Source organism: uncultured Methanobrevibacter sp. (genome assembly GCF_902771435.1).
In the GTDB taxonomy this organism is placed as follows: domain Archaea; phylum Methanobacteriota; class Methanobacteria; order Methanobacteriales; family Methanobacteriaceae; genus Methanocatella.
In genome coordinates this window covers 57,672-98,955 of sequence record NZ_CACXXB010000008.1, presented here as the reverse complement: position 1 = coordinate 98,955, position 41,284 = coordinate 57,672, and the positions used below count along the sequence as shown (strand labels likewise).

Here is a 41,284-nt window from a genome sequence, read left to right as displayed (position 1 = left end):
AACTGAAGACATTTCAGGTCTGCCGGTGATGAGAGTTCCATCTTCAAAGTCTTTTAATTCTGCTTTTTCATATCCTTCTGGAATTTCTACAATTTCTTCATAATCTAATTGTGTGCCTGTAAATATGGTTTGTTTGTCATTAAAACTCATTTTAACATTCTCCTAAATAAAATATTAAAGAGGAATTAGCTATTGTCCTCTTTTAAAAATTTTGACTGGTTTTGAGATACCAGTTTTTCAGCTGACATTTCTTCAGCACTAACTTCTCCAGCTCCTATTAACTCAGCTATTGCACGGTTTGTTGCACGTGTTTTAGCGGTAGACATTATAGTATGGTCTGAAACTTTATCTTTGCCCCTTTCACTTCTGGAGCATAATGCATCAGATTCAACACTACGGCCATTTGGCAATGTTGCTCTAACGCAATAGTAAGCTTCACGCACTCTTCCCATTTTGGTTCTTTCAATGTCACGATCAACAATATGTGTATCAACATTGAATGCACGGGAGAGTTTCTGCCATGCTGATTTTTTCTTAAAGTGTCTTTTCACTTTAACATAGTTTCCATTCTCATCTTTTTCTTTTACAATTATTTCTTGATAATCTGTTTCGTTTAATAAACCTTTACAGAGTTTTTGATATGCATCCCATTGTTCAATAGCCACATCAACATTAGGAACATTATCGGTAGCTATTAACTCAGTTTCTTTGGAAACTTCTGGGCTTTCTATAAGTTCTGCTTTTACCATTTTATCACCTTTTATAATCCTACAGTACTTGTTACAATTCCAATCCAGCCAATTATTATTGCAAATAAAATACTTCCCATCATTATTACTTTGGGATTTAAGTTCATCGGGTCTTCTTTAGGATATAATCGTGCTGGCTTAGACATATGAATCAAATCTCCTGATACAAATTTCAATAATTAAATCCAAGTTAATTATTCTAACCATTCCGCTTTTACTGCGAATTGCTAATCTATTATCCTCCAGGAAACTAAGAGTATCTGATTTAGTAAGTGGAAAATACTGTTCTTCATCTGTAGATACAAAAACAACATAGTAACCTTCCCTAAGATTTTGTTGCATTTCAAGAATTGTTTTTTCCATATTTATCATTCCTCTTGTTTTTCCTAAATCCAACAATAAAAGCTTCTCCCCTTATAAATTTGACTAATGCTGTATCGCCTTCTTTTGCATATTGAATTAAAGACAATAGCTTAGAGTGTATTAGTGTTTGGTATGCTTTTTTTCCACCATCCACTAATATAATCCCATCGTCATCAATATAGAGGATTTCCTGTTCAACATCACCTTTGGCAATTTTGACTTCACCTCTGTGAGTTAGAATACCATGGAAATTATCTTCAAATTGATTAATTGAGGTTGTCATGATTAATCAACCTCAATAATGCAATGTCCTTCAAATGGGCAATAGCTATTCATTCCATTCACCCATTTCATCGAGTTTACTAAAAACTTCTGATACAATTTCCCATGCCTCCTTTGGTACTAAAACATGAGGCACACCATTTACATCTTGTTCTATCATTGTTTGTCGGCTCCGTTAATGTTTTTAAACTTTAGTTCAACAATCTACTGGATTAAAGCTATTGATCCAGTTTCATTATCTTGATTTCGTACAAATCAAAGAATTCCTTTTCATTGCTGATGTTTTCAGTTTCAGAAATTTCAGCAATGGCTTCCTCTAGTGCCTGGAAGTTATTGGAAACAATTACTTCTCGAGGCATTGGTCTTATTTGTCCATACATGGTTTTGATGTCTCCATTTTTTCACACTCTCATCAATCTGAACATATTAATAGAGAGCAATTCTTCGAAAATCTCAAAATCATTTGGGCCAGACAATTTGAAAAATAAAAATAGTATTCGAGTAAATCAGTTTTCCATTCTTTACCGAATATTTAGAATAAGATAATTTGTGGTTTATTTGGTTTAATAATCTTTATATATTCCTTAAAATAAACTAAATATTGGGTTAAGTTTTGGAAAGTATTAATTTTTAACAAAGTTTGTCGGCTCTGTTTAATTATTTTTATTTTTCTAACTGACCCAGGATTATATTAAAAAATTTATAGCTCGTTATTCATTACAAATTTTTTTTATAATCCTTTTTTTATGATCTTATTTTTTCGTTACTTTTCTTGATATTTTACCTCACTAAATTGATTTTTAGGCCTCACCAAAAAAAAGTTGTACGAGAATGAAAAATTGCTTTCACTTCGTAAAATTGCTTTCATTTGGTAATGGCTAATCATAGTTTGTCAAAATGAATATATAAACATTTCTATTAGTTTTTTAATGCTAAATTGTTCATTTTTTTGAGAAAAAAATTTGAAGATAAGGCATGTGTTTTTGCAAAATTCTATAAACAATGAAACATAAAAATGTAAGAAAAATTAGTCAAATGTATAAAATCAAAATGAGGTTTCAACAATGAAAGTTGATGTGGTGATGGTAAAATGAGTATGAAAAATTTATTTACAACAACTTTCTAAAAACACCAAATAATCCAGTACCATTATAGATTGCATCATTAATGCTTTTAATTTGTGTTTCACTTGCATTAGTAAACGCATAATTGATTCCATCCAACGGATGTCTTAATTTTTCAGATGGCTCATCAATGAATGAATAATAATCTAAAAAGTTGGGATTAATCACATAGACATCGTGAGGATAATTTTTAATGCTTTCAATTAAATCCAAATTTAACTCATAATACGGGCTTGATGTTAAAATATAAACATTCTTATCAATTTTAGATTTCAGTAGATTTGTATGATCTAAAGGCAAGCTAATTTTTTCCCCATCAATCAATATATCTTCACAAGATAATTCTTTTCTTATTTTATCGCTTTTGGAATTTTTAAAATACTCATTAAAATCTTTATGGACTACAGTACCGTAAGAACCTTTTAAAAATTTCATATTGTATTTTTTACAATGTGCTAACCAATTTTCACAACTTTCAGGAGATGCACAAAGTCTATCTGGAAAATCTAATTTAATTAATTCTTTTGCATGTTTGCTATTTGCTACGATATAAACCATTTGTATCACCTTTTTAATTTTAAATGATATAGCATTTGACACAGATTAAACCACACCAAATGCTATAACATTAAGTTATATAACATTATGATTGACTTTCAACTTTCTTAAGAATACTATAAAATTCTTTTTTCAATTCTTTCATCTCATCGAGTTCTTTTCTCATGTCACCTACTTCTGATTTCAAGAGTTCATTTTCCTCTTCCATTTTCATATACTCTGGAGATTTGATGGATAACTTTTCAACGTCTTTATTTATTGTAACAGCAGGTAGATGTTTGATGTATTCGTATTTTAAATCTTCTGGGTTAATCATAAAATAAGCCTGGTCAGTTCTACCTTTAGCTTTGCCCTGCAAATCATTTACTTTATCCAAACTCATACCGTCATTGTATAATGAACTTGCATGGAATTTTCTTAACATGTGAGTCCTGAATCGATTATAGCCATTGTCCCCAACCTTACCCAGGTTCAATTCATTATTGATCCTGATGAATCTTGTTTGGATATAATTCTTACTGTACTTAAATAACTTGGAGTCATTAGTAAAATTATCCGGTCTTGATATTAAGTATGAATTGATAGCTATTACAGATTCCGGGCTTGAATAAGTTGTATAATACTTATTAGTCTTTTGTCTCCAAATATCCCAAGTAGGTACAATATCATTTCTTCCACTAATATCATTTATTGCTTCAAAAACATCTTTTTTGTCAGTATAATCTCTGATACTTTTGAGATAATCCCCTACAGTTAAATTAACGGTTTCCTGAACAGCACAACCACTAGAACACATAAAAAGGATTACAGCCTTAATCAATGGACTAGAAATATTTATTGCTTCCCTAATAATTTCTTTATCCGGCAAATCATGAAATTTTAATGGTTGAGACCTTTTAATTGATTTGTGGTTCATTTTAGGGAGAGTGAAAATCTCAATTTCATAGTATTTGTAGATATTTACGATAGGACTAAAGAAGGTTCTAAATGAGTTGTAGGCAAAGTTATCAAGTAAAAATTTCCTATACCCAATTAATCTTCTCCTAACAGAACACAACTTCCATTTTATCCTTTTATTTTCCTCTTCCTCTGCTTCCATGATTAATTCGTATAAAGACATCTCGTTGTAGGTAGTGTACAAATTCACCGCTTTTTTGTACGCTTCACGTGTTGCCTTTGAATGATTGTTCACGCTGTGAATTTCATCCAATAATTGCTCGTCATTCATAATTTCACATCTATATTTTTGTTTTTATAAAAGGTTAGTGAGAGAGCATTTGGTAAGTAATTTTGTCAAATAAATTTTACACCACAAAGCTTTATATATACTATAAAGTATTACTTAGATACCTTTTTATACTATAAAATAAAATATAAAATATGCTAATGCAAATAAAATAAAAGTTCATCTAAGCGTCCTTTAGGTGGATTCACTCTATTAATCACTCCATTTAACTAAAGCCTAAAGGCATGAACTTATTTTATGAAAATACTCTTTTTTAAAAAAAATTTTTTCAAATATGAATTTGCTTATTTTATTTGAAAAAGTATTACTTTACAATGCTTACAATTCCATAAAAATATATGTTTGACACCTAAAAATTATATGATTTAATTCTATATATCAAAAACAATATTGCACTAAAAATCAAATCATGATTTGAAAATCAAATATACAGCGATGAAATTTAATGAAAAAAAGGAATTTCCTAAAAATCAAATTTTTTCCCAAAATGGAGATGTTCAAACCTATGCTTATTTTAATTATAGCTATAATTAAAATATATGATAGCTGAAGTTTCATTAAAATAAAATAACGTTCCTATAATATAAATCAATGGAATGAAAAAATAATACTTTTATTAAAAGCATATGTAGATTAAGCTATAATTTTTTAGAAATTACGTCACAAATTGTTTTTGCGATTTCTCTTTTTGAAGCCAAAGGAACAGATAAAACATTATCATCCACAATCAGGACCTCATTATTGTCTGATCCGAAATGACACTCATTTTTTGAAATATCGTTTGCAATAACCAAATCTGTGCCTGCATCGGCAATTTGTTTTCTTGCACATCCAATAATTTCATCACGGGAAATATTGAATTCGGCTTTAAATCCAACCAAAAAGATATCAGGATTGATCTTTTTAATTTGGCGGATTATTTTTGTAGTAGGCTTCAGATTTAAAAAAAGAGAACTGCTGGAATCGATTTTCTTATCGGATTTTTGTCTGAATTCAAAATCTGAAACTGCAGCAGTGGAAATAAATATATCGTAATCTGAAATTAAACTTAAAACCGCATCATTCATCTCTGAACTGGTTTCAACATGAACAACATCAAAAACAGAGGGAATATCAACACTGACATTAGCTACAACCAATTTTAAATCAGCGCCACGAATGTAGGCTTCCTTTGCAAGTTCAAGGCCCATCTTCCCGGAGGATTTATTTGTAATCCCCCTTACAGAATCGATAGGTTCATAAGTTCCGCCCAAACTTATTAAAACTTTTTTTCCTTTAATAGTATCAATCCTTTTTGTTTAAATTAATAGTTCTCAAAGATTCCAAAACAATATCTTCCTTTGAAGGGAATTTTGCTTTTCCTTCATCCATGCGAGGTTTTATAAAAATAGCTGATTGCTCCTGCTTTATTTTCTCAATGTTGCCTTTGATGGCCTTATACATTGAATCGTGCATTGAAGGAACAAAAATGATTGGAGTGTCATGCCCGTATGCAGTAATCAGAAGAGTGGATATCGGATTATCCGCTATTTTGTATGCAAATTTGGAAATGGTATTTGCAGTAGCGGGTGCAACCAAAATCAAATCCTCCTGAGAGTATTTGACATGCTCAATATCGCCTGTTAATTTGGTCACAACTTCATTGCCTGTTGCAAACTCCATTGAATTCGGATGAATGATTTCACAAGCCGCATCACTCATAAAACATTTTACTTCAACATCGTTTCTTCTAAATTCGCGAGCGAGTTTAATAGCTTCGCTAGCAGCAACACTACCTGTTACACATAAAACAATCATATTAACACCAAAAAAAAGAATTAATTAATTTGTATATTTGACAATACAAAATCGAAAACATACAAATTATCTTCAAAGTCTGAAATAGGAGCGCTATACATTATAACATAAGCCTGACCACCTTTTTCAAACCAGATAGCCTTATGTTCCTTTTCACCGGTACCCTGAGTAGAGGTGTAAACATATTCATACGCTTCCTTATCACCAACAACAACAGAACCGGAAGAGACTAAATTGTAAGAGCTGTCCCTTTTCATTTTGTCATAAGTCTCATTGACAAATGAGCCGAATTCACCTTCAAACGGCTTCTTTTCAATGTTAATGTTAATCTTACCAATGCCCAATCCATCAACAGAATTGATTTTAGAAATTGCCATTACAGAATAATTTGAAGTTGCCTGTGAATCACCCCAATCTGATGGGTATTGTATGGTAATTCCTCCTTTTGACAAGGTCAGTATGCTTATATCCGTATTATTATCGGCACTGGATACCGCAGTAACGGAAACTAAAAATAATAAGACCATAAGAATAATCATGCTTCCTTTAAACACATTAATTTTCATAATATCACCTATAGAACAGATTAATTTCATCCACCAACCGTGGTCTCAATATTACTGCCGCCATTACTACTACTATCATACGAACTGCTTTCTGAACTTTGAGACTGGGAAGAAGATTGATATGAATTTGAATCATATGAATTACTTGACTGACTATACTGGTTATACGAGTTATCCGAAGTTGTCTCCAGATTGCTATTGGAAGTACTATAAGAAGTATAATTATAATAGGTTTTTGTTGTGTTGACTTTTGCAGTTTCTTGAAATTCAGGGAATGCAGTGTCATCTACAACAGCAACTGTCTCTCCTTGAGATATTGATCCAAAATCAAAATTAAAAATACCGTAGGCAGTGCCTGCAGTAAAACCTATTACCAATATTAACAGCAGCAATAATTTGAAAGTACCGCTGTCTATTGAAGAACCTTTATTTTTTTTATAATTTTTATCTGATTTTTTAGGATTAATAATATATTTTTGAACCAAATCTTGTTCTTGTTTTCTTTTATTTTTGGTAGGTCTTTTATTTCTTCTTTTTCTAGTATCTGAAGATGGTTTGCCTTGCATTGACCTAATTCTTTTAGTTGCATCTCTAGCATCTATTGAATTAAGCTTATCTTCATATTTGGATCTGAAATAGCTATACTTTTCGGCAGATATTTTTCCAGACCTGTAATCAGATTCCAAACTGTTCATGATACCAAGAAGTTTATCTCTATCATCTGACATGTTCCTACCTCCCCGAATTTATACATAATAAATTATATATAAACATTAATTTAAAGTTTACCTAACATATTGAGGATAAGAACCTAAAACCTTAAAATAATATGTCTGTTCCTGGACTTCTTTTAAAATATTTTGGATTAATTCCTCGTCCTTGTGTCCATTAAAATCAACGAAGAACAGATATTTACCCAAACCTTTTTTTGAAGGTCTTGATTCAATCTTAGTCAAGTTAATGTTATTTTTTTCAAAAATTCCCAAAATGTTATATAATCCTCCAGGCTTATCCTCATAAATGGAAAATATGATTGATGTTTTGTCATCGCCAGTGAGTTCATGGTCCTCTTTTGAAACAACGACAAATCTTGTTGCGTTATTGTCCACATCCTGAATGTTTGATTCCAGGATTTCCAAACCATACAACTCTACAATCTTGGAATTTCCAATAGCCGCTTTTGATTTATCACCTATAATATCCTTAGCGGCTCTCGCAGTGCTTATCGCATAATGAGGCTGAATATTGTTTTTTCTGACAAAATCCTGGCACTGCGCCAATGCCTGAGCATGGGAATACACGTCTTCAATATCCTCCATTTTACAACCAGGATTTACAATGAAATTCTGATTTATTGGAAGGATGATTTCCTTAAAAATTTTCAAATCGAATTTATGGGCCAGTGAATCTAGCGTAATACCTACAGGTCCCTCAATAGAATTTTCTATTGGAACAACACCTAAAGAACAATCCCCATTAGCTACACTTTCCATAACTGCAGGAATAGTGCAATAAGGAATCAGTTCTTCGCCCAGCATATTTGCCGCTTCATGGGTAAATGTTCCTTTAGGACCTAAAAATGAAATTAGAGTAATTTTTAAACCCCCTTAAAAAAAATAAAAAAAGTAGTATAGTTGAGAAACTATACCAATATTTAAGATTCTAATTTTTCAATTAGTCTTAAAATATCTGTTTGTGTGATGATGCCAATTACTTCTTCACCTTCAACAACAGGCAAACCGTTGTATCCGGTTTCCATCATTATTTCAGACACTTCAGAAATAGACATGTCTTTTGTCACATAAACTGGATTAGTAGACATAATGTCTTCGACTAAAACTTCCTTAATTTGAGATTTTTGATATTTTTCCGGAACTTTTTTCCTAAAGTCAATGAATGCTCTCATCAAATCTTTGGAGGTAATCATTCCAACAAGTTTATCATCATCTAAAACAGGCAATCTTCCAACATTGGATTCCAGCATTACTCTTCTTGCGTGGATAAGTCTTTCAGTTGGAGATACATATTTTACATCTTTTGACATTATTTCCTTTACAGCTATTTTATCAAATGCAATTCCGTTTGCAAGAGTTACAAAATCAGCTTTGGAAACAATACCAACCATCTTATCATCATCCATGACAGGAACTGATCCGATACCGTTTTCCAACATTAATTTTGCTACTTCTTCCAATTGCATTTCCTGTGGAACTGTAAATACATCTTTAACCATTACAGATGAAATATGAAGTCTTGATGCAGGCATACTTTCATATTTTGAAGAACCAAGCTTATTAGCTATGTCCCTTTCGGAAATAATACCCACTAATTCTTTATTATTAGTTACAGGTAAACGGGATACGTTATTTTTACGTAACAATTTTAAAGCATCAGAAAGATTTTGATCTTTGTCTACAGTGATTATATCCTCAGACATCAAATTCTTAATTTGCATATTATCATCTCCTATATTTTATCTGTCTAAAATCTTTTAACTGCGTTTAATATATCTCTTTCAGTAATAATTCCGATTACTTTATCATTTTTAACAACTGGAACTCCACCAATATTCCTTTCTGAGAACAGTTCACATAATTCTCCGATAGTCATATTAGGTTCAACAGTCACCGGATCTTTTACCATAATATCGGAAATAACTGTTTTTAAAACATCAGTTGCCAAATTGGAATTTAAATGATCAAACAATTCTTTTGCATTTAAGAATCTTATTACATCAGTAGAAGTTAAAATACCTAATAATTTTTTAGCTGCTTTGGAGATATCAGCTTCACCGCCCACAACAGGGATTCTTCTTAAACCATTTCTAACCATGATTTTGCATGCACCTTCCAAAGGTGTTCCAGGAGTGGTAGTGAATACTTTAGGACTCATAAAATCCTGTACGGTTTCTTTACCTGCCATGCCTGCAAGGGATAGTGCAATATCTCTTTCAGTTACAATACCTGCGAGTTTTCCATCACCATCAACAAGAGGAATAGCACCTAATTGATTATCTAACATGGTTTCAATGGTTTCTCCAATAGATGCCTTATTAGATAAAGTAATTAAATCACGAGTCATGATTTCTTTAATTGGTTCGTTAATAGCTGCCAAGAAGTTATCTTCGTATTTTTTCTCAATAATGTTGAATTTTTTTCCTCCACCAAAGAAATCTAATATATCCATTACTGTTACAATACCCAATAACTTGCCGGAACCAGGATCTGTGACTGGTAATCTTCTGAATTCATGTTCCATCATTACTTTTGCAGTATCTTTAATAGGTTTTGTAGGAGGAATGGAGATAACATCTCTAGTTGCAATAGCCATTATGTCTCCTTCTTTATCGTGAACTTTTGTTTCACGTTCAACTGCACCTGTGTTTGATTTTCTGTTAATGGATGTTTTATTTTTCATTTACACACCTCAATTTACAATTGCACTTCAAAAATTAAATAAAATCATATTAAAAACAAAATCACTCAATATCCAAAATCTTATGGATTTGAGGAATGGTGGAAACTTCAAAATATTGCCCAACAATCTCGGAAAATTCAAATAATCGAAAATTAAGGTCCTTCCATTCTGATAAAGGACTAGAAGGTTGGATAATTATTTGAAGGTTACTTTTGTTTGTAATATTTGCGGATAATTTTTCAACTACCTCTTTAAATGACTTTATTTTTGTTGAAGGCAATATAACTACTTTACAATATACATTTATAGACTTCGCCATTAATAAATTTAGTGATTTAATCTCATTTATAAAAATACTTTCATCAAATTCGCCGTCAAAATGCTCCGGCAATTTAATATCCAATGAAACCATATCCAAATTGTCAATTAAATCAATATTATCCGGCAAAGTACCATTAGTCTCTAGCATGATTTTTAAATCAAAGTTTTTGCCGACTTCACTAATAAAGTCAGGATATAAACTAGGTTCACCTCCAGTAAATGATATGGTTCTACAATCAGGAGTCAATAAATTATTTATTTCATCAGTAACTTGCTGAGGTGTCATCAACTTGCCTGATTCTTTTGATTTACTATCATTGGTGTCACAATAATTACAGTTTAGATTGCATCCAGCAAATCTAACAAATATTTGGCGCTCACCGATTAATAATCCTTCACCCTGAAAAGATGAAAAGATTTCAATAACTGGTGCCTTCATTATAAATCTTTCCTGTATTCGGCGCCCTGACCGATTCCTTCATTGACGCAGACTGCAACATATTTCAAATTGTCATATGTTTCAGAAAGTTTTCTTGCCAATGTTTCTGCGAAAAATTTTGATAGCTCTTCGGCAGAAGTGTATGGAAGAGGCAAGAATACGCAATCTACTGCAGGAATAGTATATCCTTTACCGTCAATTTTAAAGTAAACTGATTTTTCCTGTTTCAAATCAAAAATAGAGTCTTTTTCTTTATCAAAATCTTTAAAATCAATTAATTTGTTATAAACAGGAATTAACAATCTGTGGTCAAGTTCGTCACAAATCGCTTTAGTATATCCCTTTACATCTTTAAAATCAACTACAAATTCGAATTCACCTGCCCTTTCCCCTTCGATTTCCACATCAACAAAGTAGGAGTGACCATGAATAAATCCGCATGATTCATGACCTGGAATAACATGAGCAGAGGAAAATCTTAAATTAGACTGAATACCATTTACTAAAATTTTCATCCTAACACCTTGGTTTTACTTATATCGTTTTCAATTGTTTTTAGCTCATCAATGAATCTATTTACTGTTTCATTGATTAAATCCAATAAATTATCCTCATCAAATATTTGTTTGTCATCGACTTTAATATCATACAGTCCAATGGTTTCAACATCACTTGGAGTTCCCTTATCTTCAAGGTTAAGTGCAAAATGTATTTTTGCAGAACTTAGTGAAACGCTGGCTATAGAAATGGATAATTTTCTGTTATCAACAAAGATATCGTCGCCTTCTCTTTTAGTTTTAATTCCATATTCTGTTAGAATCTCTCTAAAAATCATTACTAAAAGCCTTTGTCTTAAATAGGCAATCCTCATGTTCGGAGGTTGCTGGTCAAAAAATTCACAAATGAAATTAACCATGTAATTTGATTTGATTTCAAGCCCCACATCTGCAAAATCCTTTAAGTTATCAGGAGTGATATTGACCGGACCAATCCAAGTTACGATTGATGATCCGTAAATTCCAAATTCTTGAAATGCCCATGACGGATTAATTTGACTTCCATCATATTCAAAAATTTCATCAACATGTTTATGAGTAATAATCATGATAAAAACCTAAAATAATTAAATTACCTATTAATATTTAGTTAAAGGTATTAAAAAAAGTATCGTTTGTTCGGCAAAATCAGTTTTTTGATTTTATCTTAAAAATTTGACCATTCGTATTTTCCATAGCTAAAAAAGAAAATTATAGTGAGAAGTAAATCCCACTATTTGACTGTTAAGGTTACTGATTTTGTTGCAGCCTCATATGTTTTATCACCCTTATAACTAATTGTGGCTTTGTATTTAGCCTTTTTCTTCAAATTATTTATTTTGAAGGTGACTTGGCCTTTGGAGTTGGTTTTTCCTGTGTATGTTTTACCATTCACTTTGAGTGTTACTTTTTTAGGGCTTAAATGCATTTTACCGTCCAATCCTTTGATTGTGGATAGAGTAACTGTGTATTTTTTGGTTTTGGTAGCAATTTTGTATGTTTTTTTGCTTGCCTTGATTGTAATAGGCTTTTTGTCCAGATCAACACATACGCATGCAAATGCATTGGTGTAGTTGTCATCACCTGCAAAGTTGAAAGCCATTGTGTATCTTCCAGCCCTAATCATGTTGAGCTTATAAGGCTTGAAGCTGCCGTTTTCATAGGTTGTCCTGTTGTAAATCTTGTTGTTAACCGCAAATTCCATGTATACATTGGATACATGTTTACCGTTAGCATCAAGCAATGTTGTTGCATAATATATTCCCTGTTCGTTAGCAGGACCGTCTACAGCATATCCGTTAATGGTTATTGTGCGGTCAGGAATGTCAAAGTGAGTATCTGTTTTAACAACGACAGGAACGTCCGGAACATTGAATGTCAATGTAAGGTTGGTCGGCAGGATTGTTTCATTTCCAGCGTATTTGATGTCAACCTTTGCACCGTTAACAGCTTTGATTGTAAATGAACCGTCAGCAGCAGTAGTTGTTGTACCTGCAGTGCCATTAACCACATAGCTAATCGGAGCATTTGCAATGACATTACCATTTTCATCCTTCAAGACAATATAAATACTTAAATCATCACCAATAGTTATCTCACAGAATTCAGAGGCAATTGGAATGATAACAGGTTTTTTCTCTACAACAAATGTGGCGAATATAGTGTTGGAATTGAAGTTTTCATCACCAATGTAAGTTTTCATGTTTGAAATTTAATTTATGAAAAACTAAAAAAATTATTATTTTATTCATTAATATGTTTATTATTTAAAATATATAAAAACAATGTTAAAAAAAATATCAATTTCAAATTTAATACCAAAACTTAATCTGAACAGGACAACTTCATCATAACCTAAACTAACCGCCAACATTAGTAAAATTTTAATTAATTAAAAATAAAAATTAAAACTAGGAGTAAAAATTATGAAGCAAGTAAGAACAAGAGACTTTATCTACACAAGCGACGATTTGTATTTCGCATCAACAAATTACATTCACCCTGAAAACAGAGTAATTTCCTTTTTAAGATATGTGCCAGACCCTGAAGGAGACCGTGAAAAAGACGGCAAACGTTATAGAAAAGTAGGATCAGAAGAAGCATACTCATATTTACGTGAAAACTATCCTGATTATCTGTATTTTTCAGAAGTTACCAATGTTGAAATGATGGGAGTCCCATTGGAAAAAGTTGAAAAAATAATAAAACCTGAAGAAAGGCTTTTAGGCCTCAAAAAGACTTTTGATGAAGGAGGAGAAGTTAAAAATCCGGAACTGATTGCAAAATTGATGGACGTTGCTGACTTTTTCCATTTCATGGCAGACATTCCATATGACCATCTGGGAATTTCCGGCTCAATACTGCCCGGCCTTCAAAAAAGTGATGTCAGCGACCTTGATTTCGTCGTATATGGTCTTGACAATCACAGAAGAGCAATCACCGCTTTTAAAGAGCACCGCGGAAAAGAAGTCTACATCGAAGAAGTCGACAAACACATTACCGTTGAAGGAATCACCAACGATTACTGGGATTTCGTATACGATAAAAGAATGTATGACGAAAGCCTGACAAAAGAGGAATTCAGATGGTATGAAAACAGAAAAGCAAACAGAGGAACAATCAACGGAACATTATTCGACATTTTAGCAACCAAAGATTACAATGAAATTGAGGGAACCTGGGGAGATACAGTTTATGAGCCTCAGGGAATAGCTCAAATCGAATGTGATATCGTAAGCGCACTCGGAGCGTTCGACAATCCTTCACTTTATACAATTGAAAACGTTGAAGTCTTGGATGGAGTAGATTTCCCATTGACTGAAGTGGTTTCATTTACACACACCTATGCCGGCGAAGTTATTGACGGCGAGCACGTAATAGCTAAGGGCAAAGTGGAAAAGGTTATTGTCAATGGAGAATTTTCACACTACCGCATAGTCGTTGGAACCACCCGTGAAGCAATTGATGAGTATTTGAAGCTTAAGGAAAGCCCTGCCTAGGACTGCAAAATATTTTTTTTAGAGAGTTTCATACTCTCAAACCTATTTTTTTAAACAAACCGCAAATAAATTACTTGAATATCATTAACATTTCACTATTTTTAAAAAACGAATAATCTTCATTTGACAAAATAACAAATACTAGATTTATTCAAAACTTTTTACTAAAAATAACATGAGTTAAGCAAAATTAAATACAATAATATATAAACATCAAACTCCTAAAATAATAATATTAAAATTAGTGTGGTTATATGACAGAGACAAAAAAATCAGAATGGGATAGTAATCTTGCATTTATGATGGCAATGATTGGTTCTGCTGTTGGTCTCGGAAACATTTGGCGTTTCCCAAATGTTCTGTACTCAAACGGTGGAGGATCATTTATGATTCCCTACATCGTTTCACTATTTCTTTTAGGAATTTCATTTGTTTTAGTGGAATATGCAGTAGGATATAAGTTTAAAAAATCACTTGCAAGAATACTATATTCAGTTAATAAAAAACTAGAACCTATAGCATGGTTCATATTATTAGTTGTATTTTTAATTACAACATACTATGTTTGTGTTGTAGGATGGGACTTGATTTATATATGTTTAAGTTTTACAAAAGCATGGGGAGCGAATCCAGATTTATATTTCACAAATAACGTTCTGCACGCTACAGATTCCATATCAGGAATATTTACAATTGTGCCGACAGTTCTTGTATCAGTATTTGCAATTTGGTTTTTAGCATGGCTCATTATTAAAAGAGACCTGAATGACGGAATCGGTAATGTAAGTAAAACCCTATTGCCGATGCTATGTATTATTGTAGTAATTATTGTTGCATTCTCACTAACATTACCAGGGGCATCAGTCGGATATACCCAGATTTTCACACCGGACTGGTCGGCATTGGGTGATTTGAACGTGTGGCTAGCGGCATTCGGACAAATCGTATTTTCCCTGAGTTTAGGTATGGCAATTGCGATGACATATGCAAGTTACCTGCCGGATGGTGCAAAATTGGTGGACAATGCAGTGATGGTGGCATTTTCAAACTCCGGTTTTGAAGTGTTTAACTCAATTGGAATCTTCTCAATTTTAGGATTCATGACTGTAACAAGCGGAATACCGTTTAATGAACTTGTAACTTCAGGAACTGGACTTGCATTTGTAGTTTTCCCACAGGTATTTAATACAATGGGTCCTGCAGCCCATATAATCGGACCGTTATTCTTCATATGTATTCTTTTTGCAGGAATTACTTCTGTTATTGCACTTCTTGAAGGAGTATGCTATTCAATTTCAGAAAAATTCCTTATTGAGCGTAAAAAGACCGCTACTGTTGTTTGTATTGTTGGTTTTTGTATTTCAACAATTTTCGCAACAGGTGCAGGAAGTACAATACTTGGAATATTTGACGCATTCCTGAATAACTTCGCGTTACTGTTTGCAGTCCTTCTTGAATGCATAATCTTCGGTTGGATTTACAAATTTGATGATTTGATTGAGACATTAAATGCACATTCAAATATTAAAGTTGGAAAAACCTGGAAACTCGTTATCAAATACATTTTGCCTATTTGTATTTTAGGCCTTTGGATTCAGGGAATTTTATCAACCATGAGCGAAGCAAACGGAGTAAGCAAGACCATCATGTTGATATTAAGTATAGTGTTAATAGTAGTTCCAATCATTTTTGCAAAAATGCCTGCAGTCAATAAGAATTACTACGACGTGTGAAATTGACCTTAAATAGCTAAATTATTAGCTATTTACTTTTTTTATTTTATTTAAAAGAATTTACTTTGGTTATAACTTCTTATTTTTTATATGATTAAGTTCTAAGTAATATTACAGAATTTAAGAGGTTATAATATGATAAACATTTCTTCTATTAAAACACACATGTACTGTCCGATGAAACTTTACATCCAAAATCATGTAGATTTAAATAAGAACAGTGATTTTCAACTTGCAATTGAGATTAAAAAGCTTAAGATTGATATTTTAGATTTGATTCAAAAGAATATGCGAAAAATCAAAAAAGATATGGGCATGAACCAAATTGAACATATCCTATCCCAAAATATAGACTCATACATTAAAAGCACCGCAGATGCAATCATATCCATGAATTTAGACCTTGACAATGACCAAATCAATCAAATTATCGATGATGCCTACTTCAACATTAAAATCACCGCTTTAAAAATCAAACAGTCCATGACAATCCTTGACAAAAATGCATTCGAAATAATAGACATGTTTTTCCCAAATTCAATGTATTCCTACTTATTGAAAGACCCTCAACTTGAATTAATTGGAATGTGTGATAAAATAGAAATAATCGACGGCAAATACTATCCTGTTGCCATTAAAAGCTCAACACCTCCAATTAAGGGAGTTTGGGACCAGGATGCAATTGAACTGGTAGCCTACGCAATTCTTCTTGAAGAGGAATTTGAAACAGAAGTGTTTGTGGGATTTGTCGATTATGAAAAGATAGGTGACAGACGCCCTGTCGTGATGGACGTTAATCTTAGAAAAGGGTTATTTGATGTAATGAGAGAAGTTAAAGAGATTACAGACAACAAAAAGCTCCCGGATGTACGGAAAAATCCTAGAAAATGTGGAAATTGTGAATATAATGATATCTGTTTGAAAGATTAAAAATAAGTATTGAATAAGTAAATAATGATTAAAATATCATTATTTACCTATCAGAGAGTTGTAATAACTCACTATATGTCCATAAACATGAAATTTTAAAATTTGATATTGTCTCCAAGCCTTTCAATATTAAAAACGGCAGTATCCGCAATGGCCATTACAGCCAAAACACCCGCCTGAATCGGATCAGTGATAATCAAATCAGCATATTCTGTTACGCTTCCAGGCATGTTGAGTGAAATTACTATCAATTTGCTTTCCTTTTTAACTTTTTTAACGGCTTCAGTAATTTCCCCGCCCATGAGCGAACCCGCAAGCACTACCGCACTGACACGAGGCAATCTTGAAATAGCTTCGATAGCTTCCGCCAGAGATTTTTCACCAACTAATGGAATAGTATCTACACTTATGCGTTCTCCACGTATGTTATGCCTATCCGCTTCGGTTATTGCACCGGTAGCCACTTGAGACACCTGTGCTCCGCCACCAATGATAATTATACGTTTTCCCCATATATCAAGTTGGGAACCGTGAAGTTCAACAGATTTTACTTCTTCAATATTTTTCAAATCTGAGACCAGCTCGTCTATGTCTTCAACATGTTCCAGTTCCAGATTTATAGAACCCATGTTGTTCTTTTCAACGAAAAGATGAACATAACTAATATTAGCACCATGGTCGGTGATAACATCAGTAATGTCATATAATACACCTTTTTTCTCATCAGATTTAATCGTTAATGTATAATCATTCATTTTGTGGCCTGATTTTATCTAAATCTGCATGTGCCCTTTTCCACATGCTTAAAAAATTATCATCTTTAGTTACAGGAATAACTTCAAGACCCAAATCTCTATGCTCAGCAATCCATTCTTCATGAAATACTGGAATTTCTATTTTGATTGGCTCAGAGGTTTTGTTTACAACTATTAAGTTTCTGTAAGGAAAATCCCATTCTACAATGTATCCTCCAAGACTTACCATATGATACGGCCTCATAACAAATTTCATCAAATCACCTCATAACAATCCAACTACAACAGCCAATACTCCAAGCAATGTTGTTCCAAGTATTGTAGGCAACAGTTGCCTGTTTGTGAATACTGGGCTGAATGCTGAGAAAATTCCCATCATAAATACAAATATCAACGCAACAACGATGTTGATTAAAAAGCCCCAGGAGGTAATTACCGGCGGGATACCCAGGAACAGTACTGAGAACAGCACGCCAAGCACCATCATGAAAAATCCTCTAGTCAAATAGACAATGGCTCTGTATTTAGCCGCATATTCCATATATGGTCCTTCAATAACATCTGATTTTGCCTTAATAATTGAAAATGGATATTCGTTCAATATAATCATGTATCCTATAAAGAATACAATCGCTGCAATTGCTCCGGATACTGTAAATAAGATTGGTCCGTGTGCCTGTTGATATGCAACAATATCAGGTAGGAAAATGCTTCTTGCTTGGGTTATTGGTGCAAATAAAGCCAAATACAATGGGAATGAACCATAAGTAATCATTCTTAAGGATCTTCTGGAACTTATATCTTCAACAAAAGATCTTGTCACATTATTGTGTACCGCACCTTTAATCTGGTCTGGGAAAGGCATCCTAACAGACATTACAGATTTTGATAATGCTCCCATCAACACATAACATATTTCCTCAACTTTTAAAAGCCCTACGATTGCAACCAAGCTTGAAAGTGCAGGAATTGCAAAAGCCTGAGGAGTTAAAGCAATAAGCAAACATGTTACAACAATAAAACACAGAATTGGCAATATTTTATACAATCCAGGAACCGGAGATTCCACTTTAACATTTTCCTTAAACATGAATTTGATTGGAGCCATTATTCCAGGAGCAATAACAATCGGCCCGATTCTTTGCTGAATCCTTGCATGAATGTATTTCCTTTCAATTCCCGGCAATAATGTTGAAATTATAAAACAGACAATTACTGTTATTGCAGCTATAATAATTGAGTTAATCATAACATTTGAAAACATAATCTATCTCCTGATAATTTCAATTGCCCTGTCCGTACATGTAAAACAAGGGTCACATTGTACGATACAAAGCTGCGCATCTGTAAGTTGCTCTCCAATGCAGGCATATTGCATTGCTCCAATATTAGCCATTGATGGAGTTCTTATAATACAGTGCCTTACTCTTCCGCCTTCAAGTGCATAAGAATGATACAGAGTTCCTCTTGGAACTTCCATGTAACTTTCATTAATGTCAGTGTCAAACATCTCCCAGTCTCGGGTAACCACTTTACCTTCAGGGATATTTGCAATAGCCTGACGGATGATTTTAATTGATTCAAATGATTCGAGAGCCCTCATAACCAAGTTTGATCTAACATCCCCGTCGGGCTGTGTGATTACATTAAAATCAAAGTTATCGTATTCGAACATGGTTGTTCTTAAATCCCTTGCAACACCTGTTGCCCTGAGAGTTGGTCCGGTTACCGCCAGTTCAATGGCCTGTTTTTGTGGTAGTGCGCCTACTCCTGTAATCCTTGACTGAACTACAGAATCTGCTAAAAATCTTTCCACAAATCCGGTAAGGCCCTCTTCGACTGCGTCCATATCATTTTTAAGTCTTAACAATTTAGCTTCGTCGACATCACATCTTGGCCTTACTCCTCCTAAAACAGAGCATCCATACTGTACCCTGTTACCGCCAATCATTGCAAGCAGTTCCATTACGATTTCCCTTAAGTAGAACACCCTCATTGAAAATGTTTCATGAGACAATACTTCACAACCATGTGCTAAATACAAGAAGTGTGAATGCAAACGTTCAAGTTCACCCATTATTACACGAATGTACATAGCTCTCTCTGGAATTTCGATACCTAAACCGATTTCAGCGGTTCTGCATGAATTCCATATATGTGAATTGGAACAGATTCCACAAATCTTTTCTGTAAGAGCATTTGCCTTTTCAACAGGAAGACCTTCCATGATTCTTTCGATACCCCTATGATTTACACCAATAGTGATTTCCGCTTCCTGGACGATCTCATCTTCAACAAAGAATCTTACCCTATATGGTTCCAATGCAGCAGGGTGAACTGTACCCATTGGAATTTCAGTTTCTATAATATTACTTCTTGGTACTTTTTCATCCATTTAATCCCCTCTTTAATCCGCATCCAATAATATAGGTAACAGTGATACAACTCCAGCCAAGACATCTTGAGGCCTTACGGCACATCCCGGAACTTTTGCATCTACTGGTATAATATTTTCAACTGGTCCTTCAATTTCCTCTGATGGAATATCACCATAACAGTTTTTATATACTCCACCCATTAAAGCACAACTTCCTGCAGCTACAACCAATTTAGGATTAGGAATAGCTTTATATATTTCCTCTAATGGTTTTCTGTTTAAATGTGTTACAGGCCCTGTGACTACCAATACATCGGCTTCACGAGGATTCCAAGTTAAGAACACATTATATTGTTCAGCGTCAAACCGTGGTGATAATATTGAGTTTACAATTTCAATATCGCATCCGTTACATCCGCCGGTATAAACCAACATGACGTGTATTGCTCTTGCTCTTGAAAATGATTTGAGACCCATCTAATCACCTTCCTCATTATTCTTCAATACAGTTGTATCTGACAAGTACTGTGCTATAAATTTAAGTTTATCATCTGAAATTTTAAATGGTTGTTCGATGAATTCAGCCACATCAACTTCCTGGTCTCCAACACAGGAAGGATGTATTGTTCCTTTTTCACCGTAAAGTGAATATATAGGACAGAAATCATGACAATAATAACATACAACACATTTTTCAAGATTAATTTCAGGTACTTCAGTTTTTGTCCATCCTTCAGTTATTTTAACAGGACTTGCCAAACTTTTCATCTCCACTGCACCTGTCGGACAGACATTGGCGCATCCTCCGCATCCGATACAGGCCTTTTCATCAACCCTATCGTCAACCTCTACTGAAAGTGTTGAGATTTGCCTTCTCAGTTCCATGTCTGTAACCCTATCGGCTGCAAAAAAGATTCTTTTAAAGTTAGTAAAAGCTCCTTCAAAAGCTATTCTAAGTAAGTTCCTCATTTAAATACCCTCTATTGAATCTTTAAAATTTCTCTCGAATAAAAATGCCCTTGCAGGACATGCATTTTTACATGCTCCACAGTATGTACATTTTTCTTCGTTTACTACAAAGTTACCATCAATTTCATCAATTGCATCATATGAACAGGTTTTATGACATAATCCACAATGCATACATAATTTTTGTTCAATGAAATTAAATCCATCCTTAATCTCATTTTTATACATTGTAGTTTTTGGTATTGCATCAACCGGACAGTGAACGGCACAATTTTCACATAAAATACATTTGTCAAGGTCAACTGATATTGAACCCCTATGCAATGTGATTGCACCTTCCTGACATACCTCAGTACATATTCCACATGAAATACAATCATCAGTTACTTTACCGTCCCAGCTGGCTGTCATAAATTGGCGGGCGCCAACCTCATCACAGACCTGAACACACTTGCCGCAGCTTACACAGAATCCAGCCAGAGTTGAAAGCTCCACCTCATCGAATTCGTCATAGATAAACATTTCATCATCTTCACGCAATGTGTGAATCGGACAAGCTTCAATGGCTTTTTCGTGATTTCTGTTTTCTGTATCACTTGTTGGATCATATCTGAGTTTGCCATCGACGTTTTTAAGTGATTCGTTTTCACATAAATCGGCGCATAATCCGCAGTTGAGACAGGAAATGATTTTACCTGCCGGCTTTTGATTGATTTTGTTAACAATGATTTCAAAGTCCTCTACGGAAATCGCATTGTTAGGACATGATTTCATACAATTTAAACAGAGCGTACAGCTGGATTTGCTGACAATTTGATGTTTGTTCATAGATCCGTTAGGACAAACGTCACTACATAATCTGCATTCACTGCAGATTCCTTCATCCCTGTCAATTTTTACGCGAATTGCACCTGTTGGGCAATACTGACTGCACCTTCCACATAAAATACACTTTTCAGTGTCAGTTCCAAAGCAAGTTCTTGTAACCAGCTTGGTTTCACTTTCTTTTTTGGAAGGAACATTATCCAATGGAGGATTCAGAATATCAAATGCCCTTATTAAATTGAGTTGTTTTGATTTTTCAAATTCCCATCCGTCCACACGGTTCGCACAGACTTCAGAGCAAACTCCACAGCGTGAGCAAATTCCATATACAATTCCATCTTCAATAGTGATATTGTTTGTAGGACAATTGTACATGCACATTCCGCAGCCGTTACATTTGGCCCTGTCCACAACATATCCTCCGTAGCTATTTTCAAATATCGCTCCGTTCGGACAGTTTTTATAGCATATTCCACAGGTAAGGCAACTAAAAGCTTTACCATTAATGAATCTGATAGCTTTTGTAGGGCACTGTTTAATACAATCTCTTTTTCCTTCACATGTATTAGTTGTTAAAAACATATTAACACTCCTTATTTACTCCGTGCAAATAATAGTTTGCCTACAAAAATTCCAATTAATGCAGATAAGAATGCTGTTGAAATAGGTAAATCTGTGTAAAACGGATAATTACCCAATTGCCATGACATAATTATTCCTGCAATTAATATTAGTACAAATGAGCCAAGAGTGAATTTTGCGTCACTGACATTGAGTTTAATCTGAGATCCGATAACCAAACCCAATATCAAAGCGAAAATGATTGGTCCAAGAATTATCACTATTCACCCTCCTCAACAAATTTCTTAAATCCTTCAAATGCTATAACAATTGAGGAAAGACCTACAAATACCTTTAAACCAACAAATATATTGAGATATGGAATGATTCCTGCATTGGTAATATCAGGATAATGGAATACATTTTGGATTGCGGCCGGAACAACATTCAGCAAATCTGTTCCCATGTTATAGAGGTAAAATCCTCCTACAAACAAACCGATTAATCCGAATATTACAAATCCTAATGCACCAACGGATTCTAAAACTTCAATATAAGTGTGGGACAATTCCAATGGAGAATTACCTAATCCATAAACAAGGATAGACAATGCAATTCCACTAGCAATCATTGCACCACCCTGGAAACCTCCACCAGGAGTGATGTGGCCTCCAAGGATAGTCATTATACCTAAACAAATCAATATAATTGAAATCGGCAAAGATATAATCTTTAAAATCATACTACCTTGACTCATTGTTTATCCCCCAGTAATCCTCTACCGAATATTAGTAACACTACCAATCCGGCAGTTAATAAAATAATTGATTCTCCCAATGTATCATATGCCCTGAAATCGAAAATGACCACAGTAACCATGTTTGGAGCTATCTGTGTTCCAAGTGCGTTGTAGATATTGCTTACTCCAGGAGTGATCATGTTATGCAAATGGAATATTGCATCGAACAGAGTAACAGAACATATTGCAGTCATTACTGCTGCAAGTAAATTGCGAACTGTAGTTTTAGACAAGATTACCACCCCAATACATGAATGTAATAATAATTGCAAGTGTTATGACTGCATAAAACAACATTTTTTCTAAAGAATCCTCTTGCTCAATCTTAAACTTTGGAATAAGCGGAATATTGGCAATCAGCACAACAGCCAATATCAGTGTGACAAGACCTGCAAGAAGAACATTAACATGCCTCAGCAATATTGCAGCCAATACCAATGAAACAATTAAAAATATTTCCGCAGTAATGCTTCCTGAAACATCCGCATTAGTTACAGGACCCGGCGAAAACAATTTTTTAAATTGCTTTACAACATCAAATATCTGATCATAAAGCTTCATAATATCCCTCCTACAAAGTTGGAAATTCCATTTGTTACCACATCAGGGAATACACCTAACAATATGATGATAACCAATAACACTCCCATCGCAATAATCATTGAACGTGGAACCTCTTTACCCTCTAATTCTAATTCTTTAGGTTTTGGTTTTAAAAACATTGTATAATATGTTTTTACGAATACTACAAATGTAGCGATACTTACCATAATAGCTAAAATAGACAATTCAGGATATCCGCAACTTAAAGAAGCCTGAACAAGCATTAATTTAGATTGGAATCCGCTTAAAGGAGGTACACCAGCCATTGCCAAACCGCCAATTAAAAGCATGATGCTCACTTTCGGATGCTGAGCCAGCAGGCCTCCGAGCTTGCGTGTGTCAACTTCATCAGTTGCATTAACTATTGCTCCGAATCCTATGAATAATAATGCAGTAATAATAATTTCGTTCAATGCTTGGAAAAGACCTGCAGTGATTGCAAATTGAGTTCCAAGACCGATACCTAAACCGATAAATCCTAACTCACCTACAGCTAAAAATCCGATCATCCTTCTGAAGTCTGTCTGAGTAAGTGCTAGAGAGACACCCAATATCATAGCCAAGATAGAGAAGAAGACTATGAGAACTTCAAAGATAGGTAAAGTTGAATATATTCTAAACATGATTAAAACAATTGAAATCATTGAAATAACTGTAAATGATTGGAGTAGCGCTGCTCCGTGAGGTTCAGCCTTAGAATAAATTCCAGATTTTATAGTATGGAATGGTGGTAAACCAGATGCGTATAACCAACCAAAGAATATTAAACCGAGTGATAATAAAAATACTGGAGATTTTGCATTAACCAAACCGTTGTGAACAGCAGCGACTATATCTGTAACGTTAACACTACCAGTCAATGCCAGCAGGAATCCAATTCCTAAAAGCATCATTGGTGAACCGATTGACCCTAAAATCATGTATTTTAAAGCCATTTCATAACTGTAATCAATTGATGAAGCCGCAACAATACCAACTTGTGCCAGAGCTAAAATTTCAAAGAATACAAACATGTGGAATATATCGTCTGTAAGAATCATTGCAGTTACGGCAGCAGTACCCAAGAACAGCAGGAACAAATAAGGTCCTGAAACTTTCCTGTATTTGGTCAGGTAAATGAATACGACCAGGAATGTTAAAAGACCAACACCTGCAATAAATATCTGCTGCAGGAATGTAAATGAATATGTAATCGCCGGATGATACATCACATTAGTCACATTGTCCAAAATTGGCTCATACCCTCCAAAGTAATGAAGACCGTAATTAGAAGCCAATGGAATTATAGGAAGACACAAAGCAACGAAGAATGCCAATACCTTAGTCAATGTGTTGAATCTTGAAAAGGCACTGATTACCAATGCAGCCATCAAAGGAACAATAACCATAAGTGGAATTAATTCATTCATTGTATTCCTCCTGTTTAGATGTGTCTGCCAGCATTACTTTTGTGGATAAAGTACCATATCTCCTATATATCACCATTACCAAAGCAAGCATAACGGCCAAAGTACTTGCGCCGATTACAATACTAGTTAATACCAAACCGAAAGGCAAAGGATATGCGGCATTTGTTGCAAACCATGATGTATCCATTCCAGGCATTAAAATCGGAACTACACCACCAGGTCTGTAACCAATAGCAACAATGAACAGATTAGCACCTTCTTCAATAAAACTAATACCAATTATCTTTTTTATGATATTATCAACAAAAATCGCAGAATATAGTCCAATAACGACCAATGCCATTGATGTGAATAATATAATTAGTTGAACGTCTGCCATTAGCTATCCTCCCTTTGAGTTTTTTTAACAGCCAAAGCAATGAAAACAGGAACGATAACCGCACCGACAATTGCCTGAGTCAATGCCACATCAGGTGCAAGCAAAATCTGGAAAAGAACTGCCATAGCTCCACCAGCAAATCCTGTTAAAATCGCAGCCTTTAATAAATCTTTCTGAATAAGAGCAAGAATTGCACTTATAACTATTATAATCATCAATACAATTTCTAACATCTTACTCCCCCTCATCAATTTCCAATGTAGTAACTGAAAACCTTTCATCCGCTTTAAGTTTTCCTGACTCTTCAGTTTCTAAAGATCCAAATTTATCTTTAGGATGAATAAACGGATTGTTATAATCAGGCTCTACTTCAACAGTCACCAAATCTAAATTATTTTCTCTATCTTCTTTTTTCCAATAAGCATTAGCTATTGCATGTGCTGCAAACGGTGCAATAATGAAGTATATTACCGCAAGCAGAAATTGGCCAAGAGCAATCATAGCAATAATACAGGCAATATCAAAAACGCCAACAATGTGAATTCTTGCATAAACTGCATTTTTGGTATTTTTTGGAACGGTAATAAGTCCTATTGCTGATATTAAAATCAAAATGGCTGATATTATAAGAAGGGCTGATTGAATATACACTATCATGATTCATCCCCTCCCAAAACAGCAGCGAAAGCAACAGTACCTACAAAACCGAAGAATATTAAAGCTAATGATATATCCCTATAGAATCCAAGATTGTACAAATCTCCTCCAACAAGCAATGCCATTGCAAAAGCTACGACAACTGCAGAGCTTCCTAAAAGTCCCATTGAAGTGAATTTGTATGCACTTGCTCTTAAAGTAGCCAACATCATAATAATTAATGCTATAACCACAATAAATTTTGAAATAAACAATATATCCATACTATCTCACTCGAATTTTTTTAGAAAATGCATTATTCCAACATTTTCTTAATATATGGTTCAAAAGGAATAATATCCTCTTTTTTTCTTGGAGAAATAGCAGCTACTTTAATAATGTTATTCTCGCTGTCCAAATCAACAGACAAAGTACCAGGAGTTAAAGAAATACTATTTGCTAAAATTGTTTGTGAAACAGGTCTCTCTAGTACTGTTTCAATGTCCACAACAATAGGATCAATATTTCTCCCCAAAATTGAATTAAAACAAACATTAATTGTTGATTTAATTATTTCGTAAATAAGAACTACGAAATATACAATTCCGTAGCCAATTCTAGTCAAAAACATTAAACAAGCTCCATTTCATTAATATTAATAATAGTCATAATATTGACTAAATAATAATATTATTATTTATCATGATTATTTATTATAAATGTATGCTTTTTTAAAAAAATCATATAATTTTGAAATAAAGTAATTAAAAATTTATTTGAAAATTATTAATGAACAAAGCAATTGATAAAAATAAAAAACACTAATGAATTGCTAGTCAAATATAAAATTAAAGAAAAATTATTGATAAAATATAATGGATATATGCAAACACCACAACAGTTTTCTATCGCTCCCCATCAGATGGAAGATATTAATATATACACATATTGCTCAAAAAGGTTAAATAATAGCTGAGCATTATATATAATTGCCAAAACTACCAATATAAATATTGAAACCTTACCAAAGTTACTGTAAACTTTTTTTGAGGAAATTGGAGCGAAAATCTTAATTCCGGATGGCGTGAAAGAATCAAGAACAATATGGGAAAACAACCCTATAAATAAACTAAAAACGATTTCCAGATAGTTAATATTTCTAACGGGTAAAATAAACAAACTGATGAAAAATAACGGCAAGAAAATCATCAAAACTTTTTTATTTAAAAATAAAAAGCTTAAAAGAGCTATTAATACTGCCATTATGAAATAATAATTGTCAACGTTAGTGAAATTGATGATGAGAAGAAATGCCCATATCAGAATCAGAGAAACGGAAGCCGTCAAAATTATTGTTCCGAAAATGGAATGGGTGAAGCTTCGATGCTCCGAAAAATAAAAACATACTCCTAGAAAAACAATAATCAAACCGACAAAATAAGGTAATTTTAGGATATAAAGTGAAATAAACACTATCAATCCCAGAATAATCAACTTATAGACATTGTCCTTTTTAAACTTATGATCAAAGTCAGGAATATTTGCACCTATCAGAGTTAAAGCAATTAACAGAGGACTATGAAAAAACATCAATGAAAGAATTAATGCAAATATGGAATGTCCCTTATAAGAAGACATAAAATCACCTTGGTCTTAAATATATTACTTTTAATTAATAGGATTTTCCCGAGAGCATTTGATGAGTATTAATTGTTAATACTAATAGAAAAATAGTTTTTAAAATATTTTATACTTATTCCCTCGCTATTTGTATTAAATCAAAAGTTGACATCATCCAAGTAGCTAAAAATATTTTGTAAAATAAACAATAGAACTAATCATTTAAAAATAAAAAAATTTTTTTTACATGATATAAGTTAAAGTAAAGTTTTTTTGAAAATCTATTAATGTAAGTTATATTTTACTGAATATTTAAATAATGAAAATTCATAAAATAATTTTGTAATTATATTAATATAAAAAAGCCGAAGTGATTAAATGAAAATCAAAAAGACAATAATTGTTACATTATTCCTGCTATGTCTTTTAATGCTTGGCACTGCAAGTGCAACAGAAGATAATGGCACTATAGCAAGTAGTGATGTAACAAACGATACTGTCTGCATAAATGATGATGCAGATAATTCGAAATTATATCAAAGCGATGATGATATGGACAATGAAAAAACACGACCAACATCATCGTCTCAGGAAACGTTTATAAATAAAAATGACAATAGTCTGGAATCTAGTGAAGATAACGCTAAATTGAACGACGATAACCCTATGACATTTGATAAACTTCGTGACGAAATTGAAAATGCTCCAATAGGCGAAACAATTATTCTTTCAAAAGATAATTATACTTATGAAAATACAGCTCCTATCAAAGTCAAAGAAAACTTAACCATTGATGGAAATTATTCCTGGTTTGATGGAAGATCCGCAAATATGTCCGGTCTTTTTTGCGTAGAGGGAGATAATGTAGTTTTGAAAAACATATTTTTCATCAATTGGGAATTGGAGGATTCTTATAATATTATCGAATGGTTTGGAGAGAATGGAACTTTGTCAAACTGCGTCTTTTTAAACAATGTTGTTATTAAAGGATGCATGGACTGGTCAGGACCCTATGGCGTTATAGATGAGTGTTATTTTGGATATGACTATGGAATGGATAATAGTGGGGCTCTTTGCATATATTCCGATGGGGTAACTGTTAAAAATTCATTCTTTATAAATAACGAAGCAATAAATGACGGTGGTGCGATATATTCACTTGGAAAAGACACTGCAATAACCAACTGCACATTTACCAATTGTTCCAGTTTAAGAGGCAAGGGAGGTGCAGTTTACATTTACTCAGATTATAACCTCATTACAAACTGTACAATTATAAATTGTACTGCTTTGGATTGTGGTGGAGCAATTTATGTTTCAGGTGATAACAATATCATAAATGACAGTAATTATGCCAATAATAAGGCATTTAATGATGGTGGAGCCATATTCTTAGTTGGTGGCGAATGTTGTGTAAACAACTCTTATTTTGAATCTAATAGTGCAGATGGAGATGGCGGAGCCATATATTCTAAAGGAACTAATGACTTTAACGTGGATAATTGTAATTTTGTAAACAATTCTGCAGAAGTGTATGGCGGTGCACTAATTATAGAAAATAATGCTATTGTAAACAGTTCAATATTCAAAAACAACTCCGCTTTGGCTGCAGGTGCAATTTTTTCAAAGGATATGCTAATTATTTCTGATTCATTGTTTAATGAAAATACTGCAGAAGTTGGCGGTGCAATAGTATTGAATGACGATAGTGAAATCATCAGTTCCAACATTACAAATAATATCGGATTTAATGGAGGAGCAATAGCAGTATTAAATGATTTGACACTTGAAATCAACAGCACCCAATTTAAAAATAATCTTGCAAATCTTAGTTCAAACAATATTGTTTTAATAACCAATGCAACAGTAACAGCTGATAATAAAACCACTTTCGATTCACCGTTAATATTAAAATCAGTGACATTATCCCCTCTTTATGAGGAAAACATCACTTATGGAGACACATTACATATTATAGTTTATGTTGACTTTGGTAATATACCAATGGAAAATGGTACTGTCTTAACTGAACTTGATGGAAAGACTTATATGTCTCCTGTAAAAGACGGATTTGCATTTTTCAACATTACCGATTTAAACCCTGGCAATTACAGCAGTTATCTGACTTACACCCAGGAAGGTTATGTGAATGCCACAGTTGAATATAATTTCACCGTTGAAAAAAAAGATCCAGCTGATTTAAAAATTGCAAAAATCACTGCAAAAACTACCAGTTTTGTAATTAATTATGCAAAAAGCTATAAGATAACCCTAAAAGACGGCGATGGCAAAGTTATCAGTGGAAAAAAGGTTAAATTCAAGTTAAATGGAAAAACAATAGGCACCAGAACTACCAGTTCAAAAGGTATAGCCACCATAAAGATAACCTCTAAAATGCTGAGAACTGCAAAAGCGGGTACAAAGAAATTAACAATCACATTTGCTGACAGCAACTATAAAAGCGCAAGTAAAGTAGTTAAGGTTAAAATCAATAAGGAAAAAACCAAATTTGTTGCCAATAAGAAAACATTCAAGGTCAAAACAAAAACCAAGAAGTACACAGTAACCTTGAAAAACAGCAAAAGCAAAGGCATTAAAAACGCTAAACTCACATTAAAGGTCAAAGGAAAAATATACAAGGCAAAAACCAATAAAAAAGGAAAAGCCACATTCAAAATTACAAAACTAAATAAAAAAGGAAAATATACTGCGTTGATTAAGTTTAAAACAACTAAATACTACAAAGCGACAAGTAAAAAAGTTAAAATAACCGTTAAAAAATAAAAGATGGGGAGTTTTATTCATGAAATCGAAAATTATTGTTGTTTGTACGCTTCTATTCATAATATTATGTTCAATATCCGTAGTATCAGCACAGGACATAAACAATGACACACAAATAACATATGATAATACCGTTAATGACGTTTCAACAACTCAACCAATATTGAGTGAACAAAATGAAGCATCAATAACCAATAATAATGAAAGTGATGATGTTTTATTGGCAGATTCTTCAGAAGGCAGTTTTAGTGACTTGCAAACTGCCATAAATGGTGCTCGAGGCGGATCTGTCATAACTTTAGATAACGATTATAAGAGTACACAAAGTTCCAGTATCAGACTGGATAAAAGTTTGACTATTGACGGACAGGGCCATACTCTGGATTGTGATAAAAAATGCAGTGCATTTGAATCCAAATCAGGACATATAACACTAAAAGATTTAATTATAAAAAATAGTTATGGCGTTGCGACCATTTCCATCACAGGTTCTGCCAGATACACAATAATTAATTGTTCTTTCATAGATAATAAGGGAAGTTCGGTTATTTACAATAATGTGGAAGGAGGGTCTTTAATCGTCACAAGTTCTAAATTTGATAACAATAGTCCTGGAGGAATATATTCTAAAGGTGAAGTGTATGTTGAAGATTCAAAATTCACATCCAATGCTGCTGCAGTTGGGGGCGGAATTAATTGTGAAAAATCAGTGTATCTTAACTCTTCAAGTTTTTCTTCAAATAAAGGTGGTGCAATATTTGCTAAAGGCCAAATTTTTGCCGAAAACTGTAATTTCACAAATAATAATGCGAAAACTGGTGGAGCCATAAATGGAAAAAATAATATATTCATATACAATTGTACTTTCACAGGCAATAAAGCAGAAAAAGGAGGTGCCATACACAAAACTAATGACGGAAACGTTGTAATTAGCCATTCAAGATTTACAAATAATGAGGCTAATGATGACCCCGGTGGAGCAATATATACAACTAGTCAAATTACTATTGAAAACTCCGAATTTAGTGAGAACTCCGCTAAGAGTAAAGGTGGAGCTATATATTCCGAGTATATTCTATTTGAAGGCAAATCCTCATTTAGCCACAACCATGCAAATGGCCATGGAGGCGCAATTTATACCGATAAAATCGCTAAAAATGTAAATGACCTATATTTCGAGTACAACCATGCAGATTCTGACTATGGTGGAGCAATATACATAAACAGTAAATGTGGTGATGTTAACTTTAATAATTTGACATTTATAAAAAACTATGCATATGCTGGTGATGGTGGAGCAGTATACAGCGATTCTGGAAGCACTAACTTAAATCTATATAATTGTGTTTTCACAGAAAATTATGCATGTGGAGGAATAGCAAAACGTTATGGTGGAGCAGTACGTTCCTGCGGCAATATCAACGTATATGGTTCTACATTTAATTCCAATTGGGCTGAAAACCATGGAGGTGCAATATATTCAAGTACCGCGAATCATGTGGAGAATAGTGTTTTCATCTCAAACTATGTCCAAAAGGGTGATGGAGGTGCAATATACATAAATAATAGGGGCACATCCAGTATTTCAAAAAATTATTTCCAATCCAATAAAGCTAAGGACAGAGGCGGTGCAATATATACTGATTCCATTAGCATTAATTTAAATCTGAATAATAATGCGTTCATATCCAATAATGCAGATAATAAGGGAACAGCTGTCTTCAATTCTGGTAATTTTAATATTGATGGAAATTGGTGGGGTACAAATTCACCATCATTCAATAATCAATTAATGGAATATCACACCTGGCCGCGCAGTGATGAATCACATTCAGATAAGGGATATAATACTGTGAGCATAAGTAGTGACAGCCGCACCTATAACAATATGGCAGCGACCATAAAAATAACTTTTAAAAATGATGTGCCAAAATACCTGCTTGAAAATATGAAAATATCTTCAGATAAAGAACACATCATTGGAGATAAAAAAATTACTGGCAAAACTCTAGAAATAACTTATATTCCCCTAGAAGTTGGTACACATAAAATAACCATTACTCCACAAAATTTAAAACATGAACTAAAATCTGAATTCATAAGTGTTTATGGTTATGATCTTGTAAAAACCGATGGCGATTCCGCAACCTATTCTGCAACATTCAAAGATAGGGATGGTAATTTCTTAAAGCCTGGTGAAAAAGTTATTTTCACACTAAACAAAGAAAATGATAAGGAATACATCCATACTGTTTCAGAAGGAGGAATTGCTACATTTAATGAAGTGTTGAGATTGCAACCTGGAACATATCAAGTTACTGCACACAATAATATAACTAAAGAAAGTTTCACTAATAAAATTACAATATTGCCAAGAACCTATACATACAATATCAGTGATTATTTCATAATACAATTATTTAAAAATAATGATTCTATTAGTTATGAGAATGAGAATATTACCTTTAAAATTGCAAATAAGACATTTGTATCTACTGTTACAAATAACACTGCATATTTCCGTTTTGATGTTGCGGCAGGCGAATATACACTCGACATATATCATGGGGATCAGCTTATTAAAAGAATTAATGATGTTAAAGTGCTTAACCAATATTCTACATTGCCTATAAGTCTTAATGGGGAAAATTATGCGGCATTAATGCCAATACACACTAATGAAAAATTTATACGAGAAGGCAATGTTACATATAGTGAAATTGGAGAGAATATGCGCCGTTATGTCTTTTTGGACGACTATGGTGCAATCATATATAACGTGACCATTTCAAATAGTGGAGAATTTGCAGATGTTTTAAGAAAAATATCTGATAAATCCTTCCGTGCGGATGTTATTATACTAAACTTAAAGCCAGGCACATATAAGATTTCTCAAAGCTTTTATAAAGACCAAGAACACAAATACCTCATTCACTTGACCACAGGTAATTTGTTCATTAATGGTAATGGGGCAGTTATTGAAGATGGCTATAATCATAACTTTATTGCCATGGAATCAGGAACCCAAGTTTCAATTCAAGGACTTACATTTAAAACATTTTATCGCGTATTTGTAAATCAGGGAAATCTTTATTGCGTGGATTGTACATTTAGTAAAAATGATGCTTGGAATCTTTTAACAGACACCCCGGGATCTGTAATCTATAATAAAAATCAAGCAACATTCCAGAACTGCATATTTGACCATAATGCAAATGACGTGATGCTTTATGAATATAATCCAGATCGCAAAGCAACTATTTATGCAGAATCAAATTCATTAACAAACTTAGTTAATTGTCAATTTACCATAGAAGATACAATACATGCTGTTGATGGTAGTATGGTTATTTTATATGGTTCTAACGAACTTTATGACATGTTTACAAACGATACACGTAACACTTTTGAATTTGGATCTTGTTTAGATTGTAGGCGACTTGATAGCTATAATGTAAATAGAACTAGTGAATACTATTGTGAGAGTTTAGATGAGCTCATATCAATGTTCTATACTGGATTTGAACACGAAGATGCATCCAATTTTATGGTTAATCTAGCAAAAGGAGATTATTCAATTGATGTAAAGACTTACACAGATAAAGCTAACCCATTTGATTTCCGTACATTTAACCGGTATCATAATGCAGGCACTCATAATGGACCTAATGATGATTTTTTTGCAGACCATAACTTTTTATTCGATGTAGGTAGCAGGCCTATTGTCATTAATGGTAATGGCGCTAAAATTTCATTGACTGGTTCTAGTGACAGTGCGGAAAATCACTTTGCATTTGTCCCAAGGTATAGCAGTTTGACTCTAATCAATTTAACAATTTCAGGGTTTAACTCTGCGATTGTAAATTATGGTCAGCTAATACTGATAAACTGTACTTTAAAGGATAATAAAATCCATTATAGCAGAATTCATACTTTTGAAGCTGAAAAAGGTGGCGCAATAAGGAATTATGGTTCAGTTTATTGTTATAATACCACATTCAGTAACAATCGTGCAACCGAAGGTGCAGCATATTACAGTAAAGGAATTTCAGCATATGGACAATTCTACAATTGTAAGTTTGAAGGAAATACCTTAATTTCTAATCTAATTTGGAATAATAAGAATGCAAATGACTTATTTGCTGATGGAGGTTCTATAATTAAAATAGCTAAGTGCATTGGAATTAGGGACTCCACTATTAAAAAAAGTGAAGATGCTTTAATTTTATATAGGGACACTATTGATGTAACCATTTGTAATTACACTGTAGATAGCCTTTATTCTTTAATGAAATTATCCAATCTAGTTAACAATAACCATGACTACGACATAATTAATGTTACATTTGTAAAAGGGGATTATGGCACTTTTTCAAATTCAAAAATCTTGTTTGATATAGATTATGGTGAATTGATATTCTCAGGTAATGGTGCTAGAGTCTTTGTTAATTCTCCTAAGGATAATGATGAAACACAGTTCCTGGTTACCACTTCACGTTCATCAGTCATAATCACCGGCTTAACTATTGAAGGATTTAACATTGCAATTGAAAATAAAGGTGCTTTAAATATTGTTGATTCCAGTTTCATTAATAATCGAGTAGATTATATAAAGAAAAAGGATTACGGCGGTGCCATTGTTAATAATAAAGGTGCTTTATTAACTGGTTATAATACAACATTCAAGGACAACTATGCCAAATATGGCGGAGCTATTTACAATTTAGGAACCGCAAAGGTACTTGCTTGCATGTTTGTTGATAATAAAGGATATGATAATAAAAACATCAATGTGGATATTTATAACCATAACGCCAGCGTATCAATTATCACTATTGGAGATTCACCTAATGTGATTAATCATTTCCCAATGGCTGCTTGGAAGCAGAAGGCAATTACTGCGATTATAATGACTACTGTGGCTGTAGTATCGGGAGGTGCAGGATTAGGAGTTTCTGCAGCAGTAGCATCAGGCGCACAACTTGTAGGTTTGGCAATAGGTATTGGCGTAGGTGCTATGGGCGGAACATTAGATGCATTCATCTATTCGAATGATAATCAGGATTACGGGCAATTTTTAAATCGAGTTAAAGACGGCGTTTTAATCGGAATCCGTGCAGCCACATTAGGTATGGCCATAAACAATGTTATAACTTATGGCTCACATGTGCCAAATACAGATGAAGCACTTATCGAAAAAACAGATGTATCAGTGCATGAGTTTTTAAGTTCAGCAGAGTATAATGCTGCTCAAAAATTCCTATATAACGAAAGAGTCAGCTTCCACGATATTGATAACATAATCGCCGCTGATGATTCCTTTAAATTTTCAAATGAACTATAGTAAAAATACATTTAATGGAAGAATGAATAGCCAAATTTATTCTTCCCTATTTTTAATTTTTTAAAACTTATATTTCCACAATCCTTAAATAATTGGTTTTTCTTGCCTCACCTAATGGAAATCCTCCAGTGACTACAATCAAATCCCCTTTGTTTAAATTAAATTCCCATTGAGCCATATCTCTTGCATTCTCAACCATTTCATCAGTGTTTTCATATATATCAGTTATTATAGCTTTAACACCAAAGTTTAAAGCGACCTTCTCAGCAATATGATTTGAAGGACAGCAAGCCAAAATTATGGAGTTCGGTCTGAAATTACTGATCATACGAGCTGTAAAACCCGTCATAGTAGGTGTAACTATCAGTTTGATATCCGAGTATTCAACGGCATCCACAACCAATTTAGCAATCGTGTCGCTGACACCAAATATTCCCTTGTAGGCGACATGCTTTGAATAGTCGATGGTGGACTCCACATATTCACATACCCGACTCATTATCGCAACTGACGGTATAGGATAATTTCCAATACTGGTTTCTCCAGACAACATCAGACAGTCGGTACCGTCCAATATTGCATTGGCAATGTCTGAAACCTCCGCTCTTGTAGGTCTAGGACTATCATACATGGAAGCCAACATTTCAGTAGCGACAATGGCAAACTTGCCCTTTTCACGGCATTTTCTAATAATCTTTTTTTGAAGCATTGGCAACTCTTCCAATGGAACCTCAACACCCAAGTCTCCGCGAGCAACCATTATTCCATCAGACACATCGATTATCTCATCTATGTTTTTAATTCCCAACTGGCTTTCGATTTTTGAAATTATAAGGACATCACCGCCGGCTTCCTTAATAATTTCACGAGCTTCAAGAACATCCTCTTTTTTGGTTACAAAAGATAATGCCAAATAATCACAGGCATGCTGCACTGCAAAAGTAATATCTTCCCTATCCACATCACTCATGAAATCCAGCTTCAGTGGGACACCGGGAATGTTGATTGTTTTATTGTTCTCGATTTTACCATTATTCAGAGCTTCCAGCTTAACATAACCATCTTTCTTATCTGCAACCAACAATTCAAGCAGGGCATTATCTATCAGTACCTTATCCCCTTTTTTGATAAAGTCAATTGCATTGCTGTGATTAACTCCAAACCTTTCTTCATTGCCAAGCAAACAATCCTTAGACATTTTAATGGTGTCTCCCTTTTGAAGAGCAACACCGCCATCATCAAATTTTAAAGTCCTAAACTCAGGCCCTTTAGTATCATACATAATAGCTATAGGAACATTGTTTATCTTGCGCACCTCGCGAATGACTTCTATTGTTTTCAATATATCCTCATGAGTAGCGTGACTGAGATTGATACGTGCACAATCCATGCCATTATCAACCATTTCACTCATAACCTCAACAGAATCACTTGCCGGACCAATACTGCATATTATTTTTGTTTTTTTCATATTACCCCATCAAAAACCTTTTTTTCTATGAACCAAATCTGGAAAAATAAATTAAATCGCTGCATTGCGATAATCCTATACATTTTAACTAAACTAATTGATATTTATTTAAATGGTAATGTAATATAATTTGTGAATATATGCACATATCCTATGAAAAATAGCCTAGATGACAAAATAGTTAAAATCCGAAATATTCCAAAAAGCTCTTCATCTGAGATAGGGATTTTTCAGCGCTGCCCTCGGCAACATTACCAAAAGGACATAGAACTTCGCAGGTAACGGCAGGAATTCCTTTTAAATTGCAAACATCTTCAACGGCACCCTTATAAGTTGATCCTGCAAAATCGAATGAAATTACCTCGGAACCGACATCCCTTGAGATATAATTTGCAATCAAAAAGCTTTCGGGAGATGGGGACTTTGATGAGAATATGGATTCGAAACCAGGATTTGAGTTAAATGCAGTTGAGTGGAAATCCCCTACAAAATCTACATTTAAATCCAATGCCGCCTGCAGAATTAGATTGCTTAAAGAGTTTTTAATATGTGTTGACCTGTTCAAATCCATGGAGTTGAATTTTCTTTCAATATTCATTGTGGATTTTGGAGCTGCAAACGGAATGAAATAAAGAGTATTTGACAGTTTGCTGCCAATCAATTCATTCATAAGCCTCAAGTTTGCAATTTGCGGAGGCAGTTCATTTCCATGGATGCCTGAAATAATAAGCAATTTGGTTCCGCCATCACCCATTTTAAAAATAGGTGTTCCAAAAACAGATTTCTCCAAAATGAATCTGTTCAAATCAGTCAGTTCAATCTGTGAAAACAATTTATAATTTCGGGAAACATAACCTCCTGAAAAATCACAAATATAACTCATTTCCAAATTATCAAATTGATTAACTTTCACAAATTCCATATGTTTAATTACATTAACGCTATATTTAAAATTAGGGATTAAATTGAAAAAATATATTAAAAATTTAATAAAATTAGTCAATTATGAAAGAGATGCCGAAATTGAGCTGATGCGTTTTGAAATTGCCCATATGTCCGGTCAAAAAAGGGAGGAATTGGGCCGTGCCATCAATAAAGTTAAAGGAAAATATGTCGGTGAAGAGTTAGGCCTTAAAATAGTTCAATTCGGCAGATCAGAAATTATCGATACGGAAATCTCCGTTGGAGATATGGTACTTGTCAGCACTGCCAATCCCCTGAGCAGTGATTTTACAGGAACAGTCACAGAAAAGGGTGCAAGATTTATCAAGGTTGCTTTTGACAAAAGAATCCCGAGATGGGTTGTGAAAAAGAAAGTGAGACTTGACTTATATGCAAATGACATTACATTTAGACGAATGGAAGACAATCTAAAGCATTTGAGCTTAAAAGGAAAAAATGCCCTTGAATACATGCTAAGTGACAGGAACCCTAAGAAAAATAAACCAGTTCCCTACATCGATTATATTGACCAGAATTTAAATGAATCACAGAAAAAAGCTATTGAAAATGCATTATCCTGCGAAAACTTTTATTTGATTCATGGACCTTTTGGAACCGGAAAAACCAGAACTTTGGTTGAGCTGATATCCCAAGAGACACGCCAGAACCATAAGGTGTTGGCTACAGCTGAAAGTAATGCTGCAGTTGACAACATCTTAGAAAGACTGATGGAAAATAAAAAACTAAACCTTACAAGGCTTGGTCATCCGCAAAGGGTTTCAAAACACAACATATCTCAAACTTTGGCATATAAAGTCGAAAACCACAAGTTAAATAAAAAAATTTCAAAAATCCACAAAAAGATTGACAATTTGATTGAAAAACGAAAGGTCTACACCAAGCCAACACCACAGTACCGGAGGGGATATGGCGACTATGACATACTTTTTAATGCTTCAAAAGGTAAAGGAGGACGTGGAATTTCAGCTGAAAAAATGAAATCCATGGCCAAATGGATTGAATACAATCAGCAAATCGATGAACTTCACGATGAGATTAAAAGAGTCGAAAACAAAATGATTCGAGATATTATCGAAACCAGCGACGTCATTCTCTCAACAAACTCTTCAGCCGCCCTGGAGTCCATTGCAAGAACAAAATTTGATGTTGCAATCATTGATGAGGCATCCCAGGCAACAATCCCAAGTGTTTTAATCCCAATAGCCAAAGCGCACAGATTTATCCTTGCAGGAGACCACAAACAGCTTCCCCCAACAATAATTAGCGATAAAGCACAGGGATTGGAAAAAACATTATTTGAAGAGCTTATTAGAATATATCCATTCAAATCACAGCTATTGAATGTCCAATATCGTGTGAATTCCCTTTTAATGAAATTTCCAAATTCAGAATTTTACAACAACAATTTAAAAAGCGATTCCTCAGTTGATGACATCAACATTAACGACATCATAAATAGTGATGATGAGGAGGATGCCATGCTTTTTATTGACACTTCAAATGTAGATGATATTGGTGAAAAACATCTCAAGGATTCCAAATCCATCATTAACCAACTGGAAGCAGATATTGCAGTTAAATTAGCTAATGACTATTTGAAACTGGGTCTTGAGGAAACAGACATTGGAATTATCAGCCCCTATGCCGATCAGGTAAAAATTATCCAGGACAGAACACCCGTTGAAGTCAAAACCGTTGACGGTTTTCAGGGAAGAGAAAAGGAAATCATTATAATTTCAACAGTCAGGAGCAATGAAGATGGAAATATTGGTTTTTTAAGAGATTTAAGAAGATTAAATGTTGCGATAACACGCGCCAAACGTAAACTAATCATCATAGGAAACATTAACACTCTAAAAACCAATCCCACATATGCCAGACTGATTGAGTTTGCAAGGGACAATGATGTTTTAATTGCACTATAATTTTTAGGCATGCCTAAACTTTATATACTATAAAATACAACATATTAATTGAAGTATGAAATAATACTTTTTAAACTCTTAATAGGGATTTTCATTTTAAAGCCCATAACTTTCAACCTCAATTATATTCCCTAATTAAGAGTTTTCTTCTGCCTTATTTTTTTAATTACCACAAGAATTACATGATTTCAACATTTAAAGAAATTCCGTCAAGACAATACCTAGAACATATTTTATTAATCATTAATGTAATACATTTTATTCACCCTGTTGAAAAAATGAACAAATACTTTATATTTACGAATTTTAATAATTTAATAATATAATAGTTAATGAGGTAAAAAGTTTATGACATTCAAGCATATGGCAGTCATACTGATGTTTTTATGTTTTTTCATTTCACTTGCAAGCGTATCGGCAAGTGATAATGCAAGCATGGAAAACATCAGTGTGGTCAATGAAGAAATTGATCTGGAAGTTTCAAAGAGTATTGAAACAATCGAGGAATTGGACAGTGAAATTCAAAATGCAACTGCCAATACAACAATTAATTTAGAAAAGGATATCCTTGTCAATGAAGATACCAAATGCAAAGGCATCGAGATATCTGAAAGAATAATTTTAGATGGCCATGGCCACAAGATTGATGGAAATTCAAGCGGTGCGCCATTTTTCCTTAGAATTCATGGAAATAATGTTGTTTTAAAGAATATTATATTTGCCAACTGGGACATGGATTATTCATACAACCTTATTGAATGGATAGGCAGCAATGGTGAGATGAGAAACTGTACTTTTATCAAA

45 protein-coding genes (1 of these 45 running past the window's edge) are annotated in these 41,284 nt (G+C 33.6%); 7 read left to right on the top strand and 38 right to left on the bottom strand.

Translation table 11 applies throughout. From position 1 onward, the window contains the following. Positions 1–185 precede the first annotated feature (185 nt). From QZU83_RS03485 to QZU83_RS03400, 18 genes are all read right to left on the bottom strand, one after another. Complete coding sequence (locus QZU83_RS03485) at positions 186–749, bottom strand: hypothetical protein (RefSeq protein WP_295609693.1); 564 nt, start codon at positions 747–749, stop codon at positions 186–188. An 11-nt stretch (positions 750–760) separates the two neighbouring features. Then, complete coding sequence (locus tag QZU83_RS03480; protein WP_295609691.1) at positions 761–895, bottom strand: hypothetical protein; 135 nt, start codon at positions 893–895, stop codon at positions 761–763. Beyond that, the gene (locus tag QZU83_RS03475) at positions 888–1,091 is read right to left on the bottom strand and encodes a hypothetical protein (RefSeq protein WP_295609689.1); all 204 of its coding nucleotides are present in this window, start codon (positions 1,089–1,091) and stop codon (positions 888–890) included. The genes QZU83_RS03480 and QZU83_RS03475 overlap by 8 nt, the downstream gene beginning before the upstream one ends. Position 1,092: 1 nt before the next feature. Continuing rightward, entirely contained in the window at positions 1,093–1,395 is a 303-nt protein-coding gene (locus QZU83_RS03470; protein ID WP_295609688.1) for a hypothetical protein, read from the bottom strand. 217 nt (positions 1,396–1,612) lie between these two features. Continuing rightward, positions 1,613–1,774, bottom strand: a complete 162-nt coding sequence (locus tag QZU83_RS03465) for a hypothetical protein (RefSeq protein WP_295609686.1) — start codon at positions 1,772–1,774, stop codon at positions 1,613–1,615. 729 nt (positions 1,775–2,503) lie between these two features. After that, a complete protein-coding gene (locus QZU83_RS03460) occupies positions 2,504–3,076 on the bottom strand; it encodes a hypothetical protein (protein WP_295609685.1) in 573 nt (190 codons plus the stop codon). 85 nt (positions 3,077–3,161) lie between these two features. Beyond that, positions 3,162–4,304 (bottom strand): site-specific integrase, encoded by a 1,143-nt coding sequence (locus tag QZU83_RS03455; RefSeq protein WP_295609683.1) that lies wholly within the window; start codon positions 4,302–4,304, stop codon positions 3,162–3,164. Between the two features lie 656 nt (positions 4,305–4,960). Continuing rightward, entirely contained in the window at positions 4,961–5,575 is a 615-nt protein-coding gene (locus QZU83_RS03450; protein WP_295609681.1) for a phosphopantothenoylcysteine decarboxylase, read from the bottom strand. Positions 5,576–5,606: 31 nt separating this feature from the next. Then, the gene (locus tag QZU83_RS03445) at positions 5,607–6,119 is read right to left on the bottom strand and encodes a flavoprotein (RefSeq protein ID WP_295609680.1); all 513 of its coding nucleotides are present in this window, start codon (positions 6,117–6,119) and stop codon (positions 5,607–5,609) included. 20 nt (positions 6,120–6,139) lie between these two features. Next, positions 6,140–6,685 (bottom strand): PsbP-related protein, encoded by a 546-nt coding sequence (locus tag QZU83_RS03440; RefSeq protein ID WP_295609678.1) that lies wholly within the window; start codon positions 6,683–6,685, stop codon positions 6,140–6,142. Between the two features lie 26 nt (positions 6,686–6,711). Next, positions 6,712–7,413 (bottom strand): endoglucanase, encoded by a 702-nt coding sequence (locus QZU83_RS03435; RefSeq protein WP_295609677.1) that lies wholly within the window; start codon positions 7,411–7,413, stop codon positions 6,712–6,714. A 57-nt stretch (positions 7,414–7,470) separates the two neighbouring features. Further along, a complete protein-coding gene (gene pheA / locus QZU83_RS03430; protein WP_295609696.1) occupies positions 7,471–8,280 on the bottom strand; it encodes a prephenate dehydratase in 810 nt (269 codons plus the stop codon). A gap of 59 nt (positions 8,281–8,339) precedes the next feature. Further along, entirely contained in the window at positions 8,340–9,140 is an 801-nt protein-coding gene (locus tag QZU83_RS03425) for a CBS domain-containing protein (protein ID WP_295609676.1), read from the bottom strand. A 26-nt stretch (positions 9,141–9,166) separates the two neighbouring features. Further along, entirely contained in the window at positions 9,167–10,102 is a 936-nt protein-coding gene (locus QZU83_RS03420; protein WP_295609674.1) for a CBS domain-containing protein, read from the bottom strand. A 61-nt stretch (positions 10,103–10,163) separates the two neighbouring features. Then, complete coding sequence (locus tag QZU83_RS03415; protein WP_295609673.1) at positions 10,164–10,862, bottom strand: 7-carboxy-7-deazaguanine synthase QueE; 699 nt, start codon at positions 10,860–10,862, stop codon at positions 10,164–10,166. Further along, positions 10,862–11,377, bottom strand: coding sequence for a 6-pyruvoyl tetrahydropterin synthase family protein (locus QZU83_RS03410; protein ID WP_295609671.1), 516 nt, complete (start codon positions 11,375–11,377; stop codon positions 10,862–10,864). The genes QZU83_RS03415 and QZU83_RS03410 overlap by 1 nt, the downstream gene beginning before the upstream one ends. After that, on the bottom strand, positions 11,374–11,967 hold the full coding sequence (locus tag QZU83_RS03405; protein ID WP_295609669.1) for a DUF366 family protein: 594 nt from the start codon (positions 11,965–11,967) through the stop codon (positions 11,374–11,376). Before QZU83_RS03405 ends, QZU83_RS03410 begins: the two co-directional genes overlap by 4 nt. Before the next feature lie 164 nt (positions 11,968–12,131). After that, positions 12,132–13,100, bottom strand: a complete 969-nt coding sequence (locus tag QZU83_RS03400) for a hypothetical protein (RefSeq protein WP_295609667.1) — start codon at positions 13,098–13,100, stop codon at positions 12,132–12,134. A 223-nt stretch (positions 13,101–13,323) separates the two neighbouring features. Here QZU83_RS03400 and QZU83_RS03395 point away from each other — a divergent pair, with 223 nt between their 5' ends. The 3 genes from QZU83_RS03395 (at position 13,324) to cas4 (ending at position 17,060) form a co-directional block, all read left to right on the top strand. Continuing rightward, entirely contained in the window at positions 13,324–14,397 is a 1,074-nt protein-coding gene (locus QZU83_RS03395; protein WP_295609666.1) for a DNA polymerase subunit beta, read from the top strand. Positions 14,398–14,651: 254 nt separating this feature from the next. Continuing rightward, positions 14,652–16,130, top strand: a complete 1,479-nt coding sequence (locus QZU83_RS03390) for a sodium-dependent transporter (RefSeq protein ID WP_295609664.1) — start codon at positions 14,652–14,654, stop codon at positions 16,128–16,130. Positions 16,131–16,265: 135 nt separating this feature from the next. Then, on the top strand, positions 16,266–17,060 hold the full coding sequence (cas4, locus tag QZU83_RS03385) for a CRISPR-associated protein Cas4 (protein ID WP_295609663.1): 795 nt from the start codon (positions 16,266–16,268) through the stop codon (positions 17,058–17,060). 95 nt (positions 17,061–17,155) lie between these two features. On the opposite strand, the gene QZU83_RS03380 is transcribed toward cas4, so the two are convergent. The 18 genes from QZU83_RS03380 to QZU83_RS03295 all read right to left on the bottom strand — a co-directional run bounded on the left by QZU83_RS03380 (position 17,156) and on the right by QZU83_RS03295 (position 28,011). Beyond that, entirely contained in the window at positions 17,156–17,815 is a 660-nt protein-coding gene (locus tag QZU83_RS03380) for a DUF5612 domain-containing protein (RefSeq protein WP_295609661.1), read from the bottom strand. Beyond that, a complete protein-coding gene (locus QZU83_RS03375; RefSeq protein ID WP_295609659.1) occupies positions 17,808–18,071 on the bottom strand; it encodes an energy-converting hydrogenase B subunit P in 264 nt (87 codons plus the stop codon). Before QZU83_RS03375 ends, QZU83_RS03380 begins: the two co-directional genes overlap by 8 nt. 9 nt (positions 18,072–18,080) lie before the next feature. Next, a complete protein-coding gene (locus QZU83_RS03370) occupies positions 18,081–19,079 on the bottom strand; it encodes a respiratory chain complex I subunit 1 family protein (RefSeq protein ID WP_295609658.1) in 999 nt (332 codons plus the stop codon). A gap of 3 nt (positions 19,080–19,082) precedes the next feature. Then, a complete protein-coding gene (locus QZU83_RS03365; RefSeq protein WP_295609656.1) occupies positions 19,083–20,210 on the bottom strand; it encodes a nickel-dependent hydrogenase large subunit in 1,128 nt (375 codons plus the stop codon). A 12-nt stretch (positions 20,211–20,222) separates the two neighbouring features. Next, the gene (locus tag QZU83_RS03360) at positions 20,223–20,669 is read right to left on the bottom strand and encodes an NADH-quinone oxidoreductase subunit B family protein (protein WP_295609654.1); all 447 of its coding nucleotides are present in this window, start codon (positions 20,667–20,669) and stop codon (positions 20,223–20,225) included. Then, on the bottom strand, positions 20,670–21,161 hold the full coding sequence (locus tag QZU83_RS03355; RefSeq protein WP_295609653.1) for a 4Fe-4S binding protein: 492 nt from the start codon (positions 21,159–21,161) through the stop codon (positions 20,670–20,672). After that, positions 21,162–22,568 (bottom strand): 4Fe-4S binding protein, encoded by a 1,407-nt coding sequence (locus tag QZU83_RS03350; protein ID WP_295609651.1) that lies wholly within the window; start codon positions 22,566–22,568, stop codon positions 21,162–21,164. 11 nt (positions 22,569–22,579) lie between these two features. Beyond that, the gene (locus tag QZU83_RS03345; RefSeq protein ID WP_295609650.1) at positions 22,580–22,828 is read right to left on the bottom strand and encodes an energy-converting hydrogenase B subunit J; all 249 of its coding nucleotides are present in this window, start codon (positions 22,826–22,828) and stop codon (positions 22,580–22,582) included. Next, positions 22,828–23,304: an MnhB domain-containing protein gene (locus tag QZU83_RS03340; RefSeq protein WP_295609649.1), complete on the bottom strand. Its 477-nt coding sequence runs from the start codon at positions 23,302–23,304 to the stop codon at positions 22,828–22,830. The genes QZU83_RS03345 and QZU83_RS03340 overlap by 1 nt, the downstream gene beginning before the upstream one ends. Beyond that, on the bottom strand, positions 23,301–23,540 hold the full coding sequence (gene mbhE, locus QZU83_RS03335) for a hydrogen gas-evolving membrane-bound hydrogenase subunit E (RefSeq protein ID WP_295609695.1): 240 nt from the start codon (positions 23,538–23,540) through the stop codon (positions 23,301–23,303). The genes QZU83_RS03340 and mbhE overlap by 4 nt, the downstream gene beginning before the upstream one ends. 31 nt (positions 23,541–23,571) lie before the next feature. Then, positions 23,572–23,907: a hydrogenase gene (locus tag QZU83_RS03330; protein ID WP_295609647.1), complete on the bottom strand. Its 336-nt coding sequence runs from the start codon at positions 23,905–23,907 to the stop codon at positions 23,572–23,574. Continuing rightward, positions 23,904–25,358 (bottom strand): energy conserving hydrogenase EhbF, encoded by a 1,455-nt coding sequence (gene ehbF / locus QZU83_RS03325; RefSeq protein WP_295609646.1) that lies wholly within the window; start codon positions 25,356–25,358, stop codon positions 23,904–23,906. The genes QZU83_RS03330 and ehbF overlap by 4 nt, the downstream gene beginning before the upstream one ends. Next, a complete protein-coding gene (locus QZU83_RS03320; protein WP_295609644.1) occupies positions 25,351–25,737 on the bottom strand; it encodes a cation:proton antiporter subunit C in 387 nt (128 codons plus the stop codon). The genes ehbF and QZU83_RS03320 overlap by 8 nt, the downstream gene beginning before the upstream one ends. Further along, positions 25,737–25,970 (bottom strand): DUF4040 domain-containing protein, encoded by a 234-nt coding sequence (locus tag QZU83_RS03315; protein WP_295609642.1) that lies wholly within the window; start codon positions 25,968–25,970, stop codon positions 25,737–25,739. Before QZU83_RS03315 ends, QZU83_RS03320 begins: the two co-directional genes overlap by 1 nt. Position 25,971: 1 nt before the next feature. Beyond that, complete coding sequence (locus QZU83_RS03310) at positions 25,972–26,394, bottom strand: cation:proton antiporter (RefSeq protein ID WP_295609641.1); 423 nt, start codon at positions 26,392–26,394, stop codon at positions 25,972–25,974. Then, positions 26,391–26,657, bottom strand: coding sequence for a hypothetical protein (locus tag QZU83_RS03305; protein ID WP_295609639.1), 267 nt, complete (start codon positions 26,655–26,657; stop codon positions 26,391–26,393). Before QZU83_RS03305 ends, QZU83_RS03310 begins: the two co-directional genes overlap by 4 nt. Positions 26,658–26,689: 32 nt before the next feature. Beyond that, the gene (locus tag QZU83_RS03300) at positions 26,690–27,004 is read right to left on the bottom strand and encodes a monovalent cation/H+ antiporter subunit E (RefSeq protein ID WP_295609637.1); all 315 of its coding nucleotides are present in this window, start codon (positions 27,002–27,004) and stop codon (positions 26,690–26,692) included. A gap of 287 nt (positions 27,005–27,291) precedes the next feature. Beyond that, positions 27,292–28,011: a metal-dependent hydrolase gene (locus QZU83_RS03295; RefSeq protein WP_295609635.1), complete on the bottom strand. Its 720-nt coding sequence runs from the start codon at positions 28,009–28,011 to the stop codon at positions 27,292–27,294. A gap of 360 nt (positions 28,012–28,371) precedes the next feature. Here QZU83_RS03295 and QZU83_RS03290 point away from each other — a divergent pair, with 360 nt between their 5' ends. Further along, positions 28,372–30,777, top strand: a complete 2,406-nt coding sequence (locus QZU83_RS03290; protein ID WP_295609633.1) for a hypothetical protein — start codon at positions 28,372–28,374, stop codon at positions 30,775–30,777. Between the two features lie 19 nt (positions 30,778–30,796). Next, the gene (locus QZU83_RS03285; protein ID WP_295609632.1) at positions 30,797–36,121 is read left to right on the top strand and encodes a right-handed parallel beta-helix repeat-containing protein; all 5,325 of its coding nucleotides are present in this window, start codon (positions 30,797–30,799) and stop codon (positions 36,119–36,121) included. Positions 36,122–36,188: 67 nt separating this feature from the next. Here the strand turns inward: QZU83_RS03285 and pyk are convergent, their stop codons facing one another. Beyond that, positions 36,189–37,592: a pyruvate kinase gene (pyk, locus tag QZU83_RS03280; RefSeq protein ID WP_295609630.1), complete on the bottom strand. Its 1,404-nt coding sequence runs from the start codon at positions 37,590–37,592 to the stop codon at positions 36,189–36,191. A gap of 181 nt (positions 37,593–37,773) precedes the next feature. Next, the gene (locus tag QZU83_RS03275; protein ID WP_295609628.1) at positions 37,774–38,475 is read right to left on the bottom strand and encodes a succinylglutamate desuccinylase/aspartoacylase family protein; all 702 of its coding nucleotides are present in this window, start codon (positions 38,473–38,475) and stop codon (positions 37,774–37,776) included. Positions 38,476–38,557: 82 nt separating this feature from the next. Here QZU83_RS03275 and QZU83_RS03270 point away from each other — a divergent pair, with 82 nt between their 5' ends. Both QZU83_RS03270 and QZU83_RS03265 read left to right on the top strand, forming a co-directional pair. Further along, positions 38,558–40,480 carry an IGHMBP2 family helicase gene (locus QZU83_RS03270; RefSeq protein ID WP_295609627.1) on the top strand — a complete coding sequence of 641 codons (1,923 nt, stop codon included), beginning with the start codon at positions 38,558–38,560 and terminating at the stop codon, positions 40,478–40,480. 348 nt (positions 40,481–40,828) lie between these two features. Further along, positions 40,829–41,284, top strand: partial view of a hypothetical protein gene (locus tag QZU83_RS03265; RefSeq protein WP_295609625.1) — the start only. The gene runs 1,752 nt beyond the window's last position; the window shows 456 of its 2,208 coding nt (coding positions 1–456); the start codon lies at positions 40,829–40,831; the stop codon falls past the right edge of the window.

Coding starts and splice junctions, on each gene's coding strand:
- QZU83_RS03405 (WP_295609669.1), bottom strand. CDS start 11,967: ATGATTATTACTCATAAACATGTTGATGAAATTTTTGAATATGATGGA.
- QZU83_RS03420 (WP_295609674.1), bottom strand. CDS start 10,102: ATGAAAAATAAAACATCCATTAACAGAAAATCAAACACAGGTGCAGTT.
- QZU83_RS03395 (WP_295609666.1), top strand. CDS start 13,324: ATGAAGCAAGTAAGAACAAGAGACTTTATCTACACAAGCGACGATTTG.
- QZU83_RS03320 (WP_295609644.1), bottom strand. CDS start 25,737: ATGGCAGACGTTCAACTAATTATATTATTCACATCAATGGCATTGGTC.
- QZU83_RS03465 (WP_295609686.1), bottom strand. CDS start 1,774: ATGTATGGACAAATAAGACCAATGCCTCGAGAAGTAATTGTTTCCAAT.
- QZU83_RS03275 (WP_295609628.1), bottom strand. CDS start 38,475: ATGAGTTATATTTGTGATTTTTCAGGAGGTTATGTTTCCCGAAATTAT.
- QZU83_RS03330 (WP_295609647.1), bottom strand. CDS start 23,907: ATGAAGCTTTATGATCAGATATTTGATGTTGTAAAGCAATTTAAAAAA.
- mbhE (WP_295609695.1), bottom strand. CDS start 23,540: ATGACTGCAATATGTTCTGTTACTCTGTTCGATGCAATATTCCATTTG.
- QZU83_RS03340 (WP_295609649.1), bottom strand. CDS start 23,304: ATGAGTCAAGGTAGTATGATTTTAAAGATTATATCTTTGCCGATTTCA.
- QZU83_RS03375 (WP_295609659.1), bottom strand. CDS start 18,071: ATGAAATTTGTTATGAGGCCGTATCATATGGTAAGTCTTGGAGGATAC.
- QZU83_RS03410 (WP_295609671.1), bottom strand. CDS start 11,377: ATGAAAATTTTAGTAAATGGTATTCAGTCTAATTTAAGATTTTCCTCT.
- QZU83_RS03425 (WP_295609676.1), bottom strand. CDS start 9,140: ATGCAAATTAAGAATTTGATGTCTGAGGATATAATCACTGTAGACAAA.
- QZU83_RS03455 (WP_295609683.1), bottom strand. CDS start 4,304: ATGAATGACGAGCAATTATTGGATGAAATTCACAGCGTGAACAATCAT.
- QZU83_RS03360 (WP_295609654.1), bottom strand. CDS start 20,669: ATGGGTCTCAAATCATTTTCAAGAGCAAGAGCAATACACGTCATGTTG.
- QZU83_RS03285 (WP_295609632.1), top strand. CDS start 30,797: ATGAAATCGAAAATTATTGTTGTTTGTACGCTTCTATTCATAATATTA.
- QZU83_RS03350 (WP_295609651.1), bottom strand. CDS start 22,568: ATGTTTTTAACAACTAATACATGTGAAGGAAAAAGAGATTGTATTAAA.
- QZU83_RS03415 (WP_295609673.1), bottom strand. CDS start 10,862: ATGAAGGCACCAGTTATTGAAATCTTTTCATCTTTTCAGGGTGAAGGA.
- QZU83_RS03370 (WP_295609658.1), bottom strand. CDS start 19,079: ATGTTTTCAAATGTTATGATTAACTCAATTATTATAGCTGCAATAACA.
- QZU83_RS03485 (WP_295609693.1), bottom strand. CDS start 749: ATGGTAAAAGCAGAACTTATAGAAAGCCCAGAAGTTTCCAAAGAAACT.
- QZU83_RS03290 (WP_295609633.1), top strand. CDS start 28,372: ATGAAAATCAAAAAGACAATAATTGTTACATTATTCCTGCTATGTCTT.
- QZU83_RS03380 (WP_295609661.1), bottom strand. CDS start 17,815: ATGAATGATTATACATTAACGATTAAATCTGATGAGAAAAAAGGTGTA.
- QZU83_RS03460 (WP_295609685.1), bottom strand. CDS start 3,076: ATGGTTTATATCGTAGCAAATAGCAAACATGCAAAAGAATTAATTAAA.
- QZU83_RS03475 (WP_295609689.1), bottom strand. CDS start 1,091: ATGCAACAAAATCTTAGGGAAGGTTACTATGTTGTTTTTGTATCTACA.
- QZU83_RS03295 (WP_295609635.1), bottom strand. CDS start 28,011: ATGTCTTCTTATAAGGGACATTCCATATTTGCATTAATTCTTTCATTG.
- QZU83_RS03445 (WP_295609680.1), bottom strand. CDS start 6,119: ATGATTGTTTTATGTGTAACAGGTAGTGTTGCTGCTAGCGAAGCTATT.
- QZU83_RS03365 (WP_295609656.1), bottom strand. CDS start 20,210: ATGGATGAAAAAGTACCAAGAAGTAATATTATAGAAACTGAAATTCCA.
- ehbF (WP_295609646.1), bottom strand. CDS start 25,358: ATGAATGAATTAATTCCACTTATGGTTATTGTTCCTTTGATGGCTGCA.
- QZU83_RS03305 (WP_295609639.1), bottom strand. CDS start 26,657: ATGGATATATTGTTTATTTCAAAATTTATTGTGGTTATAGCATTAATT.
- QZU83_RS03300 (WP_295609637.1), bottom strand. CDS start 27,004: ATGTTTTTGACTAGAATTGGCTACGGAATTGTATATTTCGTAGTTCTT.
- QZU83_RS03315 (WP_295609642.1), bottom strand. CDS start 25,970: ATGTTAGAAATTGTATTGATGATTATAATAGTTATAAGTGCAATTCTT.
- QZU83_RS03440 (WP_295609678.1), bottom strand. CDS start 6,685: ATGAAAATTAATGTGTTTAAAGGAAGCATGATTATTCTTATGGTCTTA.
- QZU83_RS03310 (WP_295609641.1), bottom strand. CDS start 26,394: ATGATAGTGTATATTCAATCAGCCCTTCTTATAATATCAGCCATTTTG.
- QZU83_RS03355 (WP_295609653.1), bottom strand. CDS start 21,161: ATGAGGAACTTACTTAGAATAGCTTTTGAAGGAGCTTTTACTAACTTT.
- QZU83_RS03400 (WP_295609667.1), bottom strand. CDS start 13,100: ATGAAAACTTACATTGGTGATGAAAACTTCAATTCCAACACTATATTC.
- QZU83_RS03480 (WP_295609691.1), bottom strand. CDS start 895: ATGTCTAAGCCAGCACGATTATATCCTAAAGAAGACCCGATGAACTTA.
- QZU83_RS03470 (WP_295609688.1), bottom strand. CDS start 1,395: ATGACAACCTCAATTAATCAATTTGAAGATAATTTCCATGGTATTCTA.
- pyk (WP_295609630.1), bottom strand. CDS start 37,592: ATGAAAAAAACAAAAATAATATGCAGTATTGGTCCGGCAAGTGATTCT.
- cas4 (WP_295609663.1), top strand. CDS start 16,266: ATGATAAACATTTCTTCTATTAAAACACACATGTACTGTCCGATGAAA.
- QZU83_RS03390 (WP_295609664.1), top strand. CDS start 14,652: ATGACAGAGACAAAAAAATCAGAATGGGATAGTAATCTTGCATTTATG.
- QZU83_RS03435 (WP_295609677.1), bottom strand. CDS start 7,413: ATGTCAGATGATAGAGATAAACTTCTTGGTATCATGAACAGTTTGGAA.